Here is a 57671-nt window from a genome sequence, read left to right as displayed (position 1 = left end):
CCTGCTTTCCCTCCAGAACACCTCGGCCATGATGAACAAGACCCAGGATCGCCTGGCGACTGGCAACAAGGTGAACTCGGCGCTTGACAACCCCACCAACTTCTTCACTGCCGCCTCGCTCAACAGCCGGGCCGGCGACCTGAACCAGCTGATGGACTCGATGGCCAACGGCATCCAGACCCTGGAAGCCGCTGATAATGGCCTGACTGCCATGACCAAAACCCTCGAATCCATGCAGTCGACCCTGCGTCAGGCCCGTCAGGACAAGTCGTTCCAGACCCAGAGCTTCAAGTTGGACAGTGCTTTTGGCACTGGCGACCAACTGACGTTCTCGGGTGGGGCCTTAAGTGCTGCTGTCAATGTTGACGTCAGCGCCATCACCAGCCCAGTTGGCACGAAGACCACTATGACGGGCGCAGCCTATACCACGCCAACCGCGGACCAGAATTTCACGGTGAACGGTACCTCTGTCACCCTGACTACGGCCGAAAACACCGCGGCTTTGGCTATTACCAAAATCAACTCCGCACTTGGCACCAGCCACGCGGTCGAAGCTTTCGACGATGGCGGCAAGGTCTCGCTCCGCAACAAGGAAGCTGGCACTTCCTCGATCACCATCGGCGGCACCACCCCTCCGGCGCTCGGCCTCGCCGCGGCTGTTCCAGGCACTGCTCCCAACAAGGGCGCAGTTGACAGCATCGTCAATGCAATCAACGACAAGTCCGAGCTGCAGGGCAAAATCCGCGCCTCCAATGACAACGGCACACTTCGGATCGAAAATCTCTCGACCCAGAAGCTCGACATTGCCGGTGCATCTGCTTCGGGCGGCGTCACCGGCAAAGCCGCCGCGAAATCCAGCGTAGCGGGAAACACTGTGCGCGCCGATTTGGCTAACCAGTTCAACGAGCTGCGCGATCAACTCGACAAGCTGGCTGATGACGCTTCCTTCAACGGCATCAACCTGTTGCGTGGCGACAAGTTGACCATCACCTTCAACGAAACCGGCACCTCCTCGATCGACGTCCAGACTCGAGGGGAAAAGCAGGTTAACTCGGCGAACTTGGGCGTGTCGACCACCCTGAACCAGAAGGACCTGGATAGCGACAGCAACATCGACGCAGAACTTGGCAAGCTCAAACTCGCCTTGAACAGCGTCCGTTCTCAGTCATCCGCTTTCGGTTCCAACCTGTCCATCGTTCAGAACCGCCAGGACTTCACCAAGGCAACGATCAACACGCTTCAGACCGGCGCCGCCAACTTGACCTTGGCTGATATGAACGAGGAAGCCGCTAATCTCTTGGCCCTCCAGACTCGTCAGTCGCTGTCCTCGAACTCGCTGTCTCTGGCTTCGCAGGCCGACCAGTCGATCCTCCAGCTGATCCGTTAATCGGCAGCTTAAACAAACCGGAGAAGGCGGGCCTCGGCCCGCCTTTTTTGTTGCCGGCCGACCAACCGTGCTGCCGAGTACACGAACTCGCCGCCCAGACATTGAATCCTCCCCACTCCCGATGTCACCCCGGCCTCGAGCCGGGGCCCATCTCGAGATTCTCCCAAAAGCCGCCAGATGGCGGTTCACCCCCAGATTTCCTCGCGCCTCGTAACCGGCTCGATGGGAGGCCCCACTTATCCCCCCGCCAAAAACCTCCGCTATACTCCTTCCCATTCCCCCGCAGGAGCGGCGCTGCAGCGACCAGAGGGCGGGTGGAACCACGGGACTTCGGGGAGATCGCCCCCGAAGTGGGTCCGAGCGGTGTTGGACAGTTATCTCCTGCCGATTTTGGGGATCGCAACACGGGCTGGTCCGGCAAATCCCGGCACCCCCGAGGCGGCACCGTCTCAATAAACTACCCTTCAGGGGCGGTAACCGCCTCGGGGTCCGCTCCCCCCAGCAACAACCGATGGGACCAACCCGGCGGTCGAACCCGCACGCCTGGTGAACAAACATGCTTACTGCCCCGCCAACAAGCATGGTTAACGCCCTTTTAGGAGTCGGCGCGCTATAGCTCAGTCAACCTCGAAGCGAGGACCTGCCGAGCGTCGGCGCGTAATGAAGGAAGCATCATGTCCGATATCTCTCTTTCGAAAGCCGTTCGGTCGAACCTGCTTTCGCTTCAGAACACCGCTACAATGATGGCCAAGACCCAGGACCGCCTTTCAAGCGGCAACAAGGTGAACTCGGCGCTCGACAATCCCACCAATTTCTTCACCGCCGCCTCGCTCAACAGCCGGGCCGGTGACCTGAATCAGCTCATGGACTCCATGGCCAACGGCATCCAGACCCTGGAAGCCGCCGACAACGGTCTGACTTCCATCACCAAGACCCTAGAGTCGATGCAGTCGACCTTGCGCCAAGCCCGTCAGGACAAGTCGTTCCAGACCCAGAGCTTCAAGCTCGACAGCGCCTTCGCCGCCGGCGACAAGCTCACCTTTTCGGGCGGCGCCGTAGGTGGCGATGTTGAAGTCGAGGTCGGTACTATCTCTAGCCCTGTGGGTACCAAGACTAATCTACCTGGCGGCACCTTCGCCGCCATTGCCCCGAACGGAGCAGACCAGACCTTCACCGTGAATGGGACCACGGTGACGCTGACCGATGACGAGGACTCCCTCGCAAGGGCCATCACCAAGATTAACACTGCGCTGGGGGCTGGTCACGCGGTTGAAGCCTATGAAGGCGCCGCCAACCAGATCTCGTTCCGCAACAAAAACGCTGGTCCCTCGACGATCACCGTTGCGGGTACCACCACGGCATTGGGCACACTTGGCACCGAGGTGCCAGGCACTGCACCGAACCGGGCGGCCATCGACAGCATCGTCAACGCGATCAATGATAAGGCTGAGCTTCAGGGCAAGATTCGTGCCTCCAATGACAATGGAACGCTGCGCATCGAGAACCTCTCGACTCAGAAGCTTGACATCAGTGGAGCTTCCACCTCGGGGGGCGTTACCGGCAAGGCCGCTGCCAAGTCCAGCGTGGGTGGCAACACGGTCCGCTCCGATCTCGCCAACCAATTCAATGAACTGCGCGACCAACTCGATAAGCTCAGCGACGATGCTTCCTTCAACGGCATCAACCTGCTGCGTGGTGACAACCTGAAGATCACCTTCAACGAGACGGGTACCTCCTCGATCGACATACACACTAAGAGCGGCAAGGCCCTCAATTCAGCCAATCTGAAGCTTACCGACATTGTCGCCCAACAGCTCGACAGCGACGGCGACATCGATGCGCTGCTCAACACCGTCAAACTCGCCCTTTCCGATGTTCGCTCGCAGTCCAGCACCTTCGGCCAGAATCTGTCCATCGTGCAGAACCGCCAGGACTTCACCAAGAACATGATCAACACGCTCGAGACGGGCGCGTCCAATCTGACCCTGGCCGACATGAACGAGGAAGCGGCTAACCTCCTGGCGCTCCAGACCCGGCAGTCCCTGTCCTCGTCGTCGCTGTCGCTCGCTTCGCAGGCTGACCAGTCGGTCCTGCAGCTGCTACAGTAAAGGGCCGACAGGCAACTTCAGATCGCCAAGGCGGGCCGCGGCCCGCCTTCGTTGTTTTTGCGCTCACCGCGGGCTAGAACAGCCCTTGCTCTGCCCTGATCGGAACCAGCACCATGGCGCTCAAAGTCGAACTGAAACCCGGCGAAAAGCTCCTCGTGGGCCAATGCATCATCACCAATTCCGACCAGCGCACCCGCCTCTTTATTGATGGCCACGTCCCGATCCTCCGGGAAAAGGACATTTTGACCGCTGAAACGGCCAACACCCCCGCCAAGCGCATCTATCTGGCGGTACAGCTCATGTATATCGCCGAGGATATTGAAACCCCGCGCGAGGCTTACTTTGCCTTGGTCGAAGAGTTCCTTGAAGCGGTTCCCTCGGCAGCCGAACTGATCGGCGAAATCAACAACGAGATATTAACTGGGGCTTTATATAAAGCTCTGAAGGCCGCTCAAAGGCTGATCGACTACGAACAGGACCTTCTTTCCCATGTATCAGCAAGGCGCCCGGGCCTACCAGCAGACGGCGAAAGTCGTTGAGAACCCACGCGAGCGTGAATCAGCACTCCTGATGAAGGCTGCAGCCAATCTGCAGCGCGTCAAGGATGAATGGCCGGCAAGCTTTGACGACCTCGCCCCCGCCCTGACCTTCAACCGCAAGCTCTGGACCATCTTCATGAGCTCGGTGACCCGGCCCGACAATCCGCTGCCCCAGGATGTGCGCCAGAACATCGCCAATCTTGGTCTCTACATTCTCAATGAGACCCGCGAGATGATGATGCAGCCCCAGCCGCAAAAGCTTGATGCCCTGGTGCGCCTCAACCGCCAGATCGCCGCCGGCCTGCGCGGCGCCTGAACCACCTGACGCTGCCCGTAAAAAGAACCCCCGCCTCGCAGCGGGGGTTTTATATTGAGGAGCCTAGCTAGACGAAGTTGACGAGGCTGAGCTGGCTCACCATGGAAGTCACCTGGTAGCTCGCCTGCAACCGCGTCTGCAGTGCGAGGATTTCCATGGCGACGTCTTCCTTGGAAACGGTTTCCACATCGCTCAGGATGTTCTCCAACTGGGCTTTGTAGTCCGTGTGGCGCTTGGAAGCATTGTTGGCCGCGTTGCGGGCAATCGCTAAATCCATGGTGATCCGCTCGACCGAGCCGGGCGATGAGTTGTGGCTTTCCGACAGCGCGCTCTGCTGACGATCCGCCATGCCGTCGAACAAACCGCGCGATTGCTGATACTGCGAGCCCACGACCCGTTCATATTCAGCCAGCGCTGCATCGCGCGCCGAGCCCGCCGGCAGCGCGTGCGCATCAACCCGCATTTGTTCGTTTTCGGGCTTGGCGCGGATATCGGCTTCCGACGAATACTTCGTTACGGCCAGCGCCGCCTGGGACTGCACCAGCTTGAGGATTCCGCCTTCCGTCGCCCGCAACCCATACTGGATCGTGGTGGAATCATCCACCTTAGCAGCAACGCCGGATCTGGCGTCTCCCTCCTTTTCACCCCGGTACCAGAACACCACTTCAGCAGGATCCGCGTCCACCAGCGTCGTAGCCGGCGGTCCGCCAGCTGGACGCTGGGGCACGCCGCTCTCGCTGAAAAAATCTGCCGCCGCTGCAAAGGTCGATGCTGCCTTGAGCGTCGAACCAGCCTCCGCGAGTGCACCGTGCAGCGCCGATCGAAAGTTTTGCGCCATCACATCGGGATCGGCATCAATGCTGAAGGCGCCTCGCCCTGGGTTATCCTCGGCGCTGGCAACCAGTGTAACCTGCGTTTCCGTACCGTCAGGCAGCGTCAGGCCGATGGTTACGCTCTGCCCCGGTGTGGGCTGGGCAGTGAAGCTGACGCTCACCTGCCCCGTTGCTCCGGGTTGAGTGACAGCAATAGCGGGAGCACCCGTTGTGGATGTCGTCGAGAGCTTAAAACCAAAGGGATGCGTACCGTCTTGCGCGACCACGACCTCCCCGCTGCCCGCGGCAACGGCGGGCAAGTCGAGGCGGCCAAGTCCGTCTCCAAGATCCGCACTATGGCGCTCGGCAAGCATCTGCTTGAAGCCCAGCCTGCCGCCTTCCCCCTCCAGCAGCACCTTTGCGTCAGGCAGTGGAGGAGTGTCCGTCACATTCCCGCCAAACAGATACCGGCCGGCAATGTCCTGGTTGAGCATGGTGACGATCTCGTCGAACCGCGCCGCTGCCTGGCCCGGAAGCGTGGCCATGCTGATATCGTTGGTGCCGTATTGCCCCTGGATTGCGGAATTTCGTGCCTCCCCTTCCATAGTGTCGAAGCGGGACATGGTCTTGTCGAGAAAGCTCAGGCGCAGGTTCACGGTCTGGATATTGGCGGCATAGCCTTCGATCTTGTCCAAACGGGAGCGCACGGACAAGGACATCGGCAAGTCGCGCCCCATTGCAGCGAGGCTGCCCGCCTTCATCCCTGTGCCAAGCTGGGTCTGCAGGTTCCCCATCTTGCTCTGCATCTTGGAGATTACCGAGAAGCCTGTCTGCACCGGATACATCGACTTGTTGACGATCATCTATTGTCTCCTTCAGGTCGATGCGAAGAGTTGGTCGAGCAGTTCCTTGACCACCGACACAACCCTAGCATTGGCGGCGTAGGCGTTCTGCAGCTCGAGCAAGCGCGACATCTCTTCGTCGACATTGACGCCATATTCGCCCTGCATCTGGTCCATCACGGTGTCGAGGGTGAGTTGCTTGTCGCTGCTGCGCGTCATGGTGGCGGCGATATTGCTGCCCTGAAAGCCGATAGTCTGGGCGATCAGCTCGCCCACATTGCCGTTCAGCGGGAAGCGACCATTGCTAGTCCCGGACACAAAATCCATGCTCCCAAGCTGCCCCAGGATATGATTGGCACGATCGGCGCTCCCGAGCGACTGGCCGGGCGTGCTTTGAACCAGCAGGCGGTTGTCTGCGAGCACTGCTGCATTAATCGAAATGCGGGCGGCAAAGCCCGCCTTCTGCGGGGGCGTGCCGTCGACGCTGTTGGTGAAAGACGCCCGCGCACCATCCGTGAACAAGGACAGACCCAATCCACCATTCTGAAGCTCAGTGGAGGTTGCCCTCTTGGTTACACTCGCAACTGTGGTGGACGGTCCAGTGGCACTGAATGTCATTTCATTGCCGGCGCCGCTTACTGTAATCGCGACGAGCGGACCTGGAGCAAAGCTGTCAAATTTCGCCTGCAGCTGCGCCGCGGCAGCAGCGCTTCCGGCCGCGAAGTCGATGCCGATGACGCGTGCACCGGAGGCGTCGCGGTAATCGACATCAGCCTTTGTCGTGTTGACGATCTTGATCGACTGCGAAGTGCTACCGGTCTCGAGTTTCAGCAGCAGGTCGTTGCCTGGCTGCAACCCGCTGACATCGATAACAAGGCCTCCCGCCGCCGCTGTCCCCGGCGTCTGCACCGTCGAAAATGCCTGGGCGAGCCCGGCCGCAATCTCGTCCAGCTGACTTTGCGCCTCCGGGAGGGTCTTGTCACGGAGCGTCAGCAAACCGCCAAGCTCTCCACCCCGGATTCCGCCCGACCGTTGCACGTCGATTTCCAATCCCGACGCGGTCACGAGGGTCAACTTGCCCACGCCAGACAACGCGGAGTCGCTGTTGAACTCCGAGGAAGCCGTGAGCCTTCCGGGTGTATCGAACCTGAAGCTTGCGGCCCGGCCATCAACCAACCCCACCCCGGAGCCGGTCATCAGGGCAACAGTCCCGTCGGCCTTGTAATCCGCCTTCACGTCGATGAGTTCAGCCACCGAGGAAACCAGGCGATCGCGCTGGTCCAGCAACGAAGCCCGGGCCGCATCATCGCCGCCGCGATCGAGCAAGCGGGTATTGACCTCGTGCAGGGAAGCCAACTTGCCGTTAAGGTTCTGAACATTGGACCCGATCTGGACTTCTGTCTGAGAACGCATCGTCTGGACATCGCCGGAAAGCCGGTTCAGTGCTTCAGCCATGGCCTGGGCCTGGCTAAGCGCCTGCGCCCGCACCGTATAGTCGTCGGGGCTGGTGGCGAGACTCTGCATGGCGTTCTGCAGCTGGCCGTAAAGCGTATCGAGCGAACCCGCGCTACCCGGCTTGCCGAAAAAGCCCCCCAGCCGCTCCAGATAGCTTGCCTGAACCCCGGCGTTCGCGGTGTCAGAGACCTGGCGGGTGTAATAGGTCTGCAGACTGGTGTTGAACGCCCGGGTAGTCCCGAGCGTGCGCGCATAACTGCTGTTCTCGTTGTTGTAGTCGCCAACGGAGAGCGACTGCCGGTGATAGCCTGGCGTACCCTGGTTGGCCACATTGCGGCTCAGAATGGCCAGGGAATCCTGGTTCACCCGCAGTCCGGAAACCGCGTTGTTCAAGGAGGTGGTCAGACCCATGGCGCATGCTCCTGTTCAAACAGGCGAGGTCGAATCCTCGCCGCCCCGATCCTCGGCTATCGAATCATGTTCAAGGCTTCTTGCAGCATCTCGTCAGCGGTGCTGACGATGCGCGTACCGGCGGCATAGGCCTGCTGGGTCACGATCAGCTTGGTGAACTCGTCCGAGATATCGGTGTTGGACGCCTCGAGGGCCCCGCCGATGATGCCGCCGCCGGAAAGATCGAGAATGGCCTCGCCCGATTCAGAAGTGGTGGCATAAACCCCGCCATCCAGGCGCTTGAGCTTGTTGATGGCGTTGAACTCCGCCGTCACCACCTGCGCCACGTCGATGCGCTTGCCGTTCGAGTACGTGGCAACGACCCGGCCGCTGTCGCTGATCGCCACCGACACGAACTCACCCGCGGCATAGCCATCCTGGCTAAGCGTCGACACGTCAGCAGTGCCATTTACGTCATCGAACTGGGTCAAACCGCCCTTGCCGAACTGCAGCTTCACGTCACCGATGGCGGTGCCATTGACGTTGACGCCGGGGATGGTTATTTCCGATCCGGTCGGCTCCGTCATAGTTCCATCGGGACCGAAGCCAAACTCGCCGGCTTCCGTCCAGACGTTTTCAGTGCCGTCGTTACCATAGTAAAACAGCGTCCACTTGTCCTCAGCGACAGGAGGCGCGGCGGCGGGATCGGCATGCGCCGTTTTCGCCCAACGCAACTGAACATCGGCAGGCGCGCCGTTCTTGGCATATAGCGTCACAGAACCACCCTCAATTGACTGGGCGAGGAACTGCTCCGGAGTCCGGGGAGCAGGCTGCAACAGTGAGGTGGCGGGATCAGTCCCATCATAAGCCGCCGGGCGCGGCATCTGCGGCAGATTGGCCTCGTAATTGATTACACTGGACTGCCGCGCACCAAGGAAGCCATTGGAGATCTGGATAGGAGCCGGCACGGAGCCCGAGACGTTCCCCGTCGCCCGATCAACCGGCAGACCCTTGAGATAATAGCCCGCGCCATTGACGAGACGCCCATCCTTGTCAAGTTCGAAGTCGCCCCGTCGGGTATAGAAATTGGTCCCCGAGAACACGGCATTGCCGTCGGACTGCCCAACCTTGGGCTCGACAACGAAAAAGCCATTGCTGTTCAGTGCCACGAAGGTCTCACTCGAAACCGTCTTGATATCGCCGCGAACCTCGTTGGTGCCGCGCGACTGCGCCAGTACCGCACCCGGAACCTGCCGTTTGGTGGGAGCATCCGGGATCAGATCCACGAAATCGGTCTCGATGCGCTTATACGCCGTGGTCTGCGAGTTCGCGATATTGCCCGAGATATTCTCCAGCGCGTGCGCTTGTGCCCGCAGCCCGGTGACCGCGCTGGAAAGAGCCCCGTAAATTCCCATTCTAAACTCCAACACACCTTGCGCCCGCGCGCTTCAACCTTGGTAATGCAAGCAGAGTGCCAAAACACAGAAGCTTGGAAAGCAAGGAGATTTGCTCAAGATGCGCGGCTTTCGGGCGCCAGGCCCGGCATGATCAACCCACGACCCGGCAGGAATTGCCGCGTGCTTGTGGAGCGGGCGCCGTTGCAGTAAACGCGGGCAACCACCACCATCGCCCCAATTCTTTCGGACTGCCGGTACCCATGCTGTTCAAATCCGCCGACGATTTTATCCGGGCACCGCGCCGTGCGGTCACCGTGTTTGGCATGGCAGGGGTCGGCAAGACCCGGCTGGCCTCGATGCTGCGCGCCTCGAACTGGTTTCATTATTCAGCCGATTACCGCATCGGCACCCGCTATATGGGTGAGGCCATCGTCGACAATTTCAAGCGCGAAGCCATGAAGGTGCCGTTCCTCGCCGAACTGCTGCGCTCTGACTCGATCTATATCTCGTCCAACATCACCTTCGACAATCTCGATCCGCTCTCGACCTATCTGGGCACGCCCGGCAATCCCGAGGCGGGCGGGCTGCCGCTGCACGAATACCAGCGTCGGCAGGAGCAGCATCGCGTGGCCGAGATTGCTGCGCTCCTCGATGTGCCCCATTTCATCGAGCGCGCGCATGCCCTTTATGGCTACAACGACTTCATCGCCGATACAGGCGGCTCGCTGATCGAGGTGATCGATCCCGCCGACCCGGCCGATCCGGTGGTCAACACCCTGGCCGCGAGCACCGCGCTGCTCTATATCAGAGGCACCGACAAGGACGCAGCCGAACTGGTGCGTCGCTTCAAGCAGAACCCCAAGCCGATGTATTACCGTCCGCACTTTCTGGTTGAGAAATGGGCCGAGTACAAAGCCTTGAACGGCATCACCGAGGATCGTGACGTGGACCCCGCCGGCTTTGGCGCCTGGGGCTTTGAGGCCCTGTTGCATGACCGGCTGCCGCGTTACCGGCAGCTGGCCGACAATCACGGCTATGTCGTTGAGGCGTCTGACCTCGCCATGGTGCGCGACGGCCAGGGGTTTGTGGATCTGATGGCCGCGGCGATCGAGCAGCGAATGCGCTAGCGCGCCTCCCCCGGGAGACGCGCATTGCCGACATCGCCATGATCTCCTGCCCCTACGAGGCTCGCTATGCCTATTCGCATTCCCGACAATCTACCCGCCCGCAAGACGCTCGAAGACGAGGGCGTCAACGTCATGGATTCCTCACGCGCCGCGCGCCAGGATATCCGACCGCTCGAAATCGGCCTCCTCAACCTGATGCCCAACAAGGAGCGCACCGAGACCCAGTTCACCCGGCTGATCGGCTCGACCCCGCTCCAAGTCAACCTGTCGCTGGTGCGGATCACCGATCACCGCTCCAAGAACACCTCCGAAGAATATCTCAATAGCTTCTACCAGACCTGGGAAGAGGTGCGCGAACGCAAGTTCGACGGCTTCATCGTCACGGGGGCGCCGATCGCCAATATCCCGTTCGAAGAGGTGCGTTATTGGCGTGAGATGGTCGAGATCATGAACTGGACGCAGACCAACGTCCACCACACCATGTTCATCTGCTGGGGCGCGCAGGCGGCGCTGCACCATTTCCATGGCGCCCGGCGCTATCGCATGGACAGCAAGGCATTCGGCGTGTTCCGGCACCGGGTGGTCAACCCGCGCTCGCCGTTCCTGCGCGGCTTCTCCGATAGTCCGATGATCCCGGTGTCGCGCTACAATGACATCGATCGCACCACCCTTGGCAGCAATCTCGAGATCCTGATCGACAATCGCGAGATCGGGGTCAGCATGCTGGGCGACCGGCAGCACCGCGCGGTCTATTTCCTCAATCATCTGGAATACGACAACCGCTCGCTGGCCGACGAGTTCGAGCGCGACCGCAAGGCCGGCCTCGACACCCCGCCTCCGGCCAACTTGTTCCCTAACGGCGACACATCTGCCGAACCCGAAAACCGTTGGCGCAGTCACGCCCATCTGTTGTTCCAGAACTGGATCAACGAGATCTACCAGACTACCCCATATGATCTCAGCAACATCGGCACGCCGGAGGACTAAATAAGTGCGGGGAAGGCTAAGGCGCCTTCCCCGCACTTAGCCTATACGGCGATCTTGCCGCCACCCTGCTTGGTGATCACCACCACAGATGGGCGCACGGGCATGGCGTCGTCAAAGTCCGGCCAGCGCGTGGACAGATCCTCGTAGTACGAGACGCGGCCAAAGCCCTCCCAGTCCTCACCACCATCTGCGGGGTGCTGTACGGCGACAAAGGCGGTTTCGTCATCCGGGGTGAACAATGGCCCGCACATCTCGGCGCCTACCGGGACGCGGAAGAACAGCTTGGAGGTCGCCCGTGCATCGCCTTCGGTGTCTACGGCCCACAAGCCGTCGGTGCGACCGGTGTCCGACGGATTATTGCCGTCGGTGGAAACCCAGAGGCGCCCCGCAGCATCGACCGCACAGTTGTCGGGCATGCCAAACCAGCCATTTGCCGTGGTCGCAGTCGAGAATGTAGCGCCAACTTCGGCGACTGAGGGGTCGCCGCACTTGAGCATGACATCCCAGGTCCCGGTAGTCGCCGCAAAGTCGCCGTCTGTCTCGCCAATCTCGATGATGTGGCCGAAAGCGTTCTTGGCTCGCGGATTGGCGGCGTCTTCCTGTCCAGCCTCACGCCTCGTGTTGTTGGTCAACATCACGTACACTTTGCCATTGATGCCATTGGGCTGAATGTCCTCAGGACGATCCATCTTGGTAGCCCCGAGCAGATCGGCAGCAAGCCGCGTTGCGATCACCACATCCGCTTGGCTGGCAAAGCCATTCTCGGGCGTGAGGGGGCCTTCGCCCTGCACGAGCGGCATCCAGACCAGAGTGCCATCTTCAGCGAACTTGGCGACATAAAGCGTGCCCTCGTTGAGCAGGTCCATATTTGCCGTTCGGTCATCCGGATTGAATTTTCCAGCGGTTACGAACTTGTAAACATAGTCGAAGCGCTCGTCGTCGCCGAGGTAAAACACTACCCGGCCATCCCTGGCTATGATGGACTCTGCACCCTCGTGCTTGAAGCGGCCCAGCGCGGTACGCTTCTTGGGAATGGAGCTGGGATCCATGACGTCGACTTCAACAACATAGCCAAAGCGATTGGGCTCGTTGGGCTCCTTGGACAGATCGAACCGGTCATAATAGTTGGCCCACTCATAAGAGCCTTCGGGGATGCCGAGGCGCTTGTAGTTCGCCGCTTCCGCGTGGTCGGGAGCGAGTTCTCCGGCAAAGTAGCCGTGGATGTTCTCCTCGGCCATGATGTAGGTGCCCCAGGGGGTTACGCCGCCGGCACAGTTGTTGATGGTGCCAAAGACTTTAGTGCCTGTGGGGTCCGCATTGGTCTTGAGGCGATCGTGGCCAGCGGCGGGACCAGTGACTTCCATTTCCGTGTTGACGGTGATGCGACGATTGAGTGCTCCGTCCTTAACCACGGCCCACTTGCCATCCGTTTTGCGGATTTCCACCACTGTGCCGCCATGCGCCATCAGCTCGATGTCGACCTGATCCTTGGTGAGCGGCTTGGTCGTGATCTCGCCCTCCACGATTTCCACGATGCCGGGAAACATCAGTGCGGGTTGGTGTACTCGTGATTGACCACAAGCAAACCGTGCTCGGATGAGTCGTCGAATGGGATATAACCGACATAGTCGTTGTTGTAGCCGAATTGGCGGCTCTGAGCGTCCGCCGTCTGGGCGGCGGGATTGAACTCGGGCGCGTCCGCGAACAAGGCGTCGCCCCAGCGCAGCAGAATATCGGCGTCGTAGCCCTCGGCTACGTGGTGTGTCTCGTCGATACCAGCTTCAACCTCGGTGAAGTTGAATGCTGACCCTCCCGCGGCCTTCGCCTTCCCCGCCGTCATCAAGGCAAGGGGGCTGATGGTTGCGGCAATAGCGGACACCGCCAGCGAGCCCTGCAGGAAGCCACGACGCGAGAAACGGGCGCTGATCAACTCCCCCATAGTGGGGTTGGTTGTCGGGTTGCGTGGCGCTGTGTCGACGGCCTCAAGCTGCGAAGTTCGGAAAGGGGATTGATCGTTCATGGATGAGCTCCTCAACAAGCCTGGAACGCGGATAGATTTGAACCATTCCAAGCTGTAAGCAGCCATCCTGAAAGTTGCGCGACGGCCGAACGACAGTTCGGTGACAGCTGCGGCTCGCCAGGTGATCTGCCCAGCGGCTTGAACGGGCCGCACAACACCCTATGTTCGCAGCCGAACCGGAGAAAAGCCGCGTGGCAGGATCGCCCACTACCCTTGTCGACGAACTGGGCATCGCTCTCGCCAATCTGGCCGATTCCGCGACGGGGGCCTTCACTCCAACGCTGCGGCTGGGGGTGACGGGCCTCAGCCGCGCCGGCAAGACTATCTTCATCACCGCCCTCGTGCATAACCTCCTCACCGGCGGGCGCCTTCCCGGTTTTGCGGTCATGGCCGAGGGGCGCTTCATCGGTGCTCGGCTGGCCGAATATCCTGAAGCCACCATCCCGCGCTTTGCCTATGAGCAGCATCTGGAAGCCCTCACCAGCCGCGAACCTTTCTGGCCCGAAGGGACCCGGCGTATTTCGCAACTGCGGCTAGTGCTGAAATACCAGTCGGCCGGCTGGCTGTCGGGAATGCGAGGCGCGCGCACGCTCAACCTCGACATTGTCGATTACCCCGGCGAGTGGCTGCTGGACCTGCCGCTGCTGGCGCTCAGCTTTGAGGACTGGAGCCGGGAGGCGCTCGAACGGGCGCAGCGCCCCGTGTCGCTCCGCCAGGCCAGCCCGTTCCTTGAACTGCTGGCCGCAACGGATCCCATGGCACCGGCTAACGACCTGGAGGCTGAACGGCTGGCCGCCGCCTTCACTGAGTATCTGCGCCGCAGCCGCGAGGACGATGCGCTATCGACCTTGCCGCCCGGCCGGTTCCTGCTGCCGGGCGATCTTGAGGGCTCGCCCGCCCTGACCTTTGCGCCGCTACCGCTGACTGCTGGAGCGCGCAGCTCGAGCCTGTACGCCATGCTGTCGGGCCGCTATGAGGCCTATAAGGACCAGGTGGTACGCCCGTTCTTTCGCGAGCACTTTGCCCGATTGGATCGCCAGATAGTCCTCGTTGATACCTTGCGCGCCCTTAATGCGGGACCCGCTGCCGTTGCCGATCTCGAAACGGCACTGACTGCCGTGCTGTCCTGCTTCCGGCAGGGCGAAACCAACCCGCTCCTGCGCCCCTTTACCCGCAAGATCGATCGCATCCTGTTTGCGGCCACCAAGGCCGATCACGTGCATCACACCAGCCACGACCGGCTCGAGGCCATCCTCAACCGCCTGGTTGCCGATGCCAGCAAGCGGGCGCGCTTTGCCGGAGCGCAAGCGCGCTCCATTGCCCTCGCAGCCATTCGGGCCACCCGCGAAGGCACGATCACCGAAGGCGGTGAAACCCTGCCCACCATCATCGGCACCCCCATGGCCGGCGAGGAGCTCGATGGCACCCGCTACGACGGCAACACTGAGATCGCGCTGTTTCCCGGCGATCTGCCGGCCCGTCCTGACTCCCTCTTTGCCGATGGCGTGCCGGTGTCGCTGAACTTTCTGCGCTTCACCCCGCCGCGCAACCTCGAGCACAATTCGAGCGGCGACGTGGTGCTCCCCCATATCCGGTTTGACCGGGCTCTCGACTTCCTGCTGGGAGACCGTCTGGCATGAAACGCCCCGTCGCCTATCCCACCAATCAACCCAGTGAGACGCCCGAACTCAGCCGCGCGCCGCGCGCCTTTGCTCCGGCCGACGTTGTCGTCGCCGAGCCCCAGTTCGATCCGAGCCTTGAGGAAGACCTTGTTGCCCCACCGATCAAGAAGATGGGTTTTTGGGGCAAGCTCGCCTGGGGCGCCGGCAGCATCCTGGTGTCAGCGGGGCTGGGCCTGGCCGCAGACCGGTTGATCCGTGATCTCTTCGCCAGCAATCTCTGGCTGGGTTATGCGGGTCTGGTAGTCCTCGCAATTTTTGTTGTGGCCGTCATCGCCCTGGCGGCGCGGGAAGTCTTCGCGCTTCGGCGCCTGCGCGTTCTCGATGCCCTCCGGCATGACGCCGACAGCGCCTTTACCAGCAATGATGCCGATGAGGCCAAGCGCACATTGCAGCGGCTCGAAGCCGTCTATGCCGATCGCGCCGATCTCGCCCGCTCCCGCCAAACGGTGGCGGAAAACCTGCCGCATCTGTTTGATGGCCACGAGATGATCGCGCTTGGCGAGCGCAGCTTGATGGCGCCGCTCGATGCGCGCGCCAAGGCGCTCACCGCCGCTTCCGCCCGACGGGTCGCGCTGGTTACCGCCGTGTCGCCCCGCGCGCTGGTGGATGTCGCCTTCGTTGTCTACGAGAGCTTCCGGCTGGCAGGGGCGATCGCCCGGCTCTATGGCGCCCGCCCGGGCTTCTTTGGCTCCTGGCGCCTGCTGGGCGCCGTTCTCACCCATCTGGCAGTGACGGGTGGCCTGGTGCTGACCGACGGGCTAGTTGAGCAGCTGATCGGCCAGGGGCTGGCTGCCAAGCTCTCCGCCCGGCTGGGTGAGGGCGTTGTGAATGGCTTGATGACGGTTCGCGTCGGCATTGCAGCCATCCGCGTCGTCCGCCCCCTGCCCTTCAAGACCCAAGCTCAGCCCATGGTGCGCGACTTCATCCCCGAGCTTACCAAGCTGGCCGGGGACGCCGCCAAATAGCTTAAGCGGCCTTGGCCAACTCGCTGAAGCCTTGGAAAATTTCGACCTGTGGGCGGGCGAAATAGTAGCCCTGGAACAGCCGAATTCCCATGCCGCGCAACACCGCAAGTTCCTCCGCGCTCTCAACGCCCTCAGCCAGCAGGGTGATGTCGAGTTCGGCGGCGATACCCGCAAGACCGCGCACGATGGCCTGCTTGACCTTCGAACTGTCGATGCCGCGCAGCAATTCCATGTCGAGCTTGATCAGATCGGTCTGGAACTGGGCCAGCAGCGACAGCCCCGCATAGCCGGCGCCGAAATCGTCCAGCGCCGTGGTGAAGCCCATGCGATGGTATTCGGCCACGATGTGACTGACGTGAGCGACATTGTCCATGCGCTCGTTCTCGGTGAATTCGAACATCAGCCGGGAAGGATCGAACTGAGTGCGGGCAGCCGCCGCCAGGGTGGCCCGAATGCACGCCTTGGGCTCGTAGACCGCATTGGGCATGAAATTGATGCTGAGCTTGGCGTCACTGCCCCGCAAACGTGGCCCGGCCAATTCGATCGCCTTGACGCGGCAGGCTTGGTCGAAGGCGTAGCGGTTCTGCTCGTTGACCTGGCTCAGGACCTGGAACGCCCCCTCCCCGCCAACGCCGCGTACCAGGGCTTCATAGCCCCAGATCTTGCCGGCCGGAACATCGACGATGGGCTGGAACGCCATGGTAAAGGGGATCGAAAATGCATTGGCGTCGGCATTGCGACAGCCCTCGCATGAAGTTGCGCTCATTTGGGAAACTCGTGGTACAGGACTGTAACGACGCACCACTACTGTTCTGCGCCAGAAGTTAAACAACCGCCAACAGCAACAGAGTTATTCCTTGGCTGCACTTGGCGCGAGCGTAACCTTGAGCCCGTCGAGGCCCTCATCCATCAGGATCTGGCACGACAGGCGTGAATTGGGGCGAACATCCCCGACGCTGTCGAGCATGTCTTCTTCTTCGTCGCTCGGCGGACCGACAGTTTCGAGCCAATCGGCGTCGACATAGACATGGCAGGTGGCGCAGCTGAGTGCGCCCCCGCACTCGGCCTTGATGTTGAGCCCCCAGTCGCGGATGACTTCCATCACCCGCCAGCCTTCGAGTCCTTCCAGCGTATGGGGTTCCCCGGCCTGATCCGTGACATGGATTTCCATCAGGCGACGCCCAGCTTCTTTTGCAGCTTGGTGGAGCTGGTGGTGTACTGGAAGATCACGCGCTCGCCGGGCGAAACAATGGCCTTGGCCGCCTGCGCCATCAAAGCAGCCTCATGGAAGCCCGACAGGATCAGCTTGAGCTTGCCGGGATAGGAATTGATGTCGCCAATAGCGAAGATGCCCGGTACGGAGGTTTCGAACTTTTCGGTGTCGACCACGATGGTGTTGTCGTTGAGCTCGAGCCCCCAGTCGGCCACCGGGCCCAGCTTCATGGTCAGCCCGAAGAACGGCAGCAGGCGGGTCGCGGGTACCGACAGATCGCCGGCACTGGTGGTCAGATGCACATGGTTGATCTGCCCGTTCTCGCCATCGAGCTTGGCAATCTGGCCGGTCAGGAAATTGATCTTACCCTCGGCCACCAGCTCCTGCATCTTGTTGACCGAAGCGGGCGCTGCCTTGAACACCGGGCGGCGGTGCACCAGGGTCAGGGAATTGACGATGGGCTGCAGATTGAGCGTCCAATCGAGTGCGGAGTCGCCGCCCCCGACGATCACTACATCCTGGCCGCGGAAATCGTCCATGCGGCGCACGGAGTAGAACACAGACTTGTTCTCAAAGGCTTCGATGCCTTCGACGGGAGGGCGCTTGGGCTGGAACGAGCCACCGCCGGCGGCGATCACCACCACCTTGGTGTTGAAGACCTCGTCAGCATCGGTCACCAGACGGAACGAGCCATCGGCTTGCTTGTCGATGGAATTGACCATCCGGTTGAAGTGGAACTCAGGCGAGAACGGCGCGATCTGCGCCATCAGATTGTCGGTGAGCTGCTGGCCCGTGATCACCGGGAAGCCGGGGATGTCGTAGATCGGCTTTTCCGGATACAGCTCGGCGCACTGCCCGCCCGGCCGATCCAGAATGTCGATGAAATGGCATTTGAGATCCAGCAAGCCGAGCTCAAAGGCGGCAAAGAGCCCGCAAGGGCCCGCGCCGATCACAACAACATCGGTGGTGATTTCAGTTCCGCTCATACTGTTCTCAAGTCCGCTTCGGCTTGGCGCCTGCTCTCAAATTTCGGATCGCCTGCGGGCACACGGGCGCTCACAGGTCATGACGCATGGGATCAGGATCGGCCGCTTGTGCCGCCAATCCTGATAAGCATGCTCGACTTACCTCAGGAGACGCGGCGAAGATAGGGCCGAGTGCCAATCGGCACCTCGTCCTGCCCCACCGGCTGATAGAAGATATCCATCTCGGGCAGCCGGTTCTCCAGCAGAGCCTGCCGGGTTGGCTCATGGGTTACAACGAGGGCATTGACCCCGCAACGGCGCATCAGCGGGACTTGATCCTGCAGCACGTCGCCGACCGCACGGATCTCGCCGGCAAAACGGTATCGCTCGGTGAGGAGGCGCACGGTGGAATAGCCCCGCCCGTCGGTAAAGGCGGGAAACTGCACCGCAACAGAAGCAAAGCGGTTCAGATCGCCAGCGACCTCTTCGACCTTGTCGCCCGGCACAATCAGCAGCCCCAACGGGTGCGGGTTGGCGAGGAACGCGGCCCGGTTCGCCACGAAGGTGGCAAACGGGACATGCTTGTAGCGGGCGGTGGATGGCTCATCGCCCTCGCCCCAAGCCCTGAATGGATCCGCTATAAATGCGCCATCCTTGAACAGCGTCAGCGGGGCAGCAGGAGGGGTCATGGGATTGGCAATGGCTCCGTTGAAGTCGAAATGGATGCCGCATTCCTTCTTGTTGAGGCCACGCCAGCGTCCTGCGCGCGGATCCTCCCCTTCGGCAACCGCCGAGGTGCAGGGTGCGCATCCGATCGACTTGTAGCCCTTAGCGAACAGCGGGTGCTCGGGCAAGCCATGCTCGATCTTGTACTGGTTCACATCCGCATCGCTGAAATAGGCGAGCGGATTGACCTTGATGCGGTTGTCGCTGGTGAGCTCGAAATGCGGCAGCACGCCCCGCTCGACCGTCTGGAAGCGCTTGCGGCCCGTAACCCAGCCGCCGAAGCGTTCAGTGATGGGCTCGAGCGGCTCGGTTTTGCGGATGTGGCAGCAGGAGTCCGGATCACTCTCCCACAAGCTGCCATCCGGATCGAAACGCGCGAGATCGCTGGGGTCAGGCAGCACGGCGGAAACATTGATCAGGCCGAGATGGCGCTTGAGCGTTTCGACATATTCGAGGGTTTCGGCGAAGTGCTTGCCGGTTTCGAGAAAGAACACCGGAATGGAGGGGTCAACCTGCGCCGCCACATGCAGCAGCACGGCCGAATCCGCGCCAAAGGAGGACACGATGGCGAGGTCCCCCGGCAGCATTTCGCTCGCCGCATAGCGCAGCACGGCGAGCGCATCCATGTCATCGAACATGCCGTTAAGGGCGACGATGCCCAGCGCGCGCAGCTTGTCGGGCTTGGGTTCTACGAGGATCTTAGGCAGCGCCATAAAGGGCCTCCTTGAACGGAGCTTCCCCCAACCGCCGCACGGCGGTGATGAAGCTTTCATCGGCGCCCTGGCGGTTGGCGAGATAGGTGTCCACCAGCGTTTCAATGGCGCCTGGCACTTCGTCGGCCTCAAAGCCCGGGCCCAGGATCTTGCCGATGGCCGCGGACTCAGTGGCGTCGCCGCCTAGCGTGATCTGGTAGAGTTCGCCGCCTTTTTTCTCGACGCCCAAAATGCCGATATGGCCCACATGGTGGTGCCCGCAGGCATTGATGCAGCCGGAAATCTTGATCTTGAGCTCGCCGATATCGCGCTGCCGCTCGGGCGCGGCGAAGCGATGCGAGATCGCCTGTGCGATGGGGATGGAGCGCGCATTGGCCAAGGCGCAGAAATCGAGGCCCGGGCAGCAGATCATGTCGGTGATGAGCCCGATATTGCCGTCGGCCAACTCGGCCTCCACGAGCCCATCATAGACCGCGCGCAGATCGGCTACCGCGACATGGGGCAGAACGAGGTTCTGCTCGTGAGTGACGCGCAGTTCGTCAAAGGAATAGCGCTCGGCCAGATCGGCAACGGCCTCCATCTGCGCATCGGTCGCGTCGCCGGGCGCTCCGCCCACGGGCTTGAGCGACACGGTCACGCAGGCATAACCGGGCTGTTTGTGGGAATGAATGTTGTTTTCGAGCCAGCGGCCAAAAGCGGGATCGAGGATCTTTTCGCGTTCAACATCGATGCGCACGGCGCCCTGCTCGCGAAAGGCCGGTGGCGAGAAGTAAGCGGTGATGCGATCGAGCTCCTCCCGTGGCAGGGTCAGAACACCACCGCGCACTTCGGCGAACTCGGTTTCCACCTGGCCCTTGATGGATTCAAGGCCCTCTTCATGGACGAGGATCTTGAAGCGCGCCTTGTACTTGTTGTCCCGCCGGCCATAGCGGTTGTAAACGCGCATGATGGATTCCAGATAGGCCAGCAGGTGCTCGTTGGGCACGAAGCTGTTGATCAGCTTGCCGGTGATCGGCGTGCGCCCGAGCCCGCCCCCGATCCAGACTTCCCAGCCCGTTTCGCCGGCAGCATTGGCCGCCGCCTGGAGGCCGATATCGTGAAAGCGAATGGCGGCACGGTCTTCCCGCGCCCCGGTGATCGCGATCTTGAACTTGCGCGGCAGATAGGAGAATTCTGGGTGCAGGCTCGACCATTGCCGGATGATTTCGGCGACCGGGCGGGGATCGATGATCTCATCGGCGGCGGCGCCGGCGAACTGGTCCGTGGTAACATTGCGGATGCAATTGCCCGAAGTCTGGATCGCGTGCATCTCGACCGAGGCCAGCTCGGCCAGGATCTGCGGAATGTCGCGGAGCTTGGGCCAGTTGAACTGGATGTTCTGCCGTGTGGTGAAGTGCCCGTAGCCGCGGTCGTAGGTGCGGGCGATATGGGCGAGCTTGCGCAGCTGCCGCGATGACAGCGTGCCATACGGCACAGCGACGCGCAGCATATAGGCGTGCAGCTGCAGATAGAGTCCGTTCATCAGCCGCAGCGGTCGGAACTGGTCTTCACTGAGTTCACCGGAAATGCGGCGCTTCACCTGATCGGCAAACTGAGCGGTACGGCCCTGCACAAAGGCCGCGTCGAATTCGTCATATCGATACATGACCGTCCTCACTCAGATGCTGGCGATCATAGATCTCGCCCTTCAAGGTCAGCGGTGCCGTCGGCCCCGCCGCACGGATACGCTCGCGTAGGCGCTTGGGCACGATCTGCCCCGCTTCCACGCTGACGTCCTCGACTTCAATGCTGACGATCCGGCCCGTTGCCTTGCTCGCGGCGATGGCTGCGTCGCGCGCTTCGCTCTCGCTCTTGTCAAAGAGGCGCGCCGCTTGCAGCTGCTCAACCCAGTGGCCTTGCGCGTCCAGATAAACCGTGCCGCCCGAAAGCAGCTCGTTGCCCGTAATGATTTCCATTGTCATGCCACCTTGAAGCTTGAAGCGGCCATCTGGGCGGCTTCCGCCCAGTCGCCTTCAGCCACAGCCTCACCCACCAGAATAACCGCAGGCCCATCCGCAAAATCGAGCTGGTTGCTCGCCAAGGCGCCGAGCGTGCAGGAATAGAGCGTGCGGTTCGCCCGACCGGCATTGACCACAATACCCACCGGCAGCGTCTCGCTCGCGCCATGCGCCACCAGCCGGGCTGCGACCTGGGCCGAAATCGACTTGCCCATGTAAAGGCCCAGTGTCATGCCGGCCCCCGCCAGCAAAGCCCAATGCTGCAATTCGTCATCCTCGGCGCCGTGGGCCGTTGCCATGATGAAGCCGCTCGACACCTTGCGCAGGGTCACTGGCGTTGCCGTATCGGCCGCAGCGGCCAGCGCCGCGCTGACGCCGGGCACCACCTGATAGGCGATCCCCGCCTTGCGGAGTGCCGCGATCTCTTCGCCAGCCCGGCCAAACACCATGGGGTCGCCGGACTTGAGGCGCGCCACGCGCTTGCCTTCGCTGGCTAGCCGCACCAGCAGCGTGTTGATTTGTGCCTGCGAAAAGGAATGATGCCCCTTGGCCTTGCCAACGGCGATCTGCTCGGCATCGCGGCGCGCCATCTGCACCACCCCATCGGGCACGAGCTGGTCATGCACGATCACATCGGCATCCTGCAGCAGCCGCTGGGCGCGCAAGGTCAGCAGATCTTCCGATCCGGGCCCGGCTCCGATCAGCCAGACCACGCCCGCCCCGCTGCCCGCCTCGACATGCGCCGCAAGCAGGCTTTCGGCCGCTTCATGACCGTGCCCAGCCGCTTCCGCCCGCTCGATCTCGGGAGAGGTCACCAGAGCCTGGTAGAACCGGCGCCGGGCGGCGCCATCCTGAATCAAGCTCTCAACGCGGTGCCGTAAACCACCGGCAAGATTCGCCAAATTGCCCAACCGCGGCGACAGCACGGCCTCGATGCGCGCCCGCACCAGACGTGCAAGCACGGGCGCTCGCCCTTCGCTCGAGATGGCTATGGTCAGCGGCGCCCGATCGATGATGGCCGGCGTGAAGAAGTCGCATTCGCCCGGAACGTCAACGACATTGAGCGGAATATTGCGAGCGCGAGCCGCATCCTGTGCAACCGAAGCGTCAGGCCCCTCGCCGGCCACAAACACCATCGCGGCGTTATCGAGATCGGACAGCTGGAACCGGCGCTCAAGAACCTCTACCGGCAGCGCTGAAAAGTCTGCTTCCAGATGAGGAGAGACAATCACGACTTGCGCGGTAGTCTTAACAGCGAGCCGGGCTTTGTTGAGGGCTTCTTCGCCACCGCCAACAATGACGATGCGACGACCCTGCACTTTCAAGCTCAACGGAAATGTGTTGAGGCGACCCATTTCAACCCTGACTGTAGACGCCCGGAAATTAGCCCATCCCGCCCAGCGGCAACAGGCCCCGGAGTGCAGTTAAGCCGGGTTTTTCCCTGCGGCACCTACGCTTGGAACAGGGAAAGGGGCCCGACCAAAGCCGGGCCAAAATAATGCGCTGAAAGGCTCTCGCGCGAAAATTGCGCGGCGGGAAATCCTAGCCCTGGCGGCTCGGAACATGCACGACCAGGCCATCAAGGGCATCGCGTACCTTGATCTGGCAGCTCAGCCGACTCGAGGGCTTCACGTCAAAGGCGAAGTCCAGCATGTCTTCTTCCATGGCCGAGGGCCCGCCAACAGTTTCTTCCCAGGCCGGGTCGACATAGACATGGCAGGTGGCGCAGGTGCAGGCGCCCCCGCATTCGGCCACAATCCCCGGCACGCCATTCATGATGGCCGCCTCCATCACCGTCGCGCCGTTCTGGGCTTCGGTTTCGATGCGTTCCCCGTCCTTCTGAACGAATGTGATCTTGGTCATGGCGATCCAGGCTGTTGTGTTTGGGCGTCGGAGTGAAGCAGGGTTTCGAGATAATGCTGGCGAATGCCGAACATGGCTTTGGTGTCGGCAATCTGGCGCAAGATCGTGTCGCGGTCGCGCCCGGCGCGACCATCTTTTTCGGCCACGATCAAGTTGTTCTTGGGCGTGTGGGCATCCGAAACGAACTCGAAGACCTTGGTGCGGTACCCGCTGAGCTCCAGCAGCAGGGCCCTGAGCGTATCGGTGACCATCTCGGCCTGCCGCTCGAGGAAGGTGCCATGCCGCAGCAGCACGTCCAGCCGATCGTCCGCCTGCCCGGCTTCCATCTCGCGCCGGATCTGCTTGTGGCAGCAAGGGGCCACCGCGATCAGCACGGCCCCCGCCTTGATGCCCTTGTAGATTGCGTCATCGGTCGCGGTGTCGCAGGCATGAAGCGCGATCACGGCATCGGCGCCACCAGCGTCATAGTCCATGATCGTTCCGGGCACGAAGCTGAGGCCGGTAAAACCCGATTCCGCCGCGGTCGCATTGCCGTCTTCAACCAGCTTGGGCCGCATTTCAACGCCGACGATCTCGGCCGGACGCCCCTGCCCGGCAAGAAAGTCGTAGAGCGCAAAATCGAGATAGCCCTTCCCCGCGCCCATATCGACGATGCGGGGTGCGTCGGCCTTGATCCCCTGAATCAGTGGAGCAAAGATCTCCACCATCTTGTTGATCTGCCTGAACTTGTCCTGCGCATCATTGCGCACGGTCCCGTCCTTGCCGGCAATCCCGAGTGCCTTGAGATAAGGCTTGTCGGTCTGGGTCAGCGGACGGTTCTTGGCGCGGTTGTGCTCGGTTGGAGCCGCTTCCCGCCCCTCGACCTCGGTGCGCTTGAGACGCACCTTGTCGCCATTGCGCTCAAAGCTCAGGTCGAACTCGGTGGTGGCGAGCTGGGCGCTGCGGAATTCGGCCTTAAGTCCGGCGCGCAGCGTTGCGAGTGCTTCGGGCTGGGTCTGGTTCTTGATGATGTCACGCGTTTTGTAGTGGAAGGTGAAGCTGAACTTCTCCACCCCTTTGGCAACGATCTTCTTGACCTCGACGGATTTGAGGTCAGGCTCGCCGCCCTGGTAGCCGCCCAATTTCAGCCGCAACAATGAACCGCTTATGAACGCGCTCTTAACGGCAGCCAGAAACTCTTCAATGCGCTCGGAAGTGGTCAATGCCGTTCCTTGGTAGTGAGGAAGCGGATCTTGGGCCAATCCTGCTTGGCGCGGTCGGCCCACCAGGCGTTTTGGGCGAGGAACACCGGGGCTCCGGTGCGGTCTTCGGCCATGTTGACCTTCTGGGCGGCGATGAAACGCTTGAGCTCTTCAGCATCGTCGCTTTCAACCCAGCGCGCCACTTCATAGCCCAGCGATTCAAAGGTGATCGGCACGCCATATTCCTTGGCGACCCGGGCGGACAGCACTTCGAGCTGCAGCTGGCCGACGACCCCCACGATCCAGTCCGCGCCGACCATGCGACGGAACACCTGGGTGACGCCTTCTTCGGCAAGATCCGACAGGGCCTTGCTCATCTGCTTGGTCTTCATGTGATCGGTGAGGCGGACGCGGCGGATAATTTCGGGCGCGAAATTGGGTATGCCGGTAACGTTGATCGTCGAACCTTCGGTCAGCGTATCGCCGACCGAGAGGGTGCCATGGTTGGGGATGCCGACGATGTCGCCCGCCACCGCTTCTTCGGCCAGCTCGCGATTATTGCCGAAAAAGAACATCGGGTTGGAAACGGCCATGTCCTTGCCCGAGCGAACGTTCTTGAGGCGCATGCCGCGCTCGAACTTGCCCGAGCACAGGCGCACAAAGGCGATGCGGTCGCGGTGATTGGCGTCCATATTCGCCTGCACCTTGAACACAAAGCCGGTGACCTTTTTATCGGCCGGGGCGATGGGCGCGGGCAGAGCCGGCTGGGGCCGCGGCTCGGGGCCCCAGTCACCGAGCGTGCGCAGCAGTTCGGCAACGCTGACGCCCTTGAGGGCCGAGCCAAAAAGGACCGGGCTGAGGTGACCCTGGTGGAAGGTGTCGAGATCGAAGGCGGGCAACATGGCGCGCGCCATTTCGAGCGTTTCCAGCGCCGCCATGAACACAGGATTGTCGACCAGGGCATCGTTGTCGAGCAGGTCTTCGAGTTCGTCGAACTCGGCAATGGTCTTGCCCTGCGGGTTGACCACCCGCTTTTCAACCAAGTCGATATAGCCGCCGAAATCCACCCCCTGTCCGATCGGCCACAGCACGGGGGTAAGGTCGAGCGCCAGCTTGCTCTGGATTTCATCGATCAGATCGAGCGGGCTTTGCCCTTCGCGGTCGACCTTGTTGATAAAGGTGATGATCGGGATATCGCGCAGTCGGCACACTTCAAAGAGCTTGAGCGTCTGCGATTCGATACCTTTCGCCGCGTCGATCACCATGATCGCGGCATCCACCGCCGTCAGGGTGCGGTAGGTGTCTTCCGAAAAGTCGGAGTGGCCTGGCGTATCGAGCAGGTTGAGCGTCAGCCCGTCATATTCAAAGGTCATCACCGAGGAGGTGATGGAAATGCCGCGCTGCTGCTCCATTTCCATCCAGTCCGAACGGGTGGAGCGCTGCCCCGCCTTGCCGCGCACGGCACCGGCCTGCTGAATGGCACCGGCAGCCGCCAACAGGCGCTCGGTGAGCGTCGTCTTGCCGGCGTCAGGGTGCGAAATGATCGCAAAGGTCCGGCGCGTACGATAAGGTTCGGTGGAGATGGCGCGCGGCGAAAGCTCGGGCGCCAGGGTCGGCATAGTCATCGGGGTGGGGCCTTGTCTTGGTGGCCATCAACCATGGGCGGCGATGCACCTGAAAGCGCATTAGATATCGGGCGCTCTATAGGCGTTAGCAAGGCAAGCCGTCAAATTCCTGCGTTGTGCACAGCGCAAAGCGGCCGGGAGGTCCTCGCAGGCCTCACCGGCAGCGGTGCGCGGCGCACCTGCTAATTTAAGTCGTCGGTCAGCATGCCGGCGATGAAGACGCTCACTTCTTCCACAGCCATAGCGAGGTCGGCAAAGCGCTCCGGCCCGACCACCGCAGCATCGGCCAGTTCCTCCTCGGCAGCCTGCGCCTGATCGGCAACCGTCCAGGCCCCTACCCCGCGCGCAGCGCCCTTGAGCGTGTGCAGGGCAATCCGCGTTTCCGCCCCATCTTCGGCCCGCTGCAGCCGAGCCATATAGCTCTTGATCGTGTCGTGGAACAGCCGCAGCACTTCTTGCTCCAGTCCCTCGTCACCCAGGCACTGGCGAGCCAGGTGCAAGCGATCGATCGGGCCCCCTTTGTTGGCCTCGCTAGGCGAGAACTGCTGGGGGAGCGATGCTGAGGGATTGGCCATGGTTTTCCACTTGAACAACTACGGCCAAGAACGCGACCGGTTGTCCAAGCCTAAGGGGCTGGCGTGAATACCCTATTAAATCGACGGCGCAGTTTGCGCGCATCGAGCTGTCCGTGTTACCCACTGCAAAAATTAACCTTTGGGTAAGAAACCGTTCGGTTTGAGTTAAATTGCATGTACTACTTAACGATGAACCAGCGCGCGGCGGCGATGGCAGAGGACCGATGCAGGGCCATTTGCATCGAATTGAACCAATTTGGCGACAAGCCCGGCAACGGCTTGGCGTTAGATCACCCTCTTAAAACCGCCCCCGCTGCCAGGCCGATGCGAGAGTTGTAAAGAGTATGGCGAAAAACCCGACCCCCCCAGCAAACGATCCTGCGGCCCTAGCGTTTTCAGCGGTGGAAGACGCGCTGAAGGACTCGGTGTTCAATCTCGATAGCTCCGGCGACAAGCCCGCCGAAAAGCGCAACGACCCTGCCAAGTCAGAGCGCCTTTTGGCGGCCGACAAGATCGCGGCGCAGGCGGGACCGGTCGCCAATGACGATCGGTTCGGCACTTCCAAAATCCTTTACGGCCTGCAGACCCGCTCGTCAGCGACGCCAGTCTGGATGGCGGTGATCCTGTCGGTGCTGTGGCTGGGCGCCACCGGCGCGGCCGGCGCCATGCGCTATCGCGACCAGTTCGCCGATTTCGGCAGCTTTGTCGGCACCATCGATTTCATCTTCCTTGCCGCGCTGATGCTCTTGCCCGTGCTGGGCTTTTTTGCCGTCGCTACCTTGTTCCGTCGCGCGCAGGATCTGCGTAACGCGGCTTCCACCATCACCCAGGCCGCCATTCGCCTGGCTGAGCCCGAAGTCACCGCCGCCGACAAGGTTGCCTCGGTGGGCCAGGCCGTGCGCCGCGAGGTCAATGCGCTGGGCGACGGGCTGGAGCGCGCCCTGTCGCGCGCCGGTGAACTCGAAGTGATGATCCACAACGAGGTCACGGCACTCGAGCGCACCTATTCCGACAACGAGTCGCGCATGCGCGCGCTGATCGCCGAACTCGCCAGCCAGCGCGAAAGCGTTCTGACCAATACCGAGCGGGTGCGCGAAGCCATTACCGAAAGCCATACCGGGCTGGTCTTTGATCTCGATGCCATCTCGCAGCGCATCGCCGGCACCTTGGTGGAAAGCGGCGGCACCCTGACCCGCGCCCTTGAGACTGCCGGCAATACGCTCAACAGCAGCTTTGGCGAGCGCACCGAGAACTTCGTTGCCCTCGTCGACAACCGCACCACCGACTTCATCTCCGCGCTCGACAACAGCGCTGGCCGGGTGTCGCAGAACTTTGACGAGCAAACCGCCGCCATGGCGCGCACGCTCGAGGCTCGCACTGGTGAGCTCGACTCCACCATCGAAACCCGCATGCGTGCGCTGACGGAGGCGCTCGACAGCCGCGTCGGCGACATCGCCAGTGCCATCGACGACCGCACTGCCCGGCTCGATGAGCGCAGCCGCGAACTGGCTGGCTCGTTTGAAGAACGCACCGGCAATCTGGCCGGCCTGATTGCCGACCGCAGCGCTACCCTGGCCGACACGCTTGAGCAGCGCAGCAACGCCCTGGCCGGCATCCTGGAAGACCGCACCAGCGTGCTCTCGGCCGTGCTGGAGCAGCGCGCCGGTGACCTGTCCGGAGCCCTGGGCGACCGCACCAGCGAAATCGCGACCCTGCTGTCAGACGGCGGCAACAATCTTCTGGATCAGCTGCGCGAACGCGGCGACTCCGTCACCACAGCGCTCGACACCATCGGCAGCCGCATTGCCGAGGAGATCGCTAACCGGTCGCGCGAAGCCGAGGGCATTCTGAACTCCGCTAGCCGCCAGATCGACGAAACCGTTTCCATCCAGCTCAATGGCATCGAGAGCCGCCTGCAAACGGCGCTGATCGAGCTCAATGGCGCTCTGGAAGATTCCTCCGAACGCGCCCGTTTGACCCTTTCCACGGCCGGACAGGATTCGCTGGGCCAGTTCGATGCCCGCCTTGCCGAGGTCACGGGTGCGCTCGATAGCCGCCTGCACAGCCTTGACGATGTGATTGGCGACAAGGGCGAGCAACTGCTGCGTCGCCTTGAAGCGCAAAGCAGCAGCTTTGCCGCGCGCGCCAATGTTCTGGAAATGGCGCTGAACGAAGAATCGGGTCGCTTCAACGCCGTGGTTGCCGAGCGCACCCGGGAGTTGGGCGAAGTGCTGGGTTCGCGCACCCAGGCCATCACCGATAGCCTCGCCACCACCTCGCGTGAGCTCGGTGAAAAGCTGGATGGCCATGCCGGCATCATCGCCGAAGCCATTGATGGTCGCACCCAGCGTCTCGATGAAATCCTCACTGCCCGCAGCGGCGAAATCCGCGGCGCCTTTGAAAATCGCTTCACCGAAATCGATGAAGCGCTGGGCGCCCGCACCGGGGAACTCGACCAGGTGCTGAGCACCCGCGCCGGTGAGATCAACCGCGTCATGGGTGCCCATGCCGCCCGCGTTGAGCAGGTTCTGGGCAGCCGCGCCGGCGAAATCGACCAGACGCTGAGCGCCCGCACGGGGGAACTTGAGCAGGTGCTCACCGCCCGCGCCGATCAGATCGACCAGGTGCTCGGTACACGCGCCAGCGAAATCACCGCGGCCATAACCATCCACACCGATGAGCTCACCGCGACGCTTGATGGCCGTGGCAACGAGTTCAGCGAGGCCATCCGCCTGCGCTCGCAGGAACTGGGCGAAACCCTACTCACCGGCACCGAGGCTTTCGACCAGGCCATTGCCGGCCGCACCCAGCGCCTTGCCGATACACTGCAGGACCGCACCGCGGCCCTTTCGACGCAGATCGAGGAAAGCGCTACGGGCCTCGCCGCATCCATCGACCAGCATACCAGCGCGCTTTCGGCCCGCTTCCATCAGCACACCAACCGCTTCGCCAACGAAGTTGATCAGCGGGCAGCTGGCCTCGCCGCCATGCTCGACGAACGGGCGGCCGGCTTTACCGGCACAATCGAAAGCCAGACCGCCGATCTGACCGAAGCGCTCGACAGCCGCACCGGTGCCCTCATCAACGCGCTCGATACGCGTGCTGCCGACCTCACCGGCGCGCTGGACAGCCGCCTGACGGATATCACCGGGTCGATGGACAGCCGCGTCGCCGATATCACCGGCGCCCTCGATACCCGCGTTACCGATTTGACCGGGGCGCTCGACACCCGTTTGAGCGGCATCACCGGGGCTCTGGATCGCAGCGTTGCCGAACTGTCTGGTGCGTTCGACAGCCGCGTTGGCGGGATCACTGGCGCCCTGGACCAGGGCGTATCGCAGATCACGCAAGCGCTGGAAGGTCGTCTGGAAGGCATCAGCGGTGCGCTTGATCACGGCGTTTCCCAGCTCGGCGAGACCCTCGATAGCCGCCTCGGCGGCATTGCCGGCACACTCGACCAGGGCGTGTCGCAGATCAGCGAGGCCCTCGACAGCCGCCTTGGCGGTATTACTGGCACGCTTGATCAGGGCGTGTCGCAGCTTGCTGGAGCCCTCGACAGCCGCGTCGGAGGTATTGCGGTAACGCTCGACCAGGGTGTGTCGCGCCTCACCGGTGCGCTTGACAGCCGCCGCGCTGGGTTCACCGAAGCCCTGGATAGCCGCACGGCCGAGCTCACCGAAGCACTCGACACCCGCACCGCAGAACTGACCCAGGCGCTCGACAGCCGCAGCTCGGGCCTCACCGGCGCGCTTGATGCCCGCCTGACGGAGCTGACCGGGGCCCTTGACGGCCGCGTCAGCGACTTTACCGAGGCCCTCGACGGCCGCGCCTATAGCCTCAACGCAGCACTTGGCGCGCGCACTGACGAGCTCGCTTCCGCGCTCGACGAGCGCACGGCGAACCTTTCGGACCAGATCGCTGCCGGCACGGAAAAGCTCAGCACCGAGCTCACCACGCAGGCTGCGGCACTCACCGGTGCGCTCGATGCGCGCACCAATGAGCTGGCCGGCACGATCGGCATGCGCACCCACCAGCTCAACGACGCACTGGGTGCCCGCACCCAGGCGCTGTCCGACACGCTGGCGACGCACACCACCTCCATCGGCGAAACCATGGGCCTGCGCACGGCCGAGCTGGCCGACACCATCGCCCAGCAGAGCGAAGACGCCCGCACCCGCATCGATGCCTCGCTGCGCGAAGTCACCGACACCATGGCCGAACGCGTCAACGGCATGTCGGACGTGATCGCCAGCAAGGTTGCCGAGGTGAACACCCATCTGGGCGTTGGGCTCGACAGCGCCGTGGCCAAGATCTCGGATGCCGAAAATGGCATTGCCGCCCGTCTCGACGCGGTCAGCGCCACTGTGGGCGAAAGCGCGCGCAAGGCCGCCGATCTCATCGAGACCGGCGTCAACATGGCGCGTCGCGCCATCACCGACATGGTGGACCAGCGCTTGGGCACCCTGCCCGAAGCCATCACCGCCCGCGCCGATATCACGGCCGAGCGCCTGGCTGCGCTCAACGCCTCGATCAACACCTCGATCACCCAGTCCATGGCGGATCTGGAAGCGGGCGCTGATCGCATCGAGGAAACCATTTCGACGCGCATCATCGCGGCAACCCACAATATTGCCGAGGATATCAGCGCCACCGCCAATAGCATGGACGCAGCCGTTCGCGCGGCGATGAACCAGATTCGCTCGGCTGCGGCTGGCATCGACGAGGTCGTTTCGGTCAAGGCCGTTGGTGCGGTCGATGCGATCGGCAACCAGATCGCCGATCTCAACCGCTCGGTGGAAGAGCAGACCAATGCCTTTGCGGCGCTGGTGACCGAGCGCTCCGACCAGTTGCAGGGCGCCCTGCTCAGCCATGGCAATGTGCTGCGCGACGCCTTGGCCGACAATGCCCGCGAAGCCGAAACCATCATGTCGGCCTCGACCTCGCGCATCCTGTCCGATGTCACCTCGGCACTGGGCAAGCTCAACGACTCCAACCTGCTGCTGCAGCGGGTGCTCGATGCCTCGACCGCCAATCTGGCGAGCCTCGAGAGCAGCGTTGCCCAGCAGACTGCGACCTATTCGGCCACCGTTCGCGAAGCGATCGGCCAGACCGAAGAAGCCGGCCAGATGGTCAGCCAACATGTCGGTGCGCTGCAGAGCACCATCCGCACCATGGTGGACGAGTTCTCCTCCATGCTCGGCAAGCTGGACGCGGAAGCGGCCAATATGGACCGTGCCTCCTCAGCCCTCGCAACCACGGGCGACTTCGCGGTGGAAACGCTGGAAGAACGCCGCAACGCCATGGACGCTCTGGCGGCCAGCTTCACCTCGCGTGCCGACGACATCGACAACCGCATGCGCATGTTCGCGCAGTCGATTGCCGAAACGGTCAACGACACCGAACGCCGCCTGATCGGTGCGCGTCGGGCCATGGACGAGGCCCTGGGTGAAACCACCCATACCGTTGCCGATACGCTGGCCAGCACCACTTCGGCGGTGACCGAAGCGCTCAGCCAGACTTCGGCCCAGGTTGCCGAGGTGATCCAGGCCAACACCAGCAGCGTCAATGATGCGATCTACGCAACCAATGAGCGCCTCAACTCGACGCTCAATGCCAGCACCGAACGCTTTGCGGCGACGCTGAATTCCAGTGCGGCCCAGGTCGATGGCGCCCTTTCCCGCGCCAGCGACGCGGCCACCGGTGCGCTCAACGAAACCACAAGCACCATCCGCTCGGCCCTTTCCGAACAAACCGCACAAGTCAATTCGGCGCTGGAAGAAAATGCCAACCGCGTGGCCGACATCCTGACCTCGGCCGCCGGCAGCGTCACCGATGTGCTCAGCGCCACCACCAGCACGCTGGCAGAAACCATCAGTGATAGCGCCGTTTCGGTGCGCAATGCGGTTTCGAGCAATACCGGCGTGCTGCGCCAGGCAATCGACCAGAGCACGGGCACGTTCCGTGAGGCTTTGGAGCAAACCAGCGGCGATGTGGCATCGCGCCTGGGTGATTTCCGCAGCACCGCGGAGACCGAAAGCGGGCGCGCCAGCGCCGCGCTCCAGGAAGCCCAGCAGCAGATGATCGGCGAAATGCAGCGGGCTCTGGAAGAAGCAACGCGCCGGTTCAACGACACCGCCCGCGCCATGCGCGACACCGCTCGCGAAGTGGGCTCCGAGCTCGAAGCGACCCGTTCCGAGCTGGCCCGCGGCGTTGCCGAACTGCCCGAGGAAACCCGCGCCAGTGCAGCCGCCATGCGACGCGTGGTTGCCGAGCAGATCGAGGCCCTGAGCGAGCTCAACGCCATTGTGCGCGCGCAGCCGGCCACCCATGACCTGCACGACCGCCGTCCGGCCCAGCGCGCCAACCGTTATGAGGCACCGCGCGCCGAAGCCAGCTATCCGCAGCCGCGCGAAGCTGCGCCCGAGCCCGTGCGTCAGGCCCGGATGGAGCCCGCCCGGCCCGCCCAGCCAGAGCCACAGCGCCAGCCGGCACCCGAGCCGGTCCGCCAAACCCTGGTGGATCCGATCCGTGCGCCCGAGCCCGCTCGTCAGCCACTGGTCGATCCGATCCGCGCCCCTGAGCCGGCTCGTCCGGCGGCAGTCCTGCCGGCCGCACCAGTCCAGCCAGCTGCGCCAGTCCAGCCAGCTGCACCGGTTCAGCCCGCAGCACCTGCGGAAGCTGAAGCAAGCCCGGCCGCGCAGGATACCGGTGGCTGGCTGCGTGATGTGCTGCGCAATGCATCGGCCAAGCAGGCCAGCACCCAGCAGCAAGCGCCGCAGCAGGGTCTTTCGGGGCTGACCGAGGATATCGCCCGCGCCATCGACGATGCCGCTCTGGGCGAAGCCTGGGCTCGCTACCAAGCCGGGGAATCCAACGTGTTCTCGCGCCGAATCTATACGCTGACCGGCCAGGGCACCTATGACGATGTCCGCAAGCGCGTGCAGCGCGACGCCGATTTCGCCCGTACGGCCCAAGCTTACATGGGTGAGTTCGAGCAGCTGCTGAAGCGTGCGGCTGCCGGTCCCCGTGCCGCTGCCGAAACGCGCGAATATCTGCTGTCCGATCGCGGCAAGGTCTACACCATGCTGGCCCATGCCAGCGGGCGCCTGAACTAGTCGGAACTGCAACAAACGAACAAAGGCCCCGGTAAAAACCGGGGCCTTTTTGTTGGGCGTGGCCACTGTGAATTCCCGTCAACGGCCGAGCCCAGACGCGGAGCTCAAGCAGCCCCGGGTCGGTGCTCGCTGGCAGCCCCCTCTGCTCACGAGGATGCGGCTGAGGCGACCAGGCAAGCTAAAAAACCGGCCGCTCCGCCGACGCGCGCCGAGGCTCAGGGCAGCACTGCATCCTTGGGTGGCCGCAGGCGCAACGACAGCAGCACGCAGCCGATGCCGAGCAGCGACAGCACTGAAATGGCGAAATATGAGGCGACGCCCACATGGGCGACAAGCCAGCCGAACCCCGCTAGGGTAATCACCAAGGTGGCCTGCTGCAGCATGGTCGCAAAGCCCTGAGCTTCGGCGGCAATGTCTTCGCCGGTCCAATTGGCGATGAAATGCACGACGCCGAAATAGCCGACGCCATAGGTTACGGCATGGAGCGTCTGGAGGCCGAACAACACCGCGACCGGCGGATCGAAGGCCATGGCAGTGAACCGGATCAGCGCGGCGATGCAGGCCGCCAGGATCATGCTGCGCGCCGTGACCCGGCCGCCAAAGCGCTGCCACAAGAACATCATCACCGCCTCGGCCAACGCCGAAGTGGCGATCAGCGGCCCGATGTAATAATCGGGGACGCCGTGCTGATGCCAAAGCAGGGCCGCAAAGCTGCCCAGCACGCCATGCCCGGCATTGACGAGGGCAAAGGCGACGAGTGGTAGCACGAACCAGGGCTTGAGGGCAGCGCTCAGCTTGGCGGGTTCCGGGCTGAGCGCAGCCAGGGTCGGCACCGGCTCGGGGGCACGGAAGCGCGGCAGTTGCAGCGACACCAGTGCGCGCAACAGGGAGACGGCGAAAAACAGCGGCACAAAGGCCGCCGTGCCAAAGGCGGTGACGGCAAAACCGACTCCGGAAGCGGCAACGACATAGCCCACCGTGCCCCAGGCCCGGATGGTGCCGAAATCGCCGCCCGTGCGTTGCACCAGCCGCATCGTGGCCGCGTCGATCACCGGGGCGATGGAACCCGAGGACATGGCGCAGAAGGCCCAGACAAGGACGATGCTCCAGAACTCACTGACGAAAAACAGCCCCAGCGGAAAGGCACCGCCCAGCAACGCCAGAATCACGATCACCGTGCGCCAGTCCTTGGCCTTATCGGCCAGTCGCCCGATGAAGAGATTGAGGATCAGCAGGCCCGCCACGGGCACGGCACCAACGATGCCGATCTGGTCGGCTTGTATGCCTTTTTCACTGAGCCAGATGGCCAGATACACGGAACTGACCGCCATGGGGGCGAAGACGGTCAAGTGAAACAAGGAAGCGCGCAGGCTGGGACTGTCCCAGCGCGCAGATACCGACGGCATGAAAGAAAAACTCCGGGCAAATCGCCCGGAAACAAGTTTTGCTGGCTATGCCGTGGAGTTCAAGAGCAGATTCGCCAGAGCCGGGCTAAATTGTGCTGAAATGCAGCACGTTCCTCAGGATGCGCGCCGCAAGCGGAACTTGCGCGGCTCTGTGGCTGACATATCAGTCCACTTGATCAGCTCGAAGCCGCCCTCTGGCGTTTCGACGATGGCGGTGCAGCTTTCCACCCAGTCGCCGGTATTGATGTAATGAATGCCGAGGCGGTCATGCATATCGGCGAAGTGGATGTGACCGCAGATCACCCCATCGACGCCCGATTGCTTGGCTTCGTAGACGAGGGCCTCCTCGAAGCGCCCGATTACGGAAACAGCGTTCTTGACCTTTTGCTTGGCCCAGGCCGATAGCGACCAATATTGCAGCCCGAGGCGCCGGCGCACCCAATTGATGGCGATATTAACGCGCAGGGCAGCGTTATAGGCCCAGTCGCCCACATGGGCGAGCCACTTGGCATTCATCACCACGACGTCGAACTGATCGCCATGGATGACGAGATAGGTTTTCCCCAGCGCACTGGTGTGAACCGTACGATCGACGAATTCGATTTCGCCGAAATAGGTGCCAAGATATTCGCGCAGGAATTCGTCGTGGTTGCCGGGCAGATAAACCACGCGTGTGCCAGCCGTCGCCTTGTCCAGCAGCACCTGCACCAAGACATTATATTCGCTGGGCCAGTGCCAGCCCTTGGCGAGCCGCCAGCCATCGATGATGTCGCCGACGAGGTAGATCGTCTCGGCATCATGGGCGCGCAGGAACTCGATCAGCTGTCCCACCCGGATGGGCTTCATGCCCAGGTGGACATCCGAGATAAAGATCGCCCGGACCTGTCTGGTTTCGCGGCTTTCCGCCATGCGCTAACGACTCCTCTGCCCCATGGGGGAGGCGCACTTTAACCTCCAGCGTGCCCGGAGGAAAGCGCAAGCGCCGTCACGGAGCGATGCGAGCCTTGAGGCGAGCAATACGATTGTAGCTTTGCTCGATGCGCCGAGCAAAAGCGGGGTCTTTCTCGGCTTCTGACACGAGAATTTCGAGAACTTCGCGCCCCAGGCCCGGCCGATATTTGGCGGTGTTGGAAAGCAACAGCACGTCCATTCCGGCCCGCACCGCGCGGGTGACGGTGTCGGCGAGCCCGAAATGAGCGCGAATCGCTCCCATCTCCAGATCGTCGCTGATCACGACGCCATCAAAGCCCAAATCGCCCCGCAACACGCCTTCGATCCAGTCGGGCGAAAGGGAAGCTGGCAAGCGCGTGTCACCGCCAGAATAAGCGGCATGATAGAGATGGCCCACCATGATCATGTCGGCATCGTCAGCCTCGATCAGGGTGCGATAGGGCTCCAGTTCGCTCGCGTCCCAGGTCTTGGTGATATCGACAAAGCCCGCATGGCTGTCGCGGGTGGACGAGCCGTGGCCCGGGAAATGCTTGATCGCGGTCAACACGCCCGCGGCGCGATGGGCGGCGATAAAGGCCGCGTCATAGGCGGCCACGTCCTCGGCATCAGCGCCATAGGCGCGGCCGAACTTGGCTATGATCGGGTTCTTGGGATTGACCTCCATATCGGCCACAGGGCCGAAATTGAGCGTAAAACCCAGCTCGGCAATGGAGGCGGCCATGCGGGCGTAGATTGACTTGGCTTCGGCCGGGCTGTTGCGGGCCGCGACCGAGCGCGCCGAAGGCACCTCACGAAAGCCGACCTGTTTGGTGAGGCGCTCGACGGAGCCGCCTTCCTGGTCCAGCGTGATCAGCGGGGGCAGATCGGGAGCAGCGGCCCGGAACTGCCGGTTCATTTCGGTAACGGCGGCAAGGCTCTTCACATTGCTCTTGAGGAACATGACGCCACCGAGGTGGCCCGCGGCCAGCTCCTCGCGCAAGGCGACGACGGAAGCATCGTCGGCATCATTGCCCTGAAAGCCGACGACGATCATCTGTCCGGCCATGGTTTCCAGCCTTCCTGCGGCCGCAGGAAGGCTCAGTGCGAGAGCAAACACCGCACTGGCGGCGAAACGAGGAAGAGCTTTGATCAAGGAATAGTCCGGAAGTTGAGGAAGCGAACGGACCTAGACGGCCCAAAGCCGCCCAAACGATGGCCAAAGGCACAACAACAGGGCGCGGCGCCCAAATAGCGGCGCGCTGGCGGAAACTGCGTCAAAGGGTCCGGTGCAGATGAAGGTGGGAGCGGGCGGAGAGCGGGCCCTCCGCCCCTACGGACTAGCTCGCGGGCCGATTTTGCCGGTTGGCGATGAGGTCATCGACCACGGCGGGATCGGCCAGGGTCGAGGTGTCGCCCAGCGAGGCGAAGTCGTTCTCGGCGACCTTGCGCAGGATGCGCCGCATGATCTTGCCCGAACGTGTCTTGGGCAGGCCGGGGGCCCACTGGATGAGGTCAGGCGTTGCGATCGGGCCGATTTCCTTGCGCACCCAGCTGCGAAGTTCGGTGCGCAGCGCGTCGTCGCTGGTTTCCCCTTCCATCAGGGTGACATAGCAATAAATGCCCTGCCCCTTGAGATCATGCGGGTATCCCACAACAGCGGCTTCGGAAACTTTGGGATGGGCAACCAGCGCGCTTTCGATCTCGGCCGTCCCGAGGCGATGGCCGGATATGTTGAGCACATCGTCGACCCGGCCGGTGATCCAGTAATAGCCGTCCTCGTCGCACCGACAGCCGTCGCCGGTGAAGTAGTAGCCCTTATAGGTCTCGAAATAGGTCGAAACGAACCGGCTGTGATCGCCGTGGATGGTGCGCGCCTGCCCCGGCCAGCTGTCCTTGATGGCGAGCACGCCCTGCCCCTTGGTTTCATCCTGCACGCGACCCTCTGGCGAGAGCACCACGGGCTGCACGCCAAAGAACGGCAGGGTGGCCGAACCCGGCTTGGCGGCGACTGCGCCGGGGAGCGGGGTGATCATGATGCCCCCGGTTTCGGTCTGCCACCAGGTGTCGATCACCGCGCAGCGCTCGCGGCCCACATGCTTGTGGTACCAGAGCCAGGCTTCGGGATTGATGGGCTCGCCCACCGAACCGATGAGGCGCAGCGAGGACAGATCGGCCTTATCAACCCATTCCACGCCCGCGCCCATCAGCGCGCGGATGGCGGTGGGAGCGGTATAGAAGATGTTGACCTTGTGCTTGTCGATCACCTCCCAGAAGCGGGCGGGATTGGGATAGCTCGGAATACCCTCGAACATCACCGTGGTCGCGCCATTGGCGAGCGGGCCATAGACGAGATAGCTGTGGCCGGTGACCCAACCGATATCGGCGGTGCACCAGTACACCTCGCCCGGCTGGTAGTCGAAGGCGTATTGATGCGTGATCGAAGCCCAGACGGCATAACCGCCCGTGGTGTGGAGCACACCCTTGGGCTTGCCGGTGGAGCCGGAGGTATAAAGGATAAACAGCGGATCCTCGGCGCCCATCGGCACGGGATCGTGGAAGGGCTCAACGCCGGCAGCCGCCTCGTGCCACCAGATATCGCGGCTGCCCTTCATGGTGACGGCCGCGCCGGTGTTGTGCACCACCAGCACCTTGTCGACGCCCGGCGCGTCCGCCAGGGCCTTGTCGACATTGGCCTTGAGCGGCACTGTCTTGCCGCCGCGGCGGCCTTCATCGGCGGTGATGACGATGCGGCTGTCGCAATCGTTGATGCGGCCGGCCAGGGCGTCGGGCGAAAAGCCGCCGAACACGACCGAATGGACGGCCCCGATGCGCGCGCAGGCCAGCATGGCATAGGCGGCCTGCGGAATCATGGGCAGGTAGATGGTGACGCGGTCGCCCTTCTTGACCCCGAGCGAAAGCAGCACATTGGCGCAGCGGCAAACCTTTTCGTGCAGCTTGCGATAGGTGATGTGTTCGGCTTCGGTGTTGGGATCATCGGGCTCCCAGATGATCGCGACCTGATCGCCACGTTCTTCCAGATGCCGGTCGATGCAGTTGGCGGCAAGGTTCAGCACCCCGTCTTCGAACCATTTGATCGAGACATCGGGGTAAGCAAAGCTCGTGTTCTTGATCTTGGTGGGGGCCTTGATCCAGGAGATGCGCCCGGCCTCGTCGGCCCAGAATCCATCGGGGTCGCTGACGGAGCGGGCATACATCTGCTCATACTGCTCCTTGGTAGCATGGGTATGAGCGGTTGCGGCTGCATCTGGCTGGAATACGAGCTCTTGGCTCACACTGGTTCTCCCCTTTTTTGCCTTGCGCTGTTGTACCGCCGGGGCTGCGCATGGGCAAGGCTGTGCTCCATTAACCCCAGCAAACGAGCGCACTTAGGCCCAGGATGAACTGGTGGTACTGTGCAGGGGTCAAGCCGGGTGAACCATATGAGCGACATTGCACTGACGCCAGCGAGTGCCGTGAGCACAGCCGCCCCCAAGGCACCGCTGTTCCGCGCCGCCAGTTACGCCGATATCGGGCTGGTCCATGCCCGACTACAGGAAGCTATCGTGACCTCGCCCTTTTACTCGAGCGAGTTCAAGGCCTACGAATCGGCCCGGCTGACCAAGCCCTATCTCGCCTCGCTGATCGATGCCGATCCGCACCACGTGATGATGTTCATCCTCAAGGGCGAACCCGCTGGTTTCATGATCTCCGGTCCTGAACTGGGCACGCTCTGGCTCTATTGGTCCTATGTGTTCCCCGACAAGCGGCGCAGCACGCTTGGGGTCCAGGGCATGCGCGCATTTATCGACCATTGGGACAATGGACGCTTCCACAAGATCGCCACCTATACCAAGGCCGGCAATGATCCCGCGGCGGCGATCATGACCCGCATGGGCTTCAAGCAGATCGCGGTGCTCGAGAACCATATCTTTGGCGAAGACTACCTGCTTTATGAGCGCCCGCTCACCAAGGTGATCCCCGGTTATGACCGCGGGGTTAGCGGCGGCATCGCCAATCGGCTGCGCCGTTCCGCCCGGCTGGCGCTGACCCGCTAAAGCGACTGCGGCTAGCCAGTCGCCAGGGTAGCGGCCCGCTTAGCACGGAACCATTGCAGAATGGAAACATCGAGCCCGGCCAGCTTATAAGCCGTCAGCCACAAACCCGCTGACCAAGCGGTAATGGCGATCAGCGCCGACAGCGACGCGCCCATCAGCCCGAATGGGGGCACCAGCAGGGCATTGCCGGCCACCAGCATGACAATGCCCAGCCCTACCGCAGGCAAACTGGCATAGGGGCGATCATGGATCGAGAGCACCAGCGATGCCGGTCCGGCAACCGAGCGCACCACGAGGGACAGGCACAACACGGCAAGCGGCAATGCTCCGGCGGTAAAGGCCGGCCCGAATAGCAGCAGGCCGAACGGCGCGCCTACGGCCATGATCACGAAGAGCAGGACCGATAAGCCACTGGCGACCACATTGGCCTCGCCCACCTTGCGCAGAAAGGCGCTGCGGTCAGAATTGGCCTGGCTTTCAAAAATCTCGGGGAGTGTCACGGCATACACCGCGCCGACCCCGAAGGCGGCCAGCGCAAAGATGCGCGTGCATACGCCAAAGATGGCCAATTGCTCGCGATCGAGCAGATGGCTAAGCAGCAGCAGGTCAATATCGAAAAAGAAGTCGGTGGCGAGCCCGATCAGCACCCACGGCACGGCGAAGCGCCACCAGCGGGCGAGCTCACGCGGCTGAGCCGGCGCCTCGTTCTGAACGGAGCGGAACACCCGCACGACATAGGCGAAGTGCACCAGCGACACTAAGGCACAGCCGACGCCAATTACCCAAAGCATGTTGGAGAATGCCTCGGCTGGCGGAGCCAGGCTCGCAGTCACCAAGAAGGCGCCTACGACAATCAGCGGGCGGAACACGGAATCAACCACATAGCCGGCCAGCGGGTGCTTGAGCCCAACCAGCAGCGCGCCATTGACGTAAAACATCGCGGTGGCAAAGGCGAGCAGCGCGGCGGGCACCAGATGCTGCGCCAGCACACTGCCGCCCTGCCCGATCGCCTGCAGCAGTGGATAACCAGCCACCAGCAGCAGCGCCAGCGTCCCCAGGACATGACCATAGGCCCAGAGCATGAAAATCAGCAGCTGCCGCTGCTGCGCCCGCGCCCGGTATTCGGCCGCGAAATAAGCGCCCACGGTCTGGAAGCCGAAAGGCATGGCGACGCTGATCAGGTTCACCGCGGCCACGATCAGCAGATATTCGCCAAGCAGGCCCGGCCCCCACCAGCGGGCGATCAGCGCCTGGACGACAAAGATCAGCCCCGCACCGAACAGGCGGGCGCCAAAGATGATGGTGGACTGGGAAGCCAGCCGACGCGCCAAACTCATGAGGCGCGGCCCTGCCCGCTGTCGCGGGCCTGGTCGGGCCGTGCAGCGGGGTTGAACAGCCCGGCGACATAGCGGCGCAGTGCGTTAGCGGTGTCGCGGGCCATGAAGGCACCATTGCCAACAAGAAACGGCCAGGGGCGCGAAGCGTAGTTGGCAACGGGCGGCACGGGGCGGATCACGCCGCGGTCGCCAGCCATGCCCTTCTTGAACTGGTGCAGACCGTGATTGCCATCAGTGCCGCCCAAATCATACCAACGCGCCGAGGTGTTATCGCGCAGCCAGCGAATGATGTGCCAGTGGATGAAGTAGCCGGCGCGCAGCGGCAGCGCGTTATCTGCGGTGGCGCCGTAAAGATAGACCGCCCGGTCGCCGGCCTTGAAAATCAGGGCCCCGGCGATCACCGCGCCCTCATGGCGCACGAAGAACAGCTCGGGCCGCAGCGCAGCGATCTCGGTGTTCATCAGCGCGGGCACGGTTTCATAGGCGGAATGATCGGGGAAATTCTTGCGGTCGAGCATCGCCTCATAAAGCGCGGTGAACTCACCCAGCCGTCCGGGCTCGGCATGCTCGAAACTCAAGCCTGCTTTTTCGGACTTGTTGAGGTGGTAGCGCCATTTCTGCGCAAAGCTCTTGCGCTGCTCGGCATCAGAAAGCCTGAGATCGATGATGTAGCGGTTGGGATAAAGCAGCTGCGAGCCCTGCTGAAAACCGCGAGCGCGCAGCTGAGCATAGCTGGCGTTGTCGGGCTCGATCGAGGCACGCGGCAACACGGAAAGCATCATGCCGCGGTTATCGGCATATTCAGCCACCAGCGCCTCGATCATGCCGGGATGAATGGCTGACGCCTGGGGGTGATCGGCATGTTTGAGCATCGGCGCCCATTTTGAAACCGCCAGGGCGCCCAGCCGCAGCGGCAGGGGTTGGATCATCACCAGGGCACCGCCGACGATTTCCCCATCCAGCCGGAACACCATGGGTTCCTGCCGCACCGAAGGCCAGCGGGTGGTGCTGAAAAGGTGGAGCTGTTCCTGGCAGACTTCATCGAATTCGGCGATGATCCGATCCCATTGCGCGCCGGAAACCAGTTCGGGAGCGAGGGACGATGCCGGAGCCTGGGCTTTCGCCGGTGCCCGGTGGTCCAGGCGTGGAACGGTTTGATCCAGGATTGCGGGCATGGGCAGCTTTCGGCTCAGGAGATCAAGCCGAAAGCTACTGCGTTGGGATGAGCAAAACCCTAGCCGAGCGTGGCAAATGCCACAAAACTCGGCCACTGGTTACCAAAGGCTAATGCGAGCCGGGACCACCATAGAACAGCGGAATGTGCGGCAGGGTGTGGTCCAGCAGGGCGTCGGCGCCTTCATAGACCATCTTGGCGGCGACATAGAGGATGATCACCAGGCCGATCCAGGCAATCCAGCGATGCTTGGTCAGCAGGCCGGCGATGAAGGTGGCGGCAACGCCCATCATCACGACGGAAAGTCCCAGGCCGAAGATCAGGGCTTCGGTATGGTGCTGGGCCGCACCGGCCACGGCCAGCACGTTGTCGAGCGACATGGAAACGTCGGCAATGATGATCTGCAGCACGGCCTGGCGCAGCGTCTTCTTGGGCGCGCGCCCGGCAACCGAGCCGTCGGCGTTGAGATCGGCGTCGCCCAAGGCTTCGAGCGCTTCATGTTCCTCATGGGCCGGCTGGCTGAGTTCGCGATACATCTTCCAGCAGACATAAAGCAGCAAGATGCCGCCGGCGATCAGCAAGCCACCGCCCAGCGAGAGCAACTGGGTCGTGATCAGCGCAAAGCAGATGCGCATGATGGTGGCCGCGATGATGCCGATCAGAATGGCGCGCTTGCGCAGATCCGATGGCAGGCCGGCTGCTGCCAGGCCGATCACCACGGCATTGTCGCCGGCCAGCACCAGGTCAATCATGATGACCTGCAGCAGCGAAGAAAAGAAACTCGGATCAATGCCGAACATGAGGGTGGTCCTGTGGGGGAGAAAAGGCGGTCGCTGGGCTATAGCCGCGATGATGGCCGCTGGAAAGCATTTGGCTGAGAAATTTCAGCAAAACCTAGCGGGCAATACTTTACCGCTCCAGCTGAAAGCTCTCCAGATCGGCCGAAATCGTGCAGCGCACACCTAGCGGCGCAAACTCGAGGGCGACCTTGCCGTCGATGGTCCCGGCCAGCCCGGCGCGGATCAACCGCGAGCCCGAACCAAGCGTTCGCGGTACACTCACCGGGGGACCGCCAACTTCCTCCCAGTCGAGCACAAAGCGCTCGCCTTCGGGACTGTCCTGCCGGCCCCAGTTCACCTTCACATAGCCCTCGCCGCCTGAAAGGGCGCCATATTTGACTGCGTTGGTGGAGAGTTCATGCAAGATCAGTGAAAGGGAAAGCGCCGGTCGCGACGCCACCTCGACGGTTTCGCCCGATAAGCGGAACCGTGTTTGGGGGCCATCGTCATGCAGCCGCACCAGCTTGCGCACGATTTCCCCGACCGTGGCGGATCCGGTTTCCCCAGCGATCAGCAGGTCATGGGCGCCGGCCAGCACCTGGACGCGATCGCCCAGTGACTTGGCCGCCGTCGGGATATCGGGAGCGGTGCGAAGTGTCTGGTTGACGATTGCCTGCACCAGGGCCAGCTGGTTCTTCATGCGATGGCCAAGTTCGCTGCGCAGCAGCGACTGCTGCTGGTCGGCTTCGATGCGTTCGGTGACATCGATCGCGTGGACAAAGATCGCGTCCACCTTCCCGTGCAGGTCGCGCAGCGGCTGATAAAGGAAATCGATGATGCGCTGCTCGATGGCGCCGCCGGGCTTACGCTGCAGCTTTACTGGCGTTCCCCTGCCCAAATGGGCAACGCCGCTCCGGTACACCTCGTCGAGCAGTTCCACAAAACCCTGGTTGACAACCTCGGGCAGCGCTTCACTCACTGGCTTGCCGACAATGTCGCGGCGGCCCACCAGCATCTGGTAATCGGCATTGGCGACGGTGATCACATGATCAGGACCGCTCAGCACGGCAATGGCCCCGAGCGTAAGCTCGAAGACCTGCAGGAAGCGCTCGCGTTCCTGCAGTTCTCGCCGGCGCATCAGCACTTCGGATGTGGTTTCCTGGCAGGCGCAGAAGATGCCGACAATCCGCCCCTCGCTGTTGCGCACCGGGGTATAGGAAAAAGCGAAGTGGGTTTCCTCGGGATAGCCCTTTCGGTGCATGGTGAACTCGATGTCATCCATCGAGGTCCCGCGCCCTGCATATGCAGCGTCGATGATGGGCAGCACCTCGTCCCAGATATCGAACCATAATTGCTGGAACGGCCGGCCCAGGGCCTCGGGGTGGCGATCGCCGCACATTGCGGCATAGCTATCATTATAAAGGACGGTGTGTTGGGGCCCCCAGAGGATCAGCATAGGCTGCACCGAGCCCAACATCACCCCGACAAGGGTGCGCAACTCGGGTGGCCACGCGCTGGGGACGCCTAGTGGATGAACTGTCCAGTCTATGGCGCGCAGCAGCGCTCCGCATTCGCCGCCATCCTTAAGGATTGTGTCGTTGGTGGATAAGGGCATCGGGACCGGAAATGAACTGAACAAGGCAGACCGCTGCAGTGCCCTCCCCCACTTGAAAATTCAGGGCGAGCCCAGCCGCAACTCGCTTCATTGCAGGTCTGGGCCCGATTGGGAAGCGCTCTGCCGGAGCCTAAATCACGGTTACGCGATCCGCTCCCTGCTGCGGCTTTCTTGGTTATGGCAGTGCTAACTCTGCCGGATAATCTCGCCCGATCTAGCGGACATATTGGCGCCAGTTGTGCTCCTCGCGAAAGCCCAGCACCTCGCGCGCCTTGCGATTCGACAGCGGCGCCTCAAAGCCCTCGAGCGGGCGCCGGATCGGCGTGTTAGGCGCCCATTTGGCCAGGAACTCCTCGGTGGGCTCGTCGGCAGTGATCTCGTCATTGACGGCGTTGAACACCGAAAAGCCCAGGCCATCCTTTTGCACGCAAAGATCGACGATCTGCCCGAGATCGCGCGCATCGATATAGCTCCACGCATTGCGCTTGCGCGACAGGGGATCAGCGAGAAAGGCCGGGAACTTGTCGTATTCGTGCGGCTCGATCACATTGCCGATGCGCAGCGCATAGATATCAGCACCCGAGCGCATGGCAAATGCGCGCGCGGTTTTCTCGTTGACCACCTTGGACAGGCCATAGCTGTCCATCGGATCGACGTCATAAGCCTCGTCGAGGGGGAAGCTGTGATAGTCTTTGTCCCCTTCGGCAAAACAAACGCCATAGGTGGTTTCACTCGACGCGATGATGATCTTGCGGATCCCGAGCTTCACCGCCGCTTCGATCACATTATAGGTCGAGACAACATTGGCTTGGAATGTAGCGTTATCCGGTCGCAGCAGGATGCGCGGTATGGCGGCAAAATGCACCACTGCATCTACTGGCGCCGGGCCGGTGCCGGTTTCAAGGCCGGCAAAATCGAAATGCATGGAGAGGGCATTGAATGCCTCCCCGCTCTGCGTGAGGTCGGTTGTCAGGGTGTTGACCCCTGCCATGGCCAAAGGCGCCAGATCAACATTGAGCACTTGATGGCCGCGCCCCAGGAGGTATGCGATCACATGCCGGCCGGCCTTGCCGCTGCCGCCGGTAAAAACGATACGCTTGCCCACCGCATTCTCCTTTGCGCTACCAACCAGCAACGGCCCAGGCCGCAAGGCGTTCACCCACGATCGCAATAATCACCCGCGTTGCAGGGGCTGCAACAAACTGCGCCGGAACGGCTGCGGCCGGCGCTGCACGGCGGCGCGCGGTGGTGGATTGGGACCTTCGCAGTTCATCGCTGCGGCAAGGTTCGGCAGGCATCGGGCGTGGGGATGTTTGGGCACCATGATAGTGCTCCGTGTTGATCTCTGTGCCCGCCAACGCAGCCCCAGCACAGCCGATCCATGTGCCTGCCGCGCAGCAGCATTGCCCCGGCCGAGGTCACGGTGCGAAACGGCCTGATCGAGCGCGCTGCTAGCGTATGCTCGCGACCTGGGTAGTCCCGCCCACTGGCTGCTGGATGTCGAACTTGGGCGTGAAGATCACGATGCCAAGCACAAGATATAGCATGATTTTTGCCGCCCGCCTGCGTCGCTGCCGGGCACGATAAGTCAGTCTCATGGCAAAACCCGGCGGGAGGGGCGGAACATTAATGAAGCCTCAAGGGAGAGGTCTTCATTGCAGGCTTCCAGGTCCGCGCCAAGCTTTGCCTCGCAAGAAGGTGAACGGGAGCGCTTAACGCCGCAGCCCCTGTGAATAGGGGGGATTACCGGGCGTTGTTCCAGGCTGGAGCGACTCACCTCCGTGCACGGCCGGGAACAAGTGCGCCCCTGTACAGTTGACCTTGCCTAACACCATGGAGAACACGATGAGCAAGGACGATCGTCAAAAAGAACAGCTCAAGCACGTGGATGCAGGCGGCCATCTCGGCGGGACCGATTTCGGTCAGCAAGGCGGCGAAGCCAAGACCAAGGACACCAAGGAAGGCGGCGACAAGCAGCGCCCGAACGACGGCTCAAACTAGCTGTCTGATCTTCTCTCCAACGCAAGGGGCCTCGCTGATCAGCGGGGCCCTTTTTCGTGATTCGACTGCTACTGGCCGAGCGCCGACTGAGCGGCCGCAATCTGGCCGATCAATTGGTCGAACCCGGCGTCCACCTTCAATCCGGCGGCCATGCGCCGCCGCAAATGGGCCAGCGGCTCCTCGAGCACTGTTTCGAGCACTTCGGCGCACTCGAACTCCCCAACGACGCTCTTGATCTTGGAATTGTCAAACAGCGCCGACCAGCTCTTGTCGCCCCGCAATGGCCCCTCCCATTCCGGGTTGAACCGCACCAGCGTGTCGGTTGGTACATGCACGATCTGCGCCTGAACGCCCAGGCCCGCAGCAATCGCGGTGTGGATTGCGTCCCAGCTATAGCCGCGATCTGAAGTGATATGGAAAATCTCGCCCAGCGCATCCGGATGGGCCAACAGCCGCACAAAGGGAACGGCAAAATCGGCCGAGCGGGTCAGTGTCCAAGGGGTCGCGCCATCGCCCGCAACAACGATCGGCTTGCCATCGAGCAGGCGCTGCACCGTGGTATCGGCCGGCCCCATCATGGTCGGCAAGCCCGTTCGCACGGTGTGGCTGGGCCGCACAATGGTCCAGGGCAGGCCGGTGCTGGCCTGGAGCATGGTTTCGCAGGCGATCTTGTCCTGGCTGTATTTCCAGAACGGATTGATCGCCGGGGTTTGCTCGGTGATCACGTAATGGCGGGCTGGCTTTTCATAAACGGACGCCGAGGAGATGAAGACGTACTGCCCCACCCGGCCCGTAAACACCGCGATGTCCTGCGCCATCTGCTCGGGCGTGAACACCATGAACTGGCACACCACATCCCATTGCTGCTCGCCGAGCTGGCGATAGCTGGCTGGATCCTTCATGTCGCCGGCGATCACGCTGACGCCGGGTGGCAGCGCCACCTCGGACTTGCCGCGGTTGAACACCGTGACCTCGTGCCCCGCCTCCACCGCTTCTGCCGCGCAGGGGAGCGAAATCTGCCCCGTCCCGCCCACAAACAGCACCTTGGTTGCCATCGCCCGTTTCCTCCTCGGCTGGTTCAGCGCACGGCACACCATGCCGCGACCCAGCGATTCGCACACCGGGCACGCCTTTTGGGGCACCAACGCCGTGACGGGTCAAGGCGACAGCCTCGCCGATCACCACAAATACGGGGAAGAAGAACCTTGGTGGGTGCGCACGGACTCGAACCGTGGACCCGCTGATTAAGAGTCAGCTGCTCTACCATCTGAGCTACGCACCCGGTTGAAAACCCGGTACCAAGGTTGGCGCCTCTCTAGCAAAGGGATCGGGGACTGTCCAGCGCCCGCTGTCACTTTCCACAAGGGCTTGATTAGCTAGATTAACAAGTCCATCCCCCGAAGAACAACCGGCGCAACCATCGGCCACCCATCGTCTTTGGCTGGCGCAAGCCTTGGAGACCTCTATGCTCGATTCCGATTTCCTAGCCCTTTCCTCCACCTGGATCATCGCCAATGTCTGGTCGGGGCTGGTCGCCCTGGTCGTGCTGGTCGGCGGCTGGATGTTGGCGGGGCTCCTGTCGCGCTACGTCGTGCAGCTCCTACCCGGGCGCTTACACCGGGACCCCACCATCGTACCGCTCCTGTCGCAAGTGGTGCGTTATGGCGTGCTGCTGGTGACCATTATTATCGTGCTGGGCCAGTTCGGGGTGCAGACCGCTTCCATCCTTGCCGTGCTGGGTGCTGCCGGCCTCGCGGTCGCCCTGGCCTTGCAGGGCACCCTTTCCAATATTGCTGCGGGCATCCTGCTGGTGCTGCTGCGCCCCTTCAATGTGGGCGATCAGATCGATGCCGACGGCATTGCCGGCACCGTGGTGGAAGTGGGCTTGTTTGCAACGCAGATGCGCACGGCTGAAGGGGTCTTCATGTTCGCCCCCAATTCCAAGCTCTCCAACGCCAAGATCATCAACTATACCCGCGAAGCGTCGCGCGTTCTTGAACTCAAGTTCAATGTGCCCCGCACGGCCGATATCGGCGCGGTGCGCCAGGCGGTGCTGGCGGGCCTTACAAGCGGGCAAGCCGAAGCTGCCGGCCAGCCTGAAATCCTGGTTGATGCCCTGGGTGATTCGACTGTGACCCTCGCGGTGCGGGTTGCGGTGTCCAGCCGCAACTGGATGCAGGCGCGGGCTGATATGCAGGAGCGGCTGAAATCCGTCTTGGATACTGCCAATGGTTTTGCCCAGCCCGCTGCATAGGCCTGCCGTTAAGTCCTAAAGTCCACGCCGCTCCCTAAAGGACTGCAAATCCAGCACGTTTCCCTGCCAAGCGGGCGCATCTTCGGTCAGATCATCGATCAGGGTTATGGTTCGCTCGACGATGTTACGCAACTGCCGCGACTGGTTGTCGCCACCCTGCAGCATGGCCGCGGCGCGTCGGAGATGCTCGCGCGCAAGATCGTAGGTTGGCTTCATGGCAATGGCTCCTGTCGGAAGATTCTGGTGAGTCGGTGCACTCGGCACGCCCGCAGAAGATGGGACCGCATGCCTTCGCGGTCCTTGCGGCAGCCGCGCGCATTTGCATCAAATGCAATCTAAAGGACAACGAGGCGCAAAGGCCTGCACACAATGGGAAACTGCGCCGTCCAGCCCCTTTTTGGCTGTGCACAACAGCGGTAAAGCGGGTTCGGGTCGGCGAGGCGTTAAGGCGCGGTGATGCCGATGCGGGCGCGCAGGCCCCGGTGGTTGGAGCCAAAGGTTTCGGGCAGCACTGCAAGGCTTTCCACCACCGCATTGCCGCGGGTGAAGACATTGTCGATCGGCACGCCAATCGGTCCGAACTCGGGCGGCCAAGTCGAGGGATAAAATGGCGCCACCTGCAATTGGCTGCCCCGCACCAGCCGATTTATCGCATAGGACCAGGGCGCGGCATTGAAATCTCCCGCAATGATCGCGGGGCCCTCGACCGCTTCCAGGATGTCGCGCAGCCGGCGCAGTTCCGCTTCCGACTGCATGTCGAAATATGGCTTGGTCAGGTGCACGGCGACGAGGGTTACCGCTTCCTCGCCGATCCGCGTGCGCGCGGTGATCACCCGCTGCTGAGAGAAGTTCGACAGGCTGAGGGTTTGAACATCTTCGAGCGGGGTGCGCGAGAACATGGTGAGGTCGCAGGTCAGCTCCTGCTCGCAGCCGATGCGATAGGGGTAAACGGCAGCAAGCGCGCCCAGCTCGGGAAACAAGGGCGCCGATTCGAGGGTAAACACCACATCCGCCGACGAGGCGGCGAGCATCCCGGCAATAGCCGGCCCATTCTCGGTATTGTTGTTGAGGATGTTGAAGCTGACCAGCTCAACTGTCTGCGTCACCGGGCGGGCAGCAGCCGCCAGGCGCGCTTGTTGTTGCCCGTAGATAATCCAGCCACCCTGCCCCACGCTCAGCAGCGCGAGCAGCGCCAGCAGCCCGGCCCGCCAGCGTGAGCCGGCAATGGCCAGGGCTATCGCCAGGGCAAGGCAAAGCAGTGCCGAGTGGAAGCGCAACGTCTGCAGCAGTGGCTGACCAGGCAGCAATGGCCAGACTGTGCCCCCGACCAGCAGGACGAGGGCCGTGACGGCCAGCCCGGTTAGAACGCCCCTGATTTCGCTCCGGCTGATCATGGCAAGCACCTCGCCCGCCTTGATGCCCGATGGCAGGCGTTTACGCAACGCGCGGCTAAGCCTGCCGCACAACTTGGCGCGACAGGCTTGGGGGTGTTGTCAGCGGGTGTTTAGCCAGCCATGGCGCCCTGGGCGGCGGCGCCGCGCTCGATCATCAAGCGGTTAAAGGCATTGAGGTAAGCGCGGGCGGAAGCCACCAGCGTATCGGGCTCGGCGGCATTGCCCGAGGCGATGCGGCCGTTCATTTCGAGGCGCACATGAGCACTGGCCTGCGCATCGGTGCCGCCGGTCACGCCGTCCACCGCATAAAGTACCAGATGCGGCTGCTGGCCCACGGCTTCCTTGATGGCATTGAAGATCGCATCGACCGAACCGGTGCCATCAAAGCTCACCGAGCTTTCATCGCCATCGATCGACAGGGTAATATTGGCGCGGTGCGTGCCGCCGGTTTTGGAAATGACTTCCATATCAACAAGGCGGATGCGATCGCCAACCGAGCCGACTTCATCGTCCACCAGCGCCACGATATCGGCGTCATAGACGTGCTTTTTGCGGTCAGCCAGATCCTTGAAGCGCTGGAAGGCTTCCTGGAAGGCATTCTCGCCCAGCTCATAGCCAAGCTCCTTGAGCTTGTCCTTGAAGGCGGCGCGGCCGGAATGCTTGCCCATCACCAGGGTCGTTTCCTTGATGCCGACGCTGGCAGGCGTCATGATCTCGTAGGTCTCGGCATTCTTGAGCATGCCATCCTGGTGGATGCCGCTTTCATGGGCGAAGGCATTCTTGCCCACGATGGCCTTGTTGTATTGCACCGGGAAATTGGCCGCGGCCGAAACGATGCGGCTGGCGCGGGCGAGATGGGTGGTTTCAATTTCGGTGAGGTAGGGCATGGCGTCGGCGCGGGTGCGCAGCGCCATCACCACTTCCTCGAGCGCCGCATTGCCGGCGCGTTCGCCCAAGCCATTGATCGTGCATTCGATCTGGCGGGCGCCGGCGGCAACACCGGCCAGCGAATTGGCGACAGCCAGGCCCAGGTCGTTGTGGCAATGCACCGAAAAGATTGCCTTGTCGGCATCGGGCACGGTCTCGATGATGGTCTTGAACATGCGGAAATGCTCTTCGGGCACCGCATAACCCACCGTATCGGGCAGGTTGATCGTGGTGGCACCGGCCCGAATCGCGGTTTCGACGCAGCGCTTGAGGAATTCGAGCGGCGTGCGGGTCGCGTCCATAGCTGACCATTCCACGTCGTCCACCAGGTTGCGCGCCTGGGCAACGGTGCGCGCGATGATCTCGATCACCTCGTCTTCGGTCTTTTTCATCTGGTGCGCCAGATGGATCGGCGAGGTCGAAACGAACGTATGGATGCGCCCCTTGCGGGCATGACGCACCGCTTCGCCGGCCCGGTCGATATCGGCGGTGATGGCACGGGCCAACCCTGCGACCGTGGCGTTCTTGACCTGCTTGGCGACGGCAACCACGGCTTCGAAATCGCCATTGGAGGCGATGGGGAAGCCGGCCTCGATGATATCGACGCCCATTTCGTCGAGCGTTTCGGCAACCTGCAGCTTTTCTTCCAGCGTCATGGTCGCGCCGGGCGATTGCTCGCCGTCGCGCAGCGTGGTGTCGAAGATGAAGACGCGGTCTTTGTTGGTGTCGGTAGCGGGGGTAGTCATGCGGATGATCCTATCAAACGGCCCAAAGCTAAAGCTCTGCAGGCCGGACATTTACTGTTCGGCTGGTGGCGTAATCCCCTGACGACCCGCTCGCTTGATCGAGCTGCCGGTGATCAGGGGCTGATAAGAAGAAGCACTAGCGCTGGAAGCAGCAACAAAGCGGCAGCAGCGAAAAGGCGGGCCTGAAGGGCCTGGCGCTGTTCGACGGCAATGGCAATGGCGCGCTTGCGCTGCATAACATTCATCCGGTTGCTTGGCGATAATGGCCCACATCAGCCTGGGTTGCAACCCTGGAGGACAGGCTGGGCGCAAGGAACTGTGCTGATAAGCTCAGTCCCCCAGCTCCAGGGCCCCTTCCCCAACGATGACGGCATGCCCGCCAATGCCCCCATGCACCAGCCGGTCGCGCTCCTTGCGCAACTGGATGGTGATGCGGCAGGGCCGCCCCATTTCCACCCCCTGCCGGATCACAAGGTCGATCTGGCCGGTGCCGATATTGACATGCTCGGAGAGAAGCCCAATTAGCGCCGCCGCCGCCGAACCGGTGCCCGGATCCTCGGCGAGACCAAGCCCGGGCGCAAACATGCGGGCGGCAATATCATTGCCGGGCTCATCGGGGGTGAGCGTAAACAGATAGACCGAGTGCCGCCCATGGGGGAAAACCTCGTTCCATGCCGCCATGTTCGGCCGTGCCCGCTTCAGCACCGCAGCGTCCCGCACCGGCACGAGGTGGAACACCACCCCGGCTGAATACACGGTGGGGCGATAAGGACCGCACCCGATCTCCTCGGGATCAATGCCCAGAGCCTGGGCGATTGCCAGCATGTTGTCGAGCTTGCCCACCTGCTCGGGCAGTTGCGGCAGCGCAAAACGCGCCTCGCCTGAGGTCTTGTCGGTTTTTTCGAACAGCGCCGTAATGAGCCCGATCTTTTCCTCGAGCCGGACGGCGCTGACCTTGTTGTTAAGCCCCAGCACCACCGCGGCCCCGACCGTCGGGTGCCCGGCAAAGGGCAACTCGGTCATCGGCGTAAAGATGCGGACGGCGGCCGAATTGCGCTCCGCCTGCGGCTTGAGCAGGAACACGGTTTCGCTGAGATTGAACTCGCGCGCGATCGCCTGCATCTCGTCGTCAAGCAGGCCATCAGCCTTGCAGACCACCGCCAATGGATTGCCGGCAAAGCGCTCCTGCGTGAAGACGTCCAGCAGCAGATAATTCAGTTTCATGACAGGCCCCCTGCCCTCAGCAATGGAGTTGCTGGGGAGACCTGTCAAGCCGCGGGACGACTACTGCGCCGGCAAGGCGTAACTCGCGCGCTCGAGCCCGAGATGCTCACAAAGCGCCGCGACGCCGACATTATGATCTTCCCGCCCCGGCAGGCCTGAAATGGTCAGGCACCCGATAATGCCCGCGCCCGGCACCCGCAGGGGAAAACCGCCACCGGCAAAGACATAGTCCACCGGGTCCACCCCGGCCTGTGGCGGTGGCGGCGCTTCGCCCCGCTCCAGCACCAGCCGGTAGCTGGCGCGCTGAAAGCGCCGGACCGAATTGATCTTGCGCCGCACCCATTCGGCATTGTCCGGGCCCGTCCCCGCCGTGGCCGCGAAGAACAGCCGCCGGTCCCAGGTGCAGATATCCACCACGAGAGACAAACCCTCGGCCAGCGCGCGTGCCCGCACTGATGAGCCGATGCTGAATGCCACATCCTCATCCAGCTGCGGCAAGGCGAGTTCGAGTTCCTGGCGTTTGATCAGCGCGATATCGTCGAGAGTTGTCATGTTTCAGTCCTGATGAAGGCGGGTCCAGGCGTCGAACAGCGGCGTGCGATCCACGGCGCCTTGGGGAAAATTGACGAGGTCAGGATCGATGCCGGCCCAGGCGGCCTTGCTTTCCGTCCAGATATTGCCCACTGGCACCGCCCAATCGATGTCGTCAAGCGTGCCAGCCCGCATCACGCGGATGCCTGGCATTGGTGGCAGGTTCCACACCCAGCCATGGCAATGGGCACAAAAATGCATGGCAATGACATTGCCGCTATCGGCGCGTCGGTCGTAGCGCACCGTGTCACCCGACAGCTGCTCGATATCGTCTTCGCGGGCGATCATCGACATCGACCATCCCGCCCCCGAAAAGCGCTGGCAGTCCTTGCAGTGGCAATTATAGACCGAAAGCGGGGCAGCCTTGAGCCGGTAGCGCACGGCGCCACACTGGCATCCGCCCTCCTGTGGGAAATCTGGTAAGCGCATGGGTCACTCCTCCCGAACTAGTTACCGGGTTTGGCGGCAGCGCGGAAGATGGAGTGCGGCAAAAGAAAACGGGGGCTGAAGCCCCCGTCCATAGCGATTTAGTTCTTGGCCTTGTCGACCAGCGCGCCGGCCTTGATCCAGGGCATCATGTCCCGCAGCTTGGTGCCGACTTCCTCGATCTGGTGCTCGTCATGCAGACGCCGGGTCGCCTTGAAGCGCGAACCGCCGGCCTTGATTTCCTGCATCCACTCGGAGGTGAACTTGCCCGACTGGATGTCGTGCAGCACGCGCTTCATCTCGGCCTTGGTTTCCGAGGTAATGATGCGCGGACCGGTGACGTACTCGCCCCACTCGGCCGTGTTGGAGATCGAGTAGTTCATGTTGGCGATGCCGCCCTGGTAGATCAGGTCTACGATCAGCTTCACTTCGTGCAGGCACTCGAAATAGGCCATTTCGGGTGCATAGCCGGCTTCCACCAGCGTTTCGAAACCGGCGCGGATCAGCTCAACCAGACCACCGCAGAGCACGGCCTGCTCGCCGAACAGGTCGGTCTCGCATTCCTCGCGGAAATTGGTTTCGATCACGCCCGAACGGCCGCCACCAACACCCGAAGCATAGGCGAGCGCGATGTCATGGGCATTGCCCGAAGCGTCCTGGTGCACGGCGATCAGGCATGGCACGCCGCCACCCTTCTGGTATTCGCCACGCACGGTGTGACCGGGACCCTTGGGGGCGATCATGATCACGTCCACGGTCGACTTGGGCTCGATCAGGTTGAAGTGCACGTTGAGGCCATGGGCGAAGGCGAGCGCGGCGCCATCACGGATATTGGGCTCGATATGCTCTTTATAGATATCGGCCTGCAATTCGTCGGGGGTCAGCATCATGATCACATCGGCCCAGGCGGAGGCCTCGGCAACCGACATGACCTTCAGGCCTTCGCCCTCGGCCTTCTTGGCCGACGGGGAGCCGGGGCGCAGCGCCACCACCACATCGGTGACCCCGGAGTCGCGCAAGTTCAGCACATGCGCATGGCCCTGCGAGCCATAACCGACAATGGCGACCTTCTTGGACTTGATGATGTTGAGATCGGCGTCACGATCATAATAAACGCGCATGGAGCACTCCCCTGTTATGGCGCTGTATCCGCCCCGTAGAGGGCGAAGAATTGGTTGGTCGCGGCCGTGGCATCGGCCTCGATATTGGCTTCGACATTGGACTGGGTGAGCTTCTTGTCACCCAGCAGCAGCCGAATCTGGACATCGCGCACGACGAGTCCGAAAAAGGTGCGATACGCGTCTTCGCTGTTGTCGAACCGCAGCAGGCGCGCATCGCGCCCTGCCTCCAGAATTGGCTTGAGGCGCCGGCGGATCGCCAGCGGTCCATTTTCGAGCACGATGATCCCGAGCCGATCCTTTTCCTGGGCGGCATGGGTCACGGCGGTGCGGTTGAGCGTGATCGAGACTTCCCCCACGATCGTGGTGAGGAGGTCGCGCGCAAACTGCTCGATCGAGGAGCGCAGCGTTTGCGCATTAAGGCCGGTGCGATCCACCTGCGGCATGCGCACCTTGGCCGCCTGCCACTGCACGGTGGCGGTCAGCAGTCCGTCGCGATCGCCAAACCACTTGTAGAGCGTTTCCTTGGAACAGCTGGCCCGCCGCGCCACCGCGGTCATGGTCAGCCCTTCCCCATTCTCAACCAACAGATCGAGCGCCGCGGTCAGCACGGCCTGCTGACGCGGGGTAAAACTCTCTTCATTGACCTTGATGGTCACCGGCACGCACGAACTCCCCTGGCAGGCTGATCTGCCGCAAATTTCATCGGCATGCCGTACCGTACGGTACGGTTCTGCGCAACTGTTTCTTTGCCTGTGTGTATGAGGACGGAGATCACCTGTAGGTCTCCGTCATGACCTGCGGCGAGCGGGAGTATCTCTGAGGATCGGCCCGATTCCTAAAATGGGCCTTACCTACCAGACCAAGGCGTGCACACGCCGACCAATAGCGGGCTCAGCATCGAAGGCGGGACGATCAGTCTCACACGTCAGTGTTGAACTTCCGTCAGCCGGCTTGATCATCTCATTGCGACGCAGGAAGCACGCATCAGTGGGAGATCTGGCCCAGGAACGTCTTGGTCCGCTCGTTCTGCGGGTTGGAAAAGAAGCTTTCGGGTTCGCCGATCTCGACGATTTCGCCCTTGTCCATGAAGATCACCCGATCGGCCACCTTGCGGGCAAAGCCCATTTCGTGGGTCACCACCAGCATGGTCATGCCTTCGCGGGCGAGGTCGATCATGGTGTCGAGCACTTCGTTGACCATCTCGGGGTCAAGCGCCGAGGTGGGCTCATCGAACAGCATGATCTTGGGGTTCATGCAGAGCGCCCGGGCAATGGCGACGCGCTGCTGCTGACCGCCTGAAAGCTGGGCGGGGTATTTGTCGGCCTGTTCAGGGATGCGCACGCGCTCGAGATAGCGCCGCGCCGTCGCCTCGGCTTCCGCCTTGCTCACCCCGCGCACCAGGGTGGGGGCGAGCATGCAGTTTTCCAGCACAGTCATGTGCGGGAAGAGGTTAAACTGCTGGAACACCATGCCGACATCGCGGCGGATCTTTTCCACATTACTGCCCGAGGTCAACTCGATGCCATCAACGGTGATGGTGCCGGACTGGATGGTTTCGAGCTGGTTGATGCAGCGAATAAGGGTGGATTTGCCGGATCCGGAGGGGCCGCACACGACGATCTTCTCGCCGCGTGCGACGGACAGGTTGATGGCATTGAGGGCGTGGTAGCTGTCATACCATTTATCGACGT

45 protein-coding genes, 1 tRNA gene and 1 pseudogene (2 of these 47 running past the window's edge) are annotated in these 57671 nt (G+C 62.5%); 12 read left to right on the top strand and 35 right to left on the bottom strand.

What is annotated here, in order from left to right:
- The 4 genes from AC3YOG_RS17355 to flaF all read left to right on the top strand — a co-directional run.
- Positions 1-1387, top strand: the 3' portion of a protein-coding gene (locus AC3YOG_RS17355) for a flagellin N-terminal helical domain-containing protein (protein WP_489935992.1). Its footprint begins 38 nt before the window's first position; the window shows 1387 of its 1425 coding nt (coding positions 39-1425); its start codon lies off the left edge, out of view; its stop codon occupies positions 1385-1387.
- A gap of 674 nt (positions 1388-2061) precedes the next feature.
- Positions 2062-3495: a flagellin N-terminal helical domain-containing protein gene (locus AC3YOG_RS17350; RefSeq protein WP_489935991.1), complete on the top strand. Its 1434-nt coding sequence runs from the start codon at positions 2062-2064 to the stop codon at positions 3493-3495.
- Between the two features lie 113 nt (positions 3496-3608).
- Positions 3609-4034 (top strand): flagellar biosynthesis repressor FlbT, encoded by a 426-nt coding sequence (flbT, locus tag AC3YOG_RS17345; protein ID WP_489935990.1) that lies wholly within the window; start codon positions 3609-3611, stop codon positions 4032-4034.
- On the top strand, positions 3985-4350 hold the full coding sequence (flaF, locus tag AC3YOG_RS17340; RefSeq protein ID WP_127753474.1) for a flagellar biosynthesis regulator FlaF: 366 nt from the start codon (positions 3985-3987) through the stop codon (positions 4348-4350). Before flbT ends, flaF begins: the two co-directional genes overlap by 50 nt.
- Before the next feature lie 67 nt (positions 4351-4417).
- Here the strand turns inward: flaF and AC3YOG_RS17335 are convergent, their stop codons facing one another.
- Genes AC3YOG_RS17335 through AC3YOG_RS17325 form a run of 3 tightly spaced genes read right to left on the bottom strand, consistent with a single transcriptional unit; the run spans position 4418 to position 9264 of the window.
- Positions 4418-6025: a flagellin gene (locus AC3YOG_RS17335; protein ID WP_489935989.1), complete on the bottom strand. Its 1608-nt coding sequence runs from the start codon at positions 6023-6025 to the stop codon at positions 4418-4420.
- A gap of 12 nt (positions 6026-6037) precedes the next feature.
- Positions 6038-7870 carry a flagellar hook-associated protein FlgK gene (gene flgK, locus AC3YOG_RS17330; RefSeq protein WP_489935988.1) on the bottom strand — a complete coding sequence of 611 codons (1833 nt, stop codon included), beginning with the start codon at positions 7868-7870 and terminating at the stop codon, positions 6038-6040.
- Positions 7871-7926: 56 nt separating this feature from the next.
- Complete coding sequence (locus tag AC3YOG_RS17325; RefSeq protein ID WP_489935987.1) at positions 7927-9264, bottom strand: flagellar hook protein FlgE; 1338 nt, start codon at positions 9262-9264, stop codon at positions 7927-7929.
- Between the two features lie 242 nt (positions 9265-9506).
- On the opposite strand from AC3YOG_RS17325, the gene AC3YOG_RS17320 reads away from it, so the two are divergent.
- Both AC3YOG_RS17320 and AC3YOG_RS17315 read left to right on the top strand, forming a co-directional pair.
- Positions 9507-10373 (top strand): ATPase, encoded by an 867-nt coding sequence (locus AC3YOG_RS17320; protein ID WP_489935986.1) that lies wholly within the window; start codon positions 9507-9509, stop codon positions 10371-10373.
- A gap of 66 nt (positions 10374-10439) precedes the next feature.
- Positions 10440-11360 (top strand): homoserine O-succinyltransferase, encoded by a 921-nt coding sequence (locus AC3YOG_RS17315; protein ID WP_172123596.1) that lies wholly within the window; start codon positions 10440-10442, stop codon positions 11358-11360.
- A 41-nt stretch (positions 11361-11401) separates the two neighbouring features.
- Here the strand turns inward: AC3YOG_RS17315 and AC3YOG_RS17310 are convergent.
- A pseudogene (locus AC3YOG_RS17310) lies at positions 11402-13380 on the bottom strand (PhoX family protein).
- A 191-nt stretch (positions 13381-13571) separates the two neighbouring features.
- On the opposite strand from AC3YOG_RS17310, the gene AC3YOG_RS17305 reads away from it, so the two are divergent.
- Both AC3YOG_RS17305 and AC3YOG_RS17300 read left to right on the top strand, forming a co-directional pair.
- Positions 13572-15020, top strand: a complete 1449-nt coding sequence (locus AC3YOG_RS17305) for a YcjX family GTP-binding protein (RefSeq protein WP_489935985.1) — start codon at positions 13572-13574, stop codon at positions 15018-15020.
- Entirely contained in the window at positions 15017-16027 is a 1011-nt protein-coding gene (locus tag AC3YOG_RS17300) for a YcjF family protein (RefSeq protein ID WP_489935984.1), read from the top strand. Before AC3YOG_RS17305 ends, AC3YOG_RS17300 begins: the two co-directional genes overlap by 4 nt.
- Position 16028: 1 nt before the next feature.
- Here the strand turns inward: AC3YOG_RS17300 and AC3YOG_RS17295 are convergent, their stop codons facing one another.
- The 11 genes from AC3YOG_RS17295 to AC3YOG_RS17245 form a co-directional block, all read right to left on the bottom strand.
- A complete protein-coding gene (locus tag AC3YOG_RS17295; protein ID WP_489935983.1) occupies positions 16029-16793 on the bottom strand; it encodes an EAL domain-containing protein in 765 nt (254 codons plus the stop codon).
- 84 nt (positions 16794-16877) lie between these two features.
- Positions 16878-17198, bottom strand: coding sequence for a 2Fe-2S iron-sulfur cluster-binding protein (locus AC3YOG_RS17290; RefSeq protein ID WP_489935982.1), 321 nt, complete (start codon positions 17196-17198; stop codon positions 16878-16880).
- Positions 17198-18226, bottom strand: a complete 1029-nt coding sequence (locus tag AC3YOG_RS17285; protein ID WP_172123602.1) for an NAD(P)/FAD-dependent oxidoreductase — start codon at positions 18224-18226, stop codon at positions 17198-17200. Before AC3YOG_RS17285 ends, AC3YOG_RS17290 begins: the two co-directional genes overlap by 1 nt.
- A 143-nt stretch (positions 18227-18369) precedes the next feature.
- Complete coding sequence (locus AC3YOG_RS17280) at positions 18370-19644, bottom strand: phosphoadenylyl-sulfate reductase (RefSeq protein ID WP_489935981.1); 1275 nt, start codon at positions 19642-19644, stop codon at positions 18370-18372.
- Positions 19631-21289: a nitrite/sulfite reductase gene (locus AC3YOG_RS17275; protein WP_489935980.1), complete on the bottom strand. Its 1659-nt coding sequence runs from the start codon at positions 21287-21289 to the stop codon at positions 19631-19633. Before AC3YOG_RS17275 ends, AC3YOG_RS17280 begins: the two co-directional genes overlap by 14 nt.
- The gene (locus tag AC3YOG_RS17270) at positions 21276-21599 is read right to left on the bottom strand and encodes a DUF2849 domain-containing protein (RefSeq protein ID WP_164854836.1); all 324 of its coding nucleotides are present in this window, start codon (positions 21597-21599) and stop codon (positions 21276-21278) included. Before AC3YOG_RS17270 ends, AC3YOG_RS17275 begins: the two co-directional genes overlap by 14 nt.
- A 2-nt stretch (positions 21600-21601) precedes the next feature.
- The gene (cysG, locus tag AC3YOG_RS17265) at positions 21602-22996 is read right to left on the bottom strand and encodes a siroheme synthase CysG (RefSeq protein ID WP_489935979.1); all 1395 of its coding nucleotides are present in this window, start codon (positions 22994-22996) and stop codon (positions 21602-21604) included.
- A 187-nt stretch (positions 22997-23183) separates the two neighbouring features.
- On the bottom strand, positions 23184-23504 hold the full coding sequence (locus AC3YOG_RS17260; RefSeq protein ID WP_127753490.1) for a 2Fe-2S iron-sulfur cluster-binding protein: 321 nt from the start codon (positions 23502-23504) through the stop codon (positions 23184-23186).
- Positions 23501-24706 (bottom strand): class I SAM-dependent methyltransferase, encoded by a 1206-nt coding sequence (locus AC3YOG_RS17255; protein ID WP_489935978.1) that lies wholly within the window; start codon positions 24704-24706, stop codon positions 23501-23503. Before AC3YOG_RS17255 ends, AC3YOG_RS17260 begins: the two co-directional genes overlap by 4 nt.
- Entirely contained in the window at positions 24703-26304 is a 1602-nt protein-coding gene (locus AC3YOG_RS17250; RefSeq protein ID WP_489936114.1) for a peptide chain release factor 3, read from the bottom strand. The genes AC3YOG_RS17255 and AC3YOG_RS17250 overlap by 4 nt, the downstream gene beginning before the upstream one ends.
- Before the next feature lie 188 nt (positions 26305-26492).
- Positions 26493-26885 carry an Hpt domain-containing protein gene (locus tag AC3YOG_RS17245; protein WP_127753493.1) on the bottom strand — a complete coding sequence of 131 codons (393 nt, stop codon included), beginning with the start codon at positions 26883-26885 and terminating at the stop codon, positions 26493-26495.
- A gap of 344 nt (positions 26886-27229) precedes the next feature.
- On the opposite strand from AC3YOG_RS17245, the gene AC3YOG_RS17240 reads away from it, so the two are divergent.
- Positions 27230-34000, top strand: a complete 6771-nt coding sequence (locus tag AC3YOG_RS17240; protein ID WP_489935977.1) for an apolipoprotein A-IV repeat region-like domain-containing protein — start codon at positions 27230-27232, stop codon at positions 33998-34000.
- Between the two features lie 215 nt (positions 34001-34215).
- On the opposite strand, the gene AC3YOG_RS17235 is transcribed toward AC3YOG_RS17240, so the two are convergent.
- From AC3YOG_RS17235 to acs, 4 genes are all read right to left on the bottom strand, one after another.
- The gene (locus AC3YOG_RS17235) at positions 34216-35406 is read right to left on the bottom strand and encodes an MFS transporter (RefSeq protein ID WP_172123608.1); all 1191 of its coding nucleotides are present in this window, start codon (positions 35404-35406) and stop codon (positions 34216-34218) included.
- 114 nt (positions 35407-35520) lie between these two features.
- Entirely contained in the window at positions 35521-36315 is a 795-nt protein-coding gene (locus AC3YOG_RS17230; RefSeq protein WP_127753496.1) for a UDP-2,3-diacylglucosamine diphosphatase, read from the bottom strand.
- 76 nt (positions 36316-36391) lie between these two features.
- On the bottom strand, positions 36392-37489 hold the full coding sequence (locus AC3YOG_RS17225) for a glycoside hydrolase family 3 N-terminal domain-containing protein (protein ID WP_489935976.1): 1098 nt from the start codon (positions 37487-37489) through the stop codon (positions 36392-36394).
- 184 nt (positions 37490-37673) lie between these two features.
- On the bottom strand, positions 37674-39629 hold the full coding sequence (acs, locus tag AC3YOG_RS17220; RefSeq protein WP_489935975.1) for an acetate--CoA ligase: 1956 nt from the start codon (positions 39627-39629) through the stop codon (positions 37674-37676).
- A 147-nt stretch (positions 39630-39776) separates the two neighbouring features.
- Here acs and AC3YOG_RS17215 point away from each other — a divergent pair, with 147 nt between their 5' ends.
- Positions 39777-40391 (top strand): GNAT family N-acetyltransferase, encoded by a 615-nt coding sequence (locus tag AC3YOG_RS17215; RefSeq protein ID WP_127753499.1) that lies wholly within the window; start codon positions 39777-39779, stop codon positions 40389-40391.
- An 11-nt stretch (positions 40392-40402) separates the two neighbouring features.
- Here AC3YOG_RS17215 and AC3YOG_RS17210 read toward each other — a convergent pair whose 3' ends face one another.
- From AC3YOG_RS17210 to AC3YOG_RS17190, 5 genes are all read right to left on the bottom strand, one after another.
- Entirely contained in the window at positions 40403-41728 is a 1326-nt protein-coding gene (locus AC3YOG_RS17210; RefSeq protein WP_489935974.1) for a lipopolysaccharide biosynthesis protein, read from the bottom strand.
- Positions 41725-42903, bottom strand: a complete 1179-nt coding sequence (locus AC3YOG_RS17205) for a lipid II:glycine glycyltransferase FemX (protein ID WP_489935973.1) — start codon at positions 42901-42903, stop codon at positions 41725-41727. The genes AC3YOG_RS17210 and AC3YOG_RS17205 overlap by 4 nt, the downstream gene beginning before the upstream one ends.
- Positions 42904-43012: 109 nt before the next feature.
- Positions 43013-43702: a YjbE family putative metal transport protein gene (locus tag AC3YOG_RS17200; RefSeq protein ID WP_489935972.1), complete on the bottom strand. Its 690-nt coding sequence runs from the start codon at positions 43700-43702 to the stop codon at positions 43013-43015.
- A gap of 109 nt (positions 43703-43811) precedes the next feature.
- On the bottom strand, positions 43812-45320 hold the full coding sequence (locus tag AC3YOG_RS17195; protein ID WP_489935971.1) for a sensor histidine kinase: 1509 nt from the start codon (positions 45318-45320) through the stop codon (positions 43812-43814).
- A 190-nt stretch (positions 45321-45510) separates the two neighbouring features.
- Positions 45511-46401 carry an NAD-dependent epimerase/dehydratase family protein gene (locus AC3YOG_RS17190; RefSeq protein WP_489889033.1) on the bottom strand — a complete coding sequence of 297 codons (891 nt, stop codon included), beginning with the start codon at positions 46399-46401 and terminating at the stop codon, positions 45511-45513.
- Between the two features lie 740 nt (positions 46402-47141).
- Here AC3YOG_RS17190 and AC3YOG_RS17185 point away from each other — a divergent pair.
- Complete coding sequence (locus AC3YOG_RS17185) at positions 47142-47297, top strand: hypothetical protein (protein ID WP_164854676.1); 156 nt, start codon at positions 47142-47144, stop codon at positions 47295-47297.
- Positions 47298-47365: 68 nt separating this feature from the next.
- Here AC3YOG_RS17185 and AC3YOG_RS17180 read toward each other — a convergent pair whose 3' ends face one another.
- Together AC3YOG_RS17180 and AC3YOG_RS17175 are read right to left on the bottom strand one after the other, a co-directional pair.
- On the bottom strand, positions 47366-48352 hold the full coding sequence (locus AC3YOG_RS17180; protein WP_489935970.1) for an SDR family oxidoreductase: 987 nt from the start codon (positions 48350-48352) through the stop codon (positions 47366-47368).
- A gap of 151 nt (positions 48353-48503) precedes the next feature.
- A tRNA-Lys gene (locus AC3YOG_RS17175) sits at positions 48504-48579 on the bottom strand.
- A 183-nt stretch (positions 48580-48762) separates the two neighbouring features.
- On the opposite strand from AC3YOG_RS17175, the gene AC3YOG_RS17170 reads away from it, so the two are divergent.
- The gene (locus tag AC3YOG_RS17170) at positions 48763-49551 is read left to right on the top strand and encodes a mechanosensitive ion channel family protein (RefSeq protein WP_489935969.1); all 789 of its coding nucleotides are present in this window, start codon (positions 48763-48765) and stop codon (positions 49549-49551) included.
- A gap of 15 nt (positions 49552-49566) precedes the next feature.
- On the opposite strand, the gene AC3YOG_RS17165 is transcribed toward AC3YOG_RS17170, so the two are convergent.
- From AC3YOG_RS17165 to AC3YOG_RS17125, 9 genes are all read right to left on the bottom strand, one after another.
- Positions 49567-49767 carry a hypothetical protein gene (locus tag AC3YOG_RS17165; RefSeq protein ID WP_172123619.1) on the bottom strand — a complete coding sequence of 67 codons (201 nt, stop codon included), beginning with the start codon at positions 49765-49767 and terminating at the stop codon, positions 49567-49569.
- 227 nt (positions 49768-49994) lie between these two features.
- Positions 49995-50993, bottom strand: a complete 999-nt coding sequence (locus AC3YOG_RS17160; protein ID WP_489935968.1) for an endonuclease/exonuclease/phosphatase family protein — start codon at positions 50991-50993, stop codon at positions 49995-49997.
- A 62-nt stretch (positions 50994-51055) separates the two neighbouring features.
- Positions 51056-52618, bottom strand: a complete 1563-nt coding sequence (locus AC3YOG_RS17155) for a 2-isopropylmalate synthase (protein WP_489935967.1) — start codon at positions 52616-52618, stop codon at positions 51056-51058.
- A gap of 330 nt (positions 52619-52948) precedes the next feature.
- A complete protein-coding gene (locus tag AC3YOG_RS17150) occupies positions 52949-53842 on the bottom strand; it encodes a PhzF family phenazine biosynthesis protein (protein ID WP_489935966.1) in 894 nt (297 codons plus the stop codon).
- Between the two features lie 60 nt (positions 53843-53902).
- A complete protein-coding gene (locus tag AC3YOG_RS17145; RefSeq protein WP_489935965.1) occupies positions 53903-54394 on the bottom strand; it encodes a heme-degrading domain-containing protein in 492 nt (163 codons plus the stop codon).
- 3 nt (positions 54395-54397) lie between these two features.
- Positions 54398-54862 carry a GFA family protein gene (locus AC3YOG_RS17140; RefSeq protein ID WP_489935964.1) on the bottom strand — a complete coding sequence of 155 codons (465 nt, stop codon included), beginning with the start codon at positions 54860-54862 and terminating at the stop codon, positions 54398-54400.
- Between the two features lie 98 nt (positions 54863-54960).
- The gene (gene ilvC / locus AC3YOG_RS17135) at positions 54961-55980 is read right to left on the bottom strand and encodes a ketol-acid reductoisomerase (RefSeq protein WP_489889025.1); all 1020 of its coding nucleotides are present in this window, start codon (positions 55978-55980) and stop codon (positions 54961-54963) included.
- Positions 55981-55994: 14 nt separating this feature from the next.
- Positions 55995-56642, bottom strand: a complete 648-nt coding sequence (locus tag AC3YOG_RS17130) for a TetR/AcrR family transcriptional regulator (protein ID WP_127753514.1) — start codon at positions 56640-56642, stop codon at positions 55995-55997.
- A gap of 322 nt (positions 56643-56964) precedes the next feature.
- Positions 56965-57671, bottom strand: partial view of an amino acid ABC transporter ATP-binding protein gene (locus AC3YOG_RS17125; protein WP_127753515.1) — the 3' portion only. The gene runs 49 nt beyond the window's last position; the window shows 707 of its 756 coding nt (coding positions 50-756); the start codon falls outside the window, past its right edge; it ends in the stop codon at positions 56965-56967.

The organism is Devosia sp. Z6_126, from assembly GCF_058133495.1.
Note: the sequence above shows the minus strand (reverse complement) of the source record. Positions and strands in the feature narration are given on the sequence as shown.

Bases quoted from the DNA above. Each gene is read 5' to 3' on its own strand.
- AC3YOG_RS17280 (WP_489935981.1), bottom strand. From the start codon at position 19,644: ATGGCGCTGCCTAAGATCCTCGTAGAACCCAAGCCCGACAAGCTGCGC.
- AC3YOG_RS17260 (WP_127753490.1), bottom strand. From the start codon at position 23,504: ATGACCAAGATCACATTCGTTCAGAAGGACGGGGAACGCATCGAAACC.
- AC3YOG_RS17215 (WP_127753499.1), top strand. From the start codon at position 39,777: ATGAGCGACATTGCACTGACGCCAGCGAGTGCCGTGAGCACAGCCGCC.
- flaF (WP_127753474.1), top strand. From the start codon at position 3,985: ATGTATCAGCAAGGCGCCCGGGCCTACCAGCAGACGGCGAAAGTCGTT.
- AC3YOG_RS17350 (WP_489935991.1), top strand. From the start codon at position 2,062: ATGTCCGATATCTCTCTTTCGAAAGCCGTTCGGTCGAACCTGCTTTCG.
- AC3YOG_RS17235 (WP_172123608.1), bottom strand. From the start codon at position 35,406: ATGCCGTCGGTATCTGCGCGCTGGGACAGTCCCAGCCTGCGCGCTTCC.
- AC3YOG_RS17290 (WP_489935982.1), bottom strand. From the start codon at position 17,198: ATGGAAATCCATGTCACGGATCAGGCCGGGGAACCCCATACGCTGGAA.
- AC3YOG_RS17180 (WP_489935970.1), bottom strand. From the start codon at position 48,352: ATGGCAACCAAGGTGCTGTTTGTGGGCGGGACGGGGCAGATTTCGCTC.
- cysG (WP_489935979.1), bottom strand. From the start codon at position 22,996: ATGGGTCGCCTCAACACATTTCCGTTGAGCTTGAAAGTGCAGGGTCGT.
- AC3YOG_RS17165 (WP_172123619.1), bottom strand. From the start codon at position 49,767: ATGAAGCCAACCTACGATCTTGCGCGCGAGCATCTCCGACGCGCCGCG.
- AC3YOG_RS17140 (WP_489935964.1), bottom strand. From the start codon at position 54,862: ATGCGCTTACCAGATTTCCCACAGGAGGGCGGATGCCAGTGTGGCGCC.
- AC3YOG_RS17295 (WP_489935983.1), bottom strand. From the start codon at position 16,793: ATGAGCGCAACTTCATGCGAGGGCTGTCGCAATGCCGACGCCAATGCA.
- AC3YOG_RS17205 (WP_489935973.1), bottom strand. From the start codon at position 42,903: ATGCCCGCAATCCTGGATCAAACCGTTCCACGCCTGGACCACCGGGCA.
- AC3YOG_RS17210 (WP_489935974.1), bottom strand. From the start codon at position 41,728: ATGAGTTTGGCGCGTCGGCTGGCTTCCCAGTCCACCATCATCTTTGGC.
- AC3YOG_RS17320 (WP_489935986.1), top strand. From the start codon at position 9,507: ATGCTGTTCAAATCCGCCGACGATTTTATCCGGGCACCGCGCCGTGCG.
- AC3YOG_RS17170 (WP_489935969.1), top strand. From the start codon at position 48,763: ATGCTCGATTCCGATTTCCTAGCCCTTTCCTCCACCTGGATCATCGCC.
- AC3YOG_RS17185 (WP_164854676.1), top strand. From the start codon at position 47,142: ATGAGCAAGGACGATCGTCAAAAAGAACAGCTCAAGCACGTGGATGCA.
- AC3YOG_RS17335 (WP_489935989.1), bottom strand. From the start codon at position 6,025: ATGATCGTCAACAAGTCGATGTATCCGGTGCAGACAGGCTTCTCGGTA.
- AC3YOG_RS17145 (WP_489935965.1), bottom strand. From the start codon at position 54,394: ATGACAACTCTCGACGATATCGCGCTGATCAAACGCCAGGAACTCGAA.
- flgK (WP_489935988.1), bottom strand. From the start codon at position 7,870: ATGGGTCTGACCACCTCCTTGAACAACGCGGTTTCCGGACTGCGGGTG.
- AC3YOG_RS17315 (WP_172123596.1), top strand. From the start codon at position 10,440: ATGCCTATTCGCATTCCCGACAATCTACCCGCCCGCAAGACGCTCGAA.
- AC3YOG_RS17230 (WP_127753496.1), bottom strand. From the start codon at position 36,315: ATGGCGGAAAGCCGCGAAACCAGACAGGTCCGGGCGATCTTTATCTCG.
- flbT (WP_489935990.1), top strand. From the start codon at position 3,609: ATGGCGCTCAAAGTCGAACTGAAACCCGGCGAAAAGCTCCTCGTGGGC.
- AC3YOG_RS17245 (WP_127753493.1), bottom strand. From the start codon at position 26,885: ATGGCCAATCCCTCAGCATCGCTCCCCCAGCAGTTCTCGCCTAGCGAG.
- AC3YOG_RS17240 (WP_489935977.1), top strand. From the start codon at position 27,230: ATGGCGAAAAACCCGACCCCCCCAGCAAACGATCCTGCGGCCCTAGCG.
- AC3YOG_RS17270 (WP_164854836.1), bottom strand. From the start codon at position 21,599: ATGGAAATCATTACGGGCAACGAGCTGCTTTCGGGCGGCACGGTTTAT.
- AC3YOG_RS17200 (WP_489935972.1), bottom strand. From the start codon at position 43,702: ATGTTCGGCATTGATCCGAGTTTCTTTTCTTCGCTGCTGCAGGTCATC.
- AC3YOG_RS17325 (WP_489935987.1), bottom strand. From the start codon at position 9,264: ATGGGAATTTACGGGGCTCTTTCCAGCGCGGTCACCGGGCTGCGGGCA.
- AC3YOG_RS17250 (WP_489936114.1), bottom strand. From the start codon at position 26,304: ATGCCGACCCTGGCGCCCGAGCTTTCGCCGCGCGCCATCTCCACCGAA.
- AC3YOG_RS17155 (WP_489935967.1), bottom strand. From the start codon at position 52,618: ATGACTACCCCCGCTACCGACACCAACAAAGACCGCGTCTTCATCTTC.
- AC3YOG_RS17275 (WP_489935980.1), bottom strand. From the start codon at position 21,289: ATGTATCGATATGACGAATTCGACGCGGCCTTTGTGCAGGGCCGTACC.
- AC3YOG_RS17285 (WP_172123602.1), bottom strand. From the start codon at position 18,226: ATGAGCGGAACTGAAATCACCACCGATGTTGTTGTGATCGGCGCGGGC.
- ilvC (WP_489889025.1), bottom strand. From the start codon at position 55,980: ATGCGCGTTTATTATGATCGTGACGCCGATCTCAACATCATCAAGTCC.
- AC3YOG_RS17150 (WP_489935966.1), bottom strand. From the start codon at position 53,842: ATGAAACTGAATTATCTGCTGCTGGACGTCTTCACGCAGGAGCGCTTT.
- AC3YOG_RS17300 (WP_489935984.1), top strand. From the start codon at position 15,017: ATGAAACGCCCCGTCGCCTATCCCACCAATCAACCCAGTGAGACGCCC.